Raw genomic sequence first — 56,122 nt, 5'->3', positions numbered from 1 at the left:
GGCGCCGTGGGCGATGGCTTCCGCCGATGCAATTCGGGTGTTCTCTGCTATGGAAAAGTCGGCTGTAGCCCGGTTAGGAGATGACGGTTGGGTTAAAATATTCGTCGGAGTGCAGACGTCTGCGGATGATGTCTACTACTTGAAAGTTGTTCGCAGTGATCAGAGCTCATCCTTAATAACGCTTAGGGATGCGAACGGCGAGACTTGGGAAATCGAAAGAGGCATCCTAAGAGCGGCGGTGCGGGACGTGCGACTCTCACCGTTCGGTGCAGAACCGGATCCAGACCATATGGTGCTCTTCCCATATGAAATTACTCTACCTGCTCCGGGGAAAAAGCGAGGTGCTGCTCGGCTGCTGACATACGCCGACCTTCAGTCGAATTATCCGAACGCTCTCCGATATTTTGAGGCTAATGAAGCTAGATTGCGGAAGCGGTCGGTTTCGCCGGATCCTGGCGAATCTTTCTGGGCTTATGGCCGAAGCCAGTCGCTGACGGTTCTCGACGCACCGAAGATCATAAATAGAACCTTGTCGGTAGTCCCACAGTATGTGCCAGATCGGTCAAGGCTAGTGACGCCTGGTGGGGGAGATGGGGGCCCCTACACGCTGCTTAGGCCTGCGTCGGAATGCCCGCTGACGGTCGAGGTTGTTATTGCTCTGCTCTCACATCCCGCCGTCGATGCGTATATCGCTGCGCGAAGCAAGGAGTACCGTGGGGCCTACGTGGTTCATCGGCGCGCGACGCTTGAGCCGGTCCCTATTCCGCCTATGACGAGCGGCGATATCCAAGAAATTACTGCGGCCGTCGTTGAGGCTCAATCGCTCGAGCTGAGGCTGCGCACTGAGAGTGACGCGAGGCTGCTCGAATCGCTGCGAGGCAGAAGAGCCGCCCTAATCGCCGAGACCCAACGTCTCATCAGCGTGGCTTACGGCCTCGATCCTACCCAGCTGGCGTTCCTTGGTGAGTAGCTCAGATTTCGGATGATCGATGAATGATCGCATGCCGTCGCCGCGCTAGTTGAGTCGGCCTGGAGCGCGGTGCCGCGTTGCCGCTGGTCCGTTTCTCCAGGCCGCTCGCCGAACCCGCCGTGCACGTCTCCGCGCAACGGGCGCTCCACGGTTGCTGTCGTCAGGTGTTGTCGGGTGTGGACCAGGGGTTGGGGAACGTGCTTCCGCCCGCTTCACAATCACGACATCTCACGTTGCGCTATTTCGAGCGGCGCATAGCCAGCCCATGGGTCATGAGTGACGCAGTCAAGGAAATTTTGACCAGCTTTAAAGGACATCGTCGTGTTGTTGCGATCAGACGTAAACGCGGGCGGTCCAGGACTGCACGGCAGAGGCGGTCCACTGCTCCGCGTTGATGGAGTAGACCTCGACGGTGCCTCGGCTCGTCTCGTACACCTCGAAGGTCTCGGTGTCGTAGTACTTGTCGTCGCCGGTCATCGCGGAAGTGAGATCAGCCAGAATCGCCACGGTGGCGTAGCCGTACTCGAAACACGGGTCGATCAACGGAGCCGAGTCCGTGCAGGCCCTGTCATGCGTCGTGGCCTTCACGGTGATCGAAGCGCCCTTGCGGAACGTCACCGTCTTGGACCTGAAGGTCCCGACGCCGCCGTCGCGCACGGTGTAGAGGGTCTCGGAACGCCGCTTGTTCACGTAGACCTTGACTGCGTCGGCCTCGCTGGTGCGCCCACTCGCGGTGGCCGTGAATTTCCCGCCCTTGGTGGCCTTCACGGTGGTTGAGTACCGGCCGGACTTGTTGGCCTTGGTCTTCTTCACCGCCTTGCCGTTGAACTTGATGGTCACCGTGGCTCCCTTGCCGGCCTTTCCGACGATTCTGATCGGAGCGCCTGCCTTGGTCACCTCAGCGGCGTTGATCGTCGGCTTGACCTTGGCCGCGGAGGCGGGCGCGGCGGAGAAGACCAGACCGGAGGCGACGACGGCCAGGGCCATGGACAGTGAAACAGCGGCACGCGCTGTGCGGGTCAACGAGAACTCCTATCGGTGTATCGCGCGGTCGCGCGCTGGATGTCCAGGTTGCACCCGGACAGAAAGATGATCAAGGGACGGCAGAGCAGGTTTGGCTGATCGGCTGGCCAGACGGCGCGCAATGGTGGACATCGACGGTGTGAAGGATGGCGATCCGCAGGTGATCGCATGTCGCTACGGCAGGCGCCACGACGCAGTAACCTCGATGGCAGGGGATTGGTCCTTCGCTCGGAGCAGCACCGATGGGAACGGGTTCTACGCAGGGTGATGGCCTCGCGTGGTGATCGGGTGGTGATCGGATGTCGGCGACGGTTTCAGCACGGGCGCGACTAAATCAGCACGCTCGAATTGCGGCCATCTATCTATGAGGCGCCTGAAACAACCACTCGGCCCCCATCAGCGGAAACGCAAAGGCGCTCTGACCTGGTAGATTGCCTTCGGTACGGTCTTGAGTCCGAAGGGTGGCGGGCTTCACTCGTGACCACTAGGCGTCTGACTACGGATCAGAAGGTTAGGGGCTCGAGTCCCTTCGGGCGCACAAAGTATCAAGGCCGTGACCTGCGCAAACAAGGATCACGGCCTTTTTCTTCCCAAATATTGACTGACTTTCCCATATTGTGGAAGCAGGGTGATCGGTGGGTGGTTCACCACCCCGGCGGCGATCCATCTGACAGTCGAGAACGGTCAGATCGTCCGGCTGAACCTCTACGAGGACACGCTGATCGTCGACAAGGCCTTCAACGCCGGCTGAGTGACGCAGGCTCACGTGCCCGGGCTTCGGGCACATGAGCCGCCATCCTCCGGGCTGAGAAAGCCCACAGTCATTGCCGGGCGATGTCGGTCGGGACGACGTTGAGAATCTCCTCGTTGCCGCATTGGGGGAAGGCGCCAGCGTTCCCGGCCACCGAACAGCCAACGGGTCGCGTTGCGCATTCCCGCGGTCGACCATCATTGAGATCATGAACCGAAGGATTCTGCTCATCCTGGTGGCTGTGCTGGGCGCCATCCCGATAGTCACTGGGGTGACCGCGGTCGTAGGAGGCTTGAGCTTCAGCCCCGACGACACGAGTGGCACTGCTTACTTCGACAGCGAATACCGTTTTCTGGGAGTGTGGTGGACAGCGGCGGGTGTGCTGCTCTGGTGGTCGTTGCGCGCGCCACGGCGGCGGGCCGCCGTGACCCGGGCACTGCTCGGCGTCATGGTGCTCGGTGGCGTGGCCCGGTTGCTGGGCGTCATTCTGACCGGGCTGCCGCCGGTGCCGTTCCGCGTGTCGATGGCCGTCGAGCTGTTGGTGATCCCCGTGCTGCTGGTCTGGCATCGCCGCGCGTACCCGATGGTTCGGCCTCAGATCACCTAGCCTCCGATTTGAACCGCAGGCCCGTCCGCATCGGGCTGCATCCGCGGCCGCCGGAGATCGACCATGGCGAACTTCGGCGGCAGCCTCAAGGCAGGTCGGCGATGCTCTCCGGCCGAGGAGAACGGGTGGTAACTCGGCCATGGTGTCGCGAGCCTCCCCCGGGTACGTCAGCCTCACCAACCTCCGCCCGGCGTTTGGATGACCGGCACGCCGCGGACGGACGTCACCGGCGCCGGTCGAAGTGGTCCCGGTGGGCCTCGATCCACGCGGCGAGGGAGGTCGCCGGGTGGCCTGTGATGCGCTGTACGTCGTCGGTGCGGGCGTCGACGTGGTCAAGCCGCAGGCGCATCACGCGGGCGAACTGCTGTCGCAGGCCCTCGGCCATCCAGGCGTCAGCGCCGCCCAGCCGTACGGCCGCGGCGAAGACCCGGCTCGGCAGGGGCACGTAGCGCACCGGGCGGCCGAGAACGCTGGAGAAGGTCGCAGCGACCTGGGCCGAGGTGAGCAGGTCGGGTCCGGTGATCAGCGAGGTCTGCCCGGTGTGCCGGCCGGCTCGCAGGACGGTCGAGGCCACCCGGGCCACGTCCTGCGTGTCGGTCCAGGCGATGGCGCCCGAGCCGGTGGTCTGGGGATAGAAGCCACGTGTGATGGCGGCGGCGGACTGTGCCAGGTTGTCCATGTACGCCGACGGGCGCAGGATCGTCCACTCCAGCCCGGACAGTTTGACGTACTGCTCGGTGTGCCAGTTGGCCTGCGCCCAGGGGATGGGTGACGTCGCCGTCGCGTCCGACGCTGAGATCTGCACGATGGCTCTGACGCCTGCCCGCTGGGCCGCCCGGACGACGTTGGCGCCGTGCGGTGCCTGCGACGGGCGGGCCGCGGCGAGCAGCATCACCTGGTCGGCGCCGTCGAACGCTCGGGTCAGCGCGTCGACGTCGTCGAGGTCGGCCCGCGCCGCGTCGATGCCCTGCTGGGCGAACCGGTCGACCTGGTCCTGGCGGCGGGCGACGGCCCGTACCTCGGCGCCGGCCTCCCGCAGGAGCCGGAGGGTCTTGCCGCCGACGGTTCCGGTCGCGCCGGTGATCATGATCGTCACTGTTGTGCTCCTGGTGTCCGTGCGGGCCGCGGACCGGCCCGCGTTCGTCTTCCAGATACCGCTCGCAAGGATATCGAAACCGCTGGGTACCGGAACTGGTCGGTATCGTTTGTCACAATGGCGGGCACATCACGACAGGGAGAGCGCATGGCCGCGAACAACACCAGTGACCCGGACACCGAGCGCCGGCGGCCGGGCCGCAAGCGCGATCACGACCGCGACGAGGCGATCCTGGAAGTCGCGCTGGACGTCCTGGCCGAGGTCGGCTACGCGGGCATGACGATGAACGCGGTCGCGGCGCGGGCCCGGGCCGGCAAGGCGACCTTCTACCGGCGCTGGCCGTCGAAGTCCGAGCTGGTCCTCGAGGCAGTGGCCCAGCTCCAGCGGCGGCAAGGCAGCCTCGTGCCGGCCGACACCGGCAGCCTGCGTGGCGACCTTCTGGCGTTGTTCCGCCCGACCTTGCCCTCTGACGCCGAGCGCCAGTTCGCGGTCATGGCGGGTCTGGCCTCCATACTCAGCCAGGATCTCGGGCTGGCCGACGCGGCCAACAACGCGATCGTCGAGCCCTGGACCGAGGCAAACCGCGTACTGCTGCGCCGGGCCATCGGCCGGGGCGAGATCGACCCGGCCGCCGACGTCGATACGCTGGCCGCGATCCTGCCTTCCATGGCGGCCTATCGGGCCATGATCCAGCGCAAACCGTTCGACCGAGAGTTCCTGGCCGCAGTCATCGACGGCGTGCTGCTCCCAGCGGTACGCCGCTGACGGACCCGGCGAATTCCCTTCGCCACCAGGCGGCGAAGCAGGTCTTGCCGGTCGCCGGGCCTATGCTCCCGGCCGCGTCGGCGAATCGCAGGGCCGCCCCCTGACAGCAGGGTGCCACGAAGTCTGCACCGTCCATTCACCTGCCCAGCTGGCGGTGCAGCCACGCCGCGCGGGCAGCGATCGCGTCCCGGGAGACCGCGGCGGAGGGTGCCACGACGTCGAACCCGTGGAAACCGCCGGGCCCGACGTGCAACTCGCCGCGGCCGCCGGCCTGCCACAGGCGGCTCGCGAAGGCGACGTCCTCGTCCCGGAACGTCTCGGCTGAGCCGACGTCGATGAAGGTGGGTGGCAGGCCGGACAGGTCCTCGGCGCGGGCCGGCGCGGCGTACGGGGACACCTCCGGCCCTCCGCGCACGGCCTCGCCGAGGAGCGCGTTCCAGCCGGTCTCGTTGGAGCGGTTGTCCCAAATGCCGGCGCCGCGCATCTGGCGCGCCGAGGGTGAGTCGTTGCGGTCGTCGAGCATGGGGCTCGGGAGCAACTGTCCCGCGATCGTCGGGCCCCCACGGTCACGGGCCATGAGGGCGACAGCTGCGGCCAGTCCGCCGCCGGCGCTCATGCCGGCGACGACGATGCGGCCAGGATCGACGTCGAGCTCGTCGGCGGGCTCCGACAGCCGGCGGAGACCGGCGTAACTGTCCTCGACGGGACCCGGGTGGGGAGTTTCCGGCGCGAGCCGGTACTCGACCGAGACCACCGCCATGCCCAGCGGTTCAGCCAAGTCCAGCACCTCTGGAAGGCCGAACCGGTTGTTGCCGACGATCATCCCGCCGCCGTGGATGAAGTAGATGGCCGGCACCGGCGTGCGCGCATGTCGTGGGAGGCAGGCGAGTAGCGCGACGTCCGGGTCCCCGTCCGGACCGGGCACGGTCCTCTCGCGTACGAGGTAAGCGCCGTCGCGCGACAGGACGTCGTCGGTCGGGGTGGGTACACCGGGGACGGCCCGGCGCATCTCGACGATGGTGTCCGGGCGGTACGCGTCAGGAGGTCGGATGCTGGTCAGCACGTCCAGGACAGGGCGAGTTCGGGATCGAAGGGAGGCGGCGGTCCAACCGGCTGGACGGCGGCCGGTGCGGTGACGTGAGTGGTCATGGGGTTCCTCGTCGTCGGTGACTTATCGGGTGTTTCTTCGGGTGGTCCGGGCGGGGCGGCCACGATCTTCTTGAGGCCGCCCCGCCGTTGGCTCATACGGTCGGGACCGTGCCGCCGTCGATGACGTACTCGGCGCCCACGATGGCCGAGGCGCGGTCCGACACCAGGAACCCGACCAGGTCGGCGATCTCCTCGGGCTGGGCGAATCGCCCCAGGGGAACCCCGCCGAGGGAGTCGTAGATCGTTTGCTTGGCGGCTTCGCGGGTGAGCCCGTTGCCCTCGGCGATCCGGTCCACGAACCGCTCGTACGCCTCGGTCTCGATGCCACCGGGGCTGATCGCGTTGACCCGCACGCCGCGGGGTGCGAGCTCGTTGGCGATGCCCTTGCTGTACGTACGCAGCGCTGCCTTGGCTGACGCGTACGCCAGCGACGCGTCGTACTGCGGTAGTTCCCGCTGGATAGAGGTGAAGTGCAGCACCACACCCGACCCGGCCCCGGCCATCGCCGGCAGGAGGGCTCGGTCGAGCCGCACCGCACCCAGGAAGTTCAGGTTCAGTTCGGTCAGCCACTGCTCTTCGGTGATGACCGCGAACCCGCCGGACGGCGTCGAGGCGCCCCCGACGACGTGCACGAGGATGTCGAGCGCGCCGACGGCCTCGGCGATGCGTGCCGCCACGAGCTGCGCACCCTCGACGGTCGACGTGTCTGCCTCGATGAACCGGTCGGGGCGGTCGTACCCGTCGGGCATCGTGCGGGCCGTGGTCCACACGTCGGCGCCCATCTCCCGCAGGCGGGAGACGACGGCCTTGCCCGAACCCTTCGACCCGCCCGTAACGAGCGCGTGGCGGCCGTCGAGGCGGTCACGTTCTTTGCTGGTCATTCTTCCTCTTCCTTCTGACGGATGGGTGGTGTGCGGTCGGGCTCAGGCCTCGTGGCTGGCGATGACGAGCTCGGCCACGAGGTTGCCGCGGAGGGTGAAGCGGTAGTCCAGGTCGGCGACGCCGCCGGGGAAGGTGCCCTCGAGGCGCAGGGTCACCACCCAGTGGTCGTCGTCGACGCGGCGGGCGCCGATCTGCTCGGTGGTGTACTCGAACTCGGCGCCGGCGTCGCGCAGGAAGGCGTGAACCTCGTCGCGGCCCCGGAAGGTCTTGTTCTGGTCGACGATCACGACGTCTTCGACGAGGAACGACGAGGCCGTGTCGGCGTCGTGCACGGTGCTGGCCGCGAGGAAGTCGCGGACCGTGGTCGGGAGGATGTCGGAGCGAAGGTCGTTGTTTGTCATGTCGTCACCGTGCGGCCTCGCCGGGCCGGAGGGTCAAGTGCTGGATCCTCTCCCTGGGGGAGGGTCCAGACTGAGGGGGTGCTGACAATCGGGGAGTTTTCGCGTTTGACCCACCTGAGCGTGCGAACCCTGCGCCGTTACCACGAGGGGGAGCTGCTCGAGCCGGCCGTCGTGGACGGGGCGACCGGCTACCGCTACTACTCCGTCGAGCAGATACCGACCGCGCAGGTCATCAACCGGCTCCGCGAGCTCGACGTCCCCTTGAGCGACGTGCAGCGGATCCTGCGGACGCCGGACCCCGGCGTCCGGTCCACCCTGGTCGCGGGTCACCTGCGGCGCTTGGAGGCCGAGCTCTCTCGCACCCGGGCCGCGGTCACCTCGCTGCGCCGCCTCCTGCAGCCCGACCCCGCGCCGATCGAGGTCGAGCTGCGCGCCGAACCCGCCCGCGAGGTCGCGGCGATTGAGGCCGTGATCGGCCACGCCGACGTCGAAGCGTGGTTCGCCGGCGCGATGGCCGAGCTGGAAGCGGCCGTGGGCGCAGGCGTGACCGGACCGCCGGGGGGCGCTTACGACAACTCCCTGTTCGAGGAGGGCCGCGGTCGGGTGCTCGTCTATCTGCCGACCTCTACCCCGCCGCGAACCGGACGGGTGCACGCCGTGACCCTGCCCGCCGCGGAACTGGCGGTGACCACCCACGTCGGCGAGCACGAGGGTGTGGACGTCACCTACGGCGAGCTCGGTGCGTGGGTCGTGGAGAATGCGATGTCGGTGGCTGGGCCCGTGCGGGAGGTTTACCGCGTCGGGCCTCGGGATGTGAGCGATCCGGCCGCCTGGCGTACGGAGATCGGGTGGCCGGTGTTCCGCGTGACATGAAGACTTGTGGACCAAGCGACACCCCGGGCCGGCCCAGACGAGCAACACGACCGGGCCGGCCACGCGGCGGTCGGCTCTCGCCAGCTGCTATGGCAGCGGCGCCGGGTCATTCGACGAGGACCCGGCACGTGGCCTTCGACCCTCTTTCGCGAACGAGGATCCGGGTTTCGAGACGCCGCCGAGCGCCATGCCCGGGAAAAGATCCGGGACGGCCTGGGTCCCCGTCCTGGATCTCCTCCGTGCGGGCGCGCTCACCGTTGCAGCGCGGGCTCCTCGTCGTCGGCTGGCGAGGGCCGCCCCGTCGGCGGCGTCGCCGCAGGCCGGGACAGGTGGTTCGGCCACCAGATCCGCCGGCCGATCAGCAGGGTCAGGACGGGCACCAGGATCGATCGCACGAGCAGGGCGTCGAGCAGCACGCCGAAGGCGACCAGGAAGCCGACCTCGACCAGCATCACCAGCGGAAGTGAGACGAGGACGGCGAACGTGGCGGCTAGGACCAGGCCCGCCGAGGTGATGACGCCACCGGTGGCGGAAAGGGCTTTGAGCATGCCGTCTCTGGTGCCGAGACGTACGGTCTCCTCTCGGGCTCGGCTGGCCAGGAAGATGTTGTAGTCGACGCCGAGCGCCACCAGGAACAGGAATGCCAGCAGCGGCACCGAATAGTCGATGCCCTTGAACCCGAGGATGGTCTCGAAGACGAACACGCTGCCACCGAACGCCGCGGCGAACGAGACGATCACGGTCGCCATCAGGACCAGCGGGGCCACGATCGCGCGCAGCAGCAGCCCGAGGATGATCAGGACGACGGCGAGCACCAGTGGGATCACCAGCTTCTCGTCGCGGCTGGTGGTGACTTCGGTGTCGAGGTTCTCCGCGCTCGGCCCGCCGACGATGGCCTCCGCCCCGTCGACCGCGTGCACGGCGGCGCGTACCCGCTTGATGGTGTCGTACTCGGCGGGGGTGTCCGGAGCGTCGGTCGGGTACACGGAGATGTCGGTCCAGCCTTGGACGGTCTGGCCGGGTTCGGCCTGCGTCACGCCGGGAGTGCGCTTGACGACGTCGAGGATCTGCTTCTGGTACGCCGGTCGCGTGTAGACGGTCATCGGCTGGCCGCCGAGTTCCGGGAAGTTCTGGCGCAGAACGGTGAAGCCGGTGACCGACTCCGGCGGGGACAGGAACTGGTCCTGCTCCCGCAGGGCGCCGGTGTTGCCGGTCAGCCCGATGCAGAGCACGGCGAGGATGCCGAACGAGCCGAGCGTCGCCACCCACCGGCGGCGGTTGATGGCGGTGCCGAGCCGTCCCCACAGCCCGGGCTTCTCCCGCATGGCCGTGTTGAACCGCGGGATGGCCGGCCAGAAGATCCGGCGGCCGAGCACCACGAGCACCGCCGGGAACAGGGTCAGCATGGCCACCAGCGCGCACAGGATGCCGGCAGCACCGATCGGGCCGAGCCCGCTGATGCTGTTCAGGTCCGCGGCGAGCAGGCAGAGCAGGCCCGCGATCACGGTGGCCGCGGACGCGATGATGGCTGGCGCGGCACCGCGCAATGCGTGAATCATTGCGACTCGGACGTTCTGGTGGTGGTGCAGTGTCTCGCGATATCGGGCGATGAGCAGCAGCGCGTAGTCCGTGCCGACGCCGAACACCAGGATCGTCAGCAGCGCCGAGTTCTGGTTGTCGACCACGATGCCGAAGCCCTTGACGAGCAGGTAGACGGTCGCCATCGAGGTCAGCGCGGCCACGCCCACAGCTACCAGCGGGACGAACCACAACACCGGGCTGCGGTAGGTGAGGATCAGCAGGATCGTGACGACGATGACGGTGGTGAGGAAGACCTGCAGGTCGATGCCGTCGAAGACGGCGTCCAGGTCGCCGTCGATCGCGGCCGGGCCGGTGACCTCGAGTTCCAGGCCGGTGGGCCGGTCCTTCGCGGCGTCACGCAACGGGCCGACGAGCTCCTCCGGTGGGCCGTAGGTCGTGCTCAGGTCGAGGGTGAACATCATCGCCTGGCCGTTGGTGGACGGCCTGATCGCGGGACCGTCGTCATCCTCCTCGCCGGACGTCGCCGTCTTCGGCGGGTACCGCTTGGCCAGGGTGTCGTAGTGGCGCTCGACCGTGGCGCGGTCGGCGTAGGTCAAGCCGCCGGCGCGGTGGTACACGAAGACGAACGTGTTGTCCTCCGCACCCGGAAGGCTCTCCTCCAGCACCGCCACCTCGGTGGACTCGGCGCTGGCGGGCAGGGCGTCCACGGCTTTGTCGCTGGTGACCGAGCTCAACTTCCCGCTCAACGGCACCATGACCGCCGCCAGGGCTATCCACAAGCCGATTACCAACCACGGCACCCACCGGCTGGCCAGCCGACCGGGCGGCGTTTCCTTGGCCGGCGCTACGTTGACTGTCATCGATCCTCCTGATCGGGCGTCACATTGCTTGTCCGAGGCCGACTTCGTACCGAGCGAATCTGAGACGATCATTAATGTGGTGCTCAGGCGGCAACGAAAAGCGGCCCGATCGCATTAACGTTCGTCTCAGATTCACCAGGTAGGAAGTCGGCATCAGACAAGCGAGGTAACCGCCGACAGGAGACTGGTGATGACAGTGAACGCAGTGCCGTCAGGGTGGACACGGCTGACATGAAACCCATGGGACGCCGCAGCTTATTGGCCGCCGCCGCGGCACTCGGCATCGGCGCCGGAGTGTCCACGCATGCCATTGTCTCGGCAGCGGACGACAACAAGAATCCAGACCAGGCTCCGGACCAGAAAGCGGACAAGACCGCGGAAATTTACCAACGAGACCGGGACCTGCCCTTCATCGGCGCGGAGGAGACATTTTCGACTCCCACGTTGTTGAAGCTGAACTCCATCAACGAGGACCACATAGCCTTCCTCGAGGAGATCGGTCTTGCGGATCTGGGCGAACGTCGCATCGGTGATATGGACGCGGGAGGACTCGACGTTCAAATCCTCTCTGCTCATACACCGTCCGTACAAAATGTGCCGGGACGAAGGGGCATCGACCTTGCCTATCGTCTCAACCGGCAACTGGTGGACGGGCCGATCGCCAAGTATCCGGGCCGCTTCAAGGCTTTCGCCACCTTGCCCTTGCAGAGCCCGGAGGCGGCGGCGGACGAACTGGAACGCTCGGTTCGGGAAGATGGCTTCTTGGGCGCGCTGACCAACGGGCACATCACGAAGAAGTATCTCGATCATCCCGATTTCGAGCCTGTGCTGGCACGTGCCGTTGCGCTCGATGTTCCGATCTATCTGCATCCCGGCTATCCGGCTGACGAGATCTTCAAGATTCTTTACAGCACCACCCGGTCGCAATACACGAAAGAGTTCCAGCCCTACATTTTCAGCGGGTCCGGATATGGCTGGCACCAGGAGGTGCTGACCCAGTGCATTCGGATGATCACGTACGGGGTCTTCGACAGATTCCCCAAACTGAAGATCATCATCGGCCACATGGGCGAAGGTCTACCCTTCTACCACGAGCGGATCGTGAATGACATGGGCGAGCCGACCGAAAACTCGCTGAAGAAGCCCTTCGGGCAATACTTCCAGGACAACTTCTGGGTCACCACCAGCGCATTCCCCCAGACCGAACTGCTCCATCTCCTGCTGAAGTTCATCAGCGTGGATCGAGTGCTGTTCGCAACCGACTACCCGTTCGCCGACATAAAAGCGCAGACCGACTGGTTCCGCGGAGTCGATCTGCCACGCGAGGACAAGGAGAAGATCGCGTTCCGAAACGCAGAGAAACTGTTCAGAACGAAAGTGCCCGTGAAGTGACACGCCGACGCCGGCAGCAGCGCCCCGGAACCGCCGCTTGGTGATGCTGTCGGCCAGCCGGTTGCGCGGCGTCTTTAATACTGGCCTCAGGTTGATTGGGGAGGATGAACGTCCAGGTCGTCGGTTGGAGGGTGGGGCCGGAGTGCGGATCATGATCGCGGACGACGAGGCGGCGATCCGTGAGTCGCTGGAGCGGGTGCTCCAGGTCGAGGGGTATGACACCAGCACGGTCGCCAACGGTCTCGCCGTGCTCGACCGGGTCGAGGGCATGGGAGGTGACACGTTGGATCTGTTGATCCTGGACGTGATGATGCCCCGGCTCGGCGGGTTGGAGACCTGTCGGCGGTTGCGGGCGGCGGGCCGGGATTTTCCGGTGCTGATGCTGACCGCCCGGGATCAGGTCTCCGACCGGGTCGCGGGCCTGGACGCGGGCGCCGACGACTACCTGCCCAAGCCGTTCGCCACCGAGGAGTTGCTGGCCCGCGTGCGGGCCCTGCTGCGTCGGCGCGCGCCGGCCGGCGAGGAGTCGCCGGTCCTGTCGTTCGCCGACGTGCGGATCGATCCCGACCGGTTCGAGGCGTGGCGTGGCGGGCGGCCGCTGCGCCTGACCCGGACCGAGTTCTCCCTTCTGGAGGTGCTCGTGCGCAACGCGACCCGAGTGTTGACCCGCGACGCGCTGTTCGAGGCGATCTGGGGCTTCGACATGAGCACCACCGCCAACAACCTTCAGGTGTACGTAAGCTACCTGCGCCGCAAGATGGAGGCCGAGGGTGAGCCGCGATTGATCTACACGCTGCGTGGGCTGGGGTACACGTTGCGGGCGACTCCTCCGTGAGCAGGTCCCGGGGGCGGGAGCCGCGCCGGCTGGCCCGGTGGTGGCGCGGGCGGTCCCTGCGGACCAGGATGACGGTGATCGCGGCGGCCGCCATCGCGGTCAGCGTGTTCGTGTCCTTCCAGGTGGCCAGCGAGCTGATGGACCGCAAGCTGCTGGACACCGCCGAGGATCAGCTGCACGCCGACTCCCGCGTCCTGGCAACCAACGCGGAGCGCGCCGGTCTGGCGGAAGTCCAGCTGCCGCCGTACCCGGGATCCGGTCGGCTGGTGCGGGTCATCCTGCCCGACGGCTCGACCCGGACGCCGGCCGGCCAACCCGAGCTGCCCCCGGTCAGCGAGCACGCCGGGCGCGTCGCGGAGGGGGCGTCGACCGACCTGCTGGAGTCGACCGACTGGAACGACGGCTACCGCGTCTACACGCTGCGGGCCGGCGACGGCGCGGTCCAGGTGGCCGACCTCGCCGACGACACCCCGATCAACCAGTTCGGGTTCGGCATGCTGTTGATCGGGCTGCTCTGCGTGGCCGGCGGAGCCCTGGTGGGGCGGACCGTGGCGCGGGCCGCACTGGCACCGATCGACCGGCTGACCGCCGCCGCGGTACGTGTCGCGCAAACCCGGGATCTCGACGCCGACATCCCGGACGAGGGCGGTGGGGAGATCCGGCAGCTGATCCAGTCGATCAACGACATGCTCGCCGCGCTCCGGGAATCCCGCCAGGCTCAGCGGCTGCTCGCCGAGGACGCCTCCCACGAGCTCAAGACCCCGCTCACCAGCCTGCGCCTCAACGCCGAGCTGCTGATCCGGCTCGATCGGCGCGGCACCCTGGACAGCGCGCTGCCGGCGGAGAGCCGGACCCGGCTGCTCAACGATCTCGGCGCCCAAGTGGCCGAATTGAGCACCCTTGCCGCCGAGCTGACCGAGGTGGCGCGCGGTGATGTCAGCGACGAGAGCACCGAGCTGATCGACCTCGCCGACGTGGTGGTGGCCGCCGCGACCCGGGCGCGTTCGCGCATGCCCGACATCGAGATCGCGCTCGACGTGAGCTCCGTGTGGGTGAGCGGGCGTCCCGCCGCGCTGCAGCGGGCCGTACTCAACCTCATCGACAACGCCGGCAAGTGGTCCCCCGCGGACCAGCCGATCCAGGTCCGGCTCAGTGCCGCCGGCGGGTCGGCGGTGCTCGATGTCGACGACGCCGGACCAGGCATCGACGCCGCCGACGCGCCGCGGGTGTTCGACCGGTTCTACCGTGCCGACAGCGCCCGGGCGTTACCGGGATCCGGTCTCGGGCTGTCGATCGTGCAGCGGGTCGTCGACGCACACGGCGGCCGGGTCACCGTCGCCCGCTCCACCCGAGGTGGCGCGCTGCTTCGGGTGGGCCTTCCGGCCGCGTCCCCGCCCACCGCGAGCGTGTGATTCACCGTGGAAAGGACACCTGCGGCGGATGTGGCCGCCGGCCCGTCACAGTCCATTGCGGAGTGCGGTGAAGAGCCTCTGAAGGCGAGCGCGATGGTCTTCGGCCGTCGCGGGCTGCCCCGCGATGCAGCGTCGCGCGTTTTCGGTCAGCACCGTGGCGTAGCCGGCCACGAAGAATGCGGCGAACAGGTCGCTGTCGCCTGAGAAGCGTGGATCACGGTCGAGCTCCTCGGCCAAAGCCTGCTGAAGTTCAGCGGCGAGTTCCCGGGCTCGCGCGATGAGGGCTGCGGAAGCGGCCACTGTACGGAAGAACGGGGCGGATCTGTCATCCAGGCCGGACAGGCCGTGCCGGTTGTCGGCAAGCTCGGAAGTCAGGTCGTGCAGCGACGTCAGTACGTCGATGCCGGCTGGCCGCTCGCGAACGGCGGATCGCAGCAGCCGCACGGCATCGTCGACCCGATCGAGGAGCAGATCTTCCTTGCGAGGGAAGTGCTTGAACACGGTCACGCTGGACACGCCCGCTTCGCTCGCCACATCGGCGACCGTGACGTCATCGAATCCCCGGTCCAGGAACAGCCGAGTCGCGACCTCGGAGATTCGAGCGCGCGTCAACGGGCCGCCCCGTGCGTCCGTGCGTGCCATGCGGCTCCCTCCGTGCTTCAGCCGATCCTAGCTATGTTGTGTCACTAAGTTTAGTCAGTTAACCTAGGGCGTCCGCAACCGACCCCGAGGAGATCTGGAATGCCTGACGTCCTGCACCGCCCACCCTTCGACGCCGAGCTGGGAGCTGTCCTGGCCGGGTTGCAGCAGAGGGGCCCCTTCACCCTGACGACCGAGATGCTGCCGCGGATGCGGCAACTGGAGATCACGGAGGACGAGCTCGACGAGCGTCTGCGCAGCCGGGGTCTGGAACGCCGCACCGTGACCGTTCCCGGCCACCAGGGCGACCCCATCAAGCTTGCGATCATCCAGCGCGCGGGGCGCACGGGCACGGCGCCATGCTTCTACACCGTGCACGGCGGGGGCATGATGTTCGGCCACTACCTGGGCAACCTCGACTCGTACGACGACTGGCTGCTGACCCACGACGTGGTTCTGGTGAGCGTCGACTACCGCCTCGCACCGGAGCACCCCGACCCCTACCCGGTCGAGGACTGCTATGCCGGGCTGGTGTGGACCGCGGCGCACGCGGACAGCCTCGGCATTGATTCGGCCCGCATCGTGCTGGCCGGCCAGAGCGCCGGCGGCGGCCTCGCCGCCGGAACCGCCCTGCTGGCCCGGGACCGTCGAGGCCCACGCCTGTTCGGGCAGATCCTCATCTCCCCGATGCTCGACGACGGCGACTCCACCGTCTCGACCCGGCAGATCGATGGAGTCGGCGTCGCCGATCGCGCCCTGACCAGGTTCGGGTGGAACGCCTACCTCGGCGACCGGCGTGGCGGGGACGACGTCACCATCTACGCGGCACCGGCACGGGCGGCTGACCTCACGGGCCTTCCCCCGGCCTACATCGACTGCGGCAGTGCCGAGGTGTTCCGGGACGAGACGGTGGCCTATGCCAGCCGGCTCTGGGAAGCCGGCGTCGACGCCGAACTCCACGTCTGGCCGGGCGCCTTCCACGGCTTCACCAGCATGGCGCCGCAAGCGGCACTCTCACGGACCGCCATCGCAGCCCTGGCGAATTGGACCAGCCGGCTCCTCGCCGCGTGAAGATTGACGCGAGCACCAGCCGCCGCGCCTGCGATCGGCTGGACCCTACTTGTGGCCGGTCTTGGGGTTCTCGGTCTGCGCGGCGTACCCCTTCTCGGCCTTGGCGACGGCCTCAGCAGTGAGGTTGATGCCGCCGGCGACCTTGATCATCTGTTCTTTGGTCAGGCCGGTGCCGGCGTCGAACTGAACGGTGAGGTAGACGTGGGGCGACTGAACCACGAAGATCTGCGTCGCCTCCACTGTGGCCCCCTCGTCCGGAGTGCCCTCGTCGGTGTGGACGTACCGCAGTGCGGCCGGCCTGCCGTTGATCGTCAGTTTTTCGTCACCGTCGGGTTCGACCGTGAAGTCCTTGTTCTGCAGATAGACCGCGATCTTGCCGGTGTACACCGCCGGATCGGACAGGTAGGGCTTGGCCGGGTCGGGCGACTTGGCCTGCTCCGGCGCGATGACCAGCTCGTACTCGTTCTGGCCCTGGATGAAGAACCCCTGCGGCACCGTGTCGATGGTGAACAGGCGGGGCTGCGCTCCGGTGTAACTCACGAGCTCGACACGGGCGGTCACTCCGTTCGCGCTCTGCACCGCGGCGGGCTGGTTGCCGGTGTTGCCGCCGATCAGCCCGGGCCCGAGCGACAGCGCCGCCGCGACGGCCGCGACACTGAACGCCGACCCGGCGGCTACCCGGACGGCCCGGTTGCGCCGGACGGCGCGGCGTCCGCGAGCCAGGTCGTCCTCGATGACGCCGGCCGGCGTCTCGTCGGCGGGACCGGCCAGGTGCTGCAAACGGCTGTGAAGATCCATCATCGGATGAGTTCCTGTTCCTGGGATCGGGCGTTGGGGGCAGGCGGGTTACGTGGTGCCGCGGGCTGGTCCAGCGCCACCCGCAGCTTGTCGAGAGCTCGGGCGGTCTGGCTCTTGACCGTTCCGGTCGAGCAGCCCAGGGCCGCCGCTGTTTCGGCGACGTCCAGCTCGTGGAAAAAGCGCAGAATGACCGCGGCGCGCATCCGCCGCGGCAACTGACTCAGCGCGTGGGACAGCTCCGGATCCAGGTCGGCCGGTGCCGGCGGCGCCTCGGCGCGGTCCGGCAGCCGGTCGGACGGACGCTCGAATCGCCACCACGATCGGCGGCGTTCCCTGAGGAATGCGTTGACCAGCACCCGGCGCAGGTAGCCGTCCGGGTTGTCCGCCCGCCGGAACGCCGCCCAGGAGACGTAGAGCTTGGTCAGCGCCGTCTGCACGAGATCTTCCGCCAGGTGCTGATCGCCGGCCGTCAGCAGTCGCGCGGTCTGCAGCAGCCACTTGCGCCGATCGGCCACCAGTTCGTGGAACTGCTCGTCACGCTCGAACCTGTCCGAGCCGCTGTCCTGTTTCACACCCACTCTGACCCCTCGGCACGGCCGAAGGTTGCATGAGGTCGAGACCGTTCGGTCGCCGGCGCCGGACGGGCCGGTCCTCGCCTGGAAGTCACGCAAAATTCATGCGACTTCCATTAGCACGGACCTTCGCCACATTCGATGCCCCGGCTGACGTGCTTTATCTCACTATTGGACGGTGACGCTACGCCCCGAATGCCTCACAAGGTGTCCGAATTGGTAGGGACAGTGGTCAGATGTACCCATGCCGGAGCCGGCCCAGAGGCCTTCTTTTCCCATCAACTTCGGTTACGATCTTGCGCGCACGGAGGATGGCCGCGGTCGGCCATGGCGCGGGGGGCAATCGTGAGCACGTCTGTACGGCACAGCGGGAATATGTACTCCCGGGGCGATTCCATATACCCCCGGCAACCCGCTCCTAACCCGAGAATCAACCACCGCATTCCTACGCCGAGCTACAACACGGTCGTCATCGTTCCGGCGCGGAATGAAGAGGCCGGGATTCTGCTCTCGCTCAAGTCGCTGCACCGGCAGACTCGGCGGCCCGACCTCATCGTCGTGGTGGTCAACAACTCGACGGACAACACCGAGCAGTACGCCGCCGAGTACGCGGGTGATCCGAGGACCCCGCCGACAGTCGTTCTCACGCTGAACAACAATCCCCACAAGAAAGCCGGCGCGCTCAACTACGCCATGGAGTGGCTTCGCGTACGGGTCGGCGGTCGCCTGGACGCCGTCCGGCACGTCCTCGCCATGGACGCCGACACCGAACTGCACCGCAGCTTCATCGAGCGGGCCGTCAACGTGATGGCGTCCGACCAGAAGATCGGTGGGGTCAGTGCCGCCTGCTACGGCCGTACGGGCCTGTGGGGCAACCTCTGGCAGCGATACCTGCTCGGCATGCAGATTCTCGAGTACGGCCGAGCCGCGCACGCGCGGTACCGGACGAACGTCCACACCATGTCCGGCGCCGGCTCCTTCTACCGCGGTACCGCCCTGCAGTCCCTGATCGATGGGCGGGGCCAGGTCTTCTGGGAGGACCACCGCAACCTGGTCGAGGACTACGAGACCACCCTGGCGCTCAAGGAAGCCGGCTGGAAGGTGACCGCGAACGAGTTCTGCATCGCGTACACCGACCTCATGCCGACCCTGCGCGAACTGGTCGTCCAGCGCGAACGCTGGGCTCGCGGCACCGTCGACGCGCTCCGCCTGCGCGGGTGGACCGAGTTCACCCGGCACGCCATCATGGCCCTGGTCTTCAACTTCTTCGGCTTCGCCTGCTTCCTGATCTGGGGATCGGCGTATTGGACCTCGCTCGCCGGGGGTAACTTCCAGCACTGGCCGGCCATTCTGCTCCTGACTGCTTTCTGGGCCGTTTATTCGGCGGTGGCGGTCCGTCAGCTCGGCTGGAAAGCGATGCTCGCCCAAGCATTGTTGATTCCGAGTACGGTGTACACCCTGCTGAACATGTACTGGTCCGTCTCCTCGGTCCTCAAGTCGTACTTCACTTCCGTACCGGCCTGGAAATAGGCGCGGTTCGGTAATGAATTCACTCAAAGGCGCGGGTGCCCTCGGGGTACTCGGCGCGATTGCCGTCGCGGTCAAGTTCGCGGCCGATATCCGTTACTTCGTATTCATCGTGACGGTCATGCTGATGGTGGCCGCGATGGTCACCTACTTCGCGTCGCGCAAGCGTAATCGTCAGGACCTGGAGACCGCCGAACTGTCCGGCATCACCCGGGTGCTCACCTTGGACGGGCTCCTTCCGGACCTCTCCGAAGCGAAGCGGGGGCGCGGGGCACGGCGACGGGGCGGGTCGGCGTTCGTACCGGCGCTGCTCGTGGCCCTTCTCGTCGCCGGAGTCGGTTTCACCGGCTGGAACTTCGTGCGTCCCGAAGTCAAGGACGCGGATCCCGACACCGCGGCCGTGAACGGTCCGCTCGCCGCCCGGCCGTCAGGGAAACCCCAGACGGTCGCCGGGCAGCCGGACGGCACCTTCTTCGACAACTTCCACTACCGCGCCTCCAACGACCCCGCGCTCGCCGCGAACGGGTGGCAGATTCGTACGGAGGGCGGCGGTCCCGGAATCGCCGATTCCTGGACCGATGACACGCTCAGCTTCCCGTCGGACAAGAGCGCCAAGGGTGGCAAGGCTCTCCAGTTGCGGGCCTCGACGGACGGGACCAAAGCGGGCACGCGCCAGACCGAATTGGCCACCACTGGAGGCGGCTTCTTCCGGGGGACAGTCGCGGCCCGCGTGTTCTTCACCAACAAGCCGGTCACCGGCCGCGACGGGGATCACCTCAACCAGACGTTCTGTGCCATCTCGCCCTCGCATGACTCAGCGCGTTACAGCGAGCTCGACTTCGAGTATCAGCCGAACGGTGGCTGGGGCGCCGTCGGGCCGAAGATGGACATGGTCAGCTGGCGCAGTTCGACGCTGGGCGACCGGGCGACCGACGATTACAAGGGAAGCCTCGCCGGCTGGCACACCATGATGATCACCGTCACGGACCAGAAGGTCACCTACTCGGTCGACGGACGTACGGTGTTCGCCAGCTCCGGCCGGAGCGTCCCCCGCGAACCGATGCGGATCATGTTCAACACCTGGTTCATCGACCTTCCCTTCAAGGGCGACCGCAGCTACAACATGCGAGTCAACTGGGTCTACGCGAAGGCGAACAAGGTGATGACGGTGGCCCAGGTGCGCAAAGACGTCGACCAGTTCTACGCCAAGGGCCGCAACCACCTGGACACCTTGAACCCGAGCTGACCACGCGGGGCGACGGCGTCAGGGCCGGTGCAGCTTGTCGACTTCGATGGTGAGCAGGACGCGCTGCTGGTTGTCGCCACCGAAGCCCGGGTAGGGGCGGCCGAGGTATTTCTGCGACAGTTCGTCGATGTTCTCCCGGGCCCGGTCGGTCGTGGCGTCGACGACCCGGCCGCGCAGGGCCCAGTACCGCGCGGGGGCGGCGGGATCGGCGATGCCGAGGGCGATACGGGGGTCCCGCTTGATGTTGCGGGTCTTCTGGTGGGTGTCGACGGTGTTGATCAGCACGTGCACGCCGTCCGTACCGGCCCAGGTCTGCGAGATCTGCGGCGAGCCGTCGGGCATCAGTGTGGTGACGAAGCAGATCGCCTTGGCGTTGAGCACGTCGAGCAGGTCGTCGGGAAGAGCCATGGTGGGGTGAACCTTCATTTCCTGGGGTCTCGGTAGAGACGGTTGGTCACTGTTTCGTCCGGTGGGTCGCCGGGCAGCTCGGCGTGGCGCAGACCGGCCAGCGCGATGGCCAGGGCGCGGCGCCACAGGTGGGGTGCGAAGTCGCGGGAGGCATCCAGCACGCTGCCCACCATCACGTGCACCGCGACGAAGTCGGCCGGGGTCACGCCGGGCGGCAGCTGACCGGCCCGGACAGCGCGGGCGATGAGGTCGGTGACCACCGGGGTCATGCGCTCGTCGGCCCGCCGCACCAGGGTGGTGTCCTGGCCGCGCCGGCGAAGCAGCTCACCCAGCCCTCGGCTCTGCGCCTCGATCTCGAGCTGCCGTTCGAGGAACCAGGTGAGCCCGGCCCAGGCGTCCTCGTGGCGCGCGGCCTGCTCGGCCAGGTCGATCACCGTGTCGATGTGGTCGCTGAACAGGGCGTCCAGCAGATCCTGCCGATTCGGGAAGCGGCGATAGACGGTGCCCATCCCGGTACCGGCGGCGCGGGCGATGTCCTCGTACGGCACCTCCAGGCCGTGAACGGCCATCAGCTCATAGGCCGTACGCAGCAGCAGCTGACGGTTTCGCTCGGCATCGCGCCGCAGGGGAGCGTCCGCATCGTTCACGTCGCCAGCCTAGCTAAGTGGAATTATTTCTCCAAGTTGAATTTATGTTCCACTTGTCACCGGAGCGGCGGCCAGGTGACGCAGATCCCGGCCGTCGCGGGCGGTGAAGACGAGCATGCGCTGGCGGCGGTCGTGGCTGAAGACGACCTCGCAGTCGAAGTCCACCCGGCCGGCTGTCGGGTGCAGCAGTGACGTGGTCTCCTGACGGCAGAGCCGTACCTCATGGTTGTCCCACAGGCGGCGGAACTCGGCGCTCTCGGTCAGCAGAGTCGCGATCATCTGCTCGGCCTCGGCGGGGTCCGGTTCCAGGTCGGCCGCGGCCCGGACGCTGGCGGCGAAGGTCGCGCTCTGGGCGGCGTGGATGTCCGCGGGATAGGTGCTGCGCTCCTCCGGCATCATGAACCACCGGAAGTAGCCGCTTCGGGCCAGGCCCGTGTAGTGAGTCTGGTCGCCGAAGAACTCCCGGCCCAACGGGTTCTGCAGCAGGGTGTGGGCCAGGTTCGAGATGACCATCGCCGGGTTCCCGTCGAGCGCGTTCAGCACCCGGCGCAGCCCGGGGTCGACCCGGCTCAGGTCCGCGGTCTGCTGGGGCGGGTTGTGCCCGATCAGATGGAACAGGTGGTCGCGTTCGTCGATGGTCAGGTCGAGCGCCCGGGAGAGCGCCGACGCGACCTCCGGCGACGGTCGCGGTCCGCGCCGCTGCTCCAACCGGGTGTAGTAGTCGATCGAGATGTAGGCGCGCTCGGCGACCTCTTCCCGTCGTAGGCCGCGGGTTCGGCGGGCCGTGCGCTGTGCGGGGGCCAAGGCGGCCCGGCGCTGTCGCAGAAAGTCTGCCAATTCTTCGCGGTTCACCTGGTGATCTTACGAGGCGACGTCCACCACGAGCCTGCCTACCAGGGACTACCGATCCCTGGTAGGCCCCGCACCCGCATGCCACCGTTCGGTGTCTCGCGAGTGAGGAGAGGTCGAGTTGGTGCTCAGGGTTCACGTGCCGTCCGCGATGGTTCACGGTGAGGTGGAGCAGGGATACGGGCCCGTGGCCGACGCGTTCCGGCGCAACTTCGAACGGGGAAGGGAGATCGGCGCCGCCTGCGCGGTCTATCGCGACGGCCGGAAGGTGGTCGACCTCTGGGGTGGCTATCGCGACGGCCGGACGGGCGAGCCGTGGAATCGCGACACGATGGTGCCGGTCTTCTCGACGAGCAAAGGTGTGTCGTCGATGGCGGTCGCGGTCCTGCACTCGCGCGGCCTGCTGGATTACGACGAGCGGGTGGCCGCCTACTGGCCCGAGTTCGCGGCCGCGGGCAAGGCTGACGTCACCGTACGTCAATTGCTCTCCCACCAGGCCGGACTGCCGGCCCTCGACCAGCCGCTGACGCTGCGTGACTTGTCGGGCTCCGCCGTCCTGGCTGCGGCGCTGGCCGAGCAGCGACCGGCGTGGCGGCCGGGCGAGCGTCACGGCTATCACGGCACGACGCTCGGCTGGTACGAGAGCGAGCTGGTCAGCCGCGTCGACCCGCGAGGCCGCCATCTGGGGAAGTTCTTCGCCGACGAGGTGGCCGCGCCTCTGGGACTCGAGTTTCACATCGGTCTCCCGGACAGCGTCGACCGTCGCCGCGTCGCCCGGATCCACGGCTTCCGGCCCTGGGAGATGATGCTTCACGTCAACGCGATGCCGGCGGCTTTCGCCCTGGCCTTCGCCAACCCGTGGAGCCTGAGCGCCCGCGCGTTCCAGAACCCGCGCGTGCTCGGCGTACCCGACAACATCAACCGTCCCGAAGTGCAGGCGGCGGAGATTCCCGCCGTCAACGGCATCGGCGAGGTGCGCTCGATCGCGCGACTCTACGGCGAGGCCGCGATCGGCGGGGCCGGGCTCGGGATCACCCCCTCAACGCTGGACGAGCTGAAGAATCCGGCCGAGACGCCGGCCCGAGGGCTCGCCGACCAGGTGCTGCGCGTGCCCACCCAGTACTCGCTGGGATATGTGAAGCCGTTCCCCGCCTTCCGCTTCGGATCCGCGTCGGGTACGGCCTTCGGGACGATGGGCCTGGGCGGCTCCTTCGGCTTCGCCGACCCGGACACGGGTGTCGGGTTCGCGTACGCCATGAATCGAACCGGCTTCCACCTGTGGGACGACCCTCGCGAAGTGGCGCTGCGCGAAGCGCTGTTCGCCGATGTCCTCAATTCCTGATCCAGGAGAGAAGAATGCGTAAAGCCATTGCCACCGCCCTGCTCACGATCGGCCTTCTGGCCGGACACACCATCGTGGGTGGTTCGCCCGCCCGGGCGGCGATGTCGGACTGCCCGCCCAAGAACTTCTGCCTATGGGAGCACATCAACTACGGCGGGCGCATCGTGATGATGTCCGCGACTCCCCGGAGCAGTCTCGGCTCGTTCAACGACAAAGCCAGCTCGTGGCAGAACCGCTCGGACCGCAAGGTCTGCGTGTACCAGGACATCAACTTCGACGGCCCGATGATCGGGTTTTACTGGGGCTTCGCACAGCCCGATCTCCGCAGTCCGGAGCGGTTCAACGACATGATCTCGTCGTTCCGCTTCTGCTGATCAACCGCACCGACCGGACGCTGAGAACATGTTGTCGATCAAGGAATTCAGCCAGATGGCTCAGCTTTCCGCGCCGACGCTGCGGTATTACCACGCCGAAGGTCTGCTCGTCCCGGCCCGGGTGGACGAGCGGACCGGGTATCGCTCGTACACCTTCGGTCAGGTCGAGGACGCCATGCTGGTCACCGTTCTCCGGCAGGCCGGCCTGGGTGTCGAGCAGGTCCGGCGGGTGCTCGGCAAGCCCGGCGCCGCGCTCGCTCTGCTGCGCGAGCACAGCGCTCGTGTCCAGCGGCGACGCCCGGAGGAGGACGAGGCGATCCAGACTGCCCGGGATCTGCTGGAAGCACAGCCGCGGCCCCGCCGGCGCCGGGTTCCGGCCATGACTGTGGTGTCGAGGCCGGCCCCCGCGACCCCGGTCGGGCCCGGCCGTCAGGAATGGGACGTGACCGAGGCGATCCTGACGGCGGCGACCGAAAAGCTGATCAAGACAGTTGAGCTGTACGGCGCGACGCCGACGGGTACGCCCTGGCGGATTCTCGCCCCGGGGACCGCGTCCGCCCGGGAGGGGTCCTTCTGGTGGGTACAGATCGAGGTACTCGGCGACCCGGTGACGATGGCCGCCTTGGCGTCGGCCGCCGAGGTGCGTGAGTGCGGCGCCGGCGACGAATTGTCGATCACCATGCCGGGCCGCCACTCGATGGCGAAGTACTGCACAGCAATCAGCCGCCTGCTCGCCCACCCGATCGACGGCTCCTATCTCGACATCGCACAGCTGCGTCACGTGGTCCTCGAGGACAGCGCCGAGTTCAGCGCGCCGATCCGCGGAGCCACCAGCCCACTGTGATCAGCAATGAGTGAAACCTTCGGGCGGCGGCTCCGGGCCCACCGGCACGCGGCCGCGCTGACGATGGAGCAACTGGCGGAGAAATCCGGGGTCAGCGCTCGCGCGATCAGCGACATGGAGCGCGAGCGCAGCGTCGCACCCCAGCGGCGCACCGTCCAAGCACTGGCCGACGCGCTGGCGTTGCCCCAGGCCGAGCAGCCGGCTTTTCTCGCCGCGGCCAGGGCCGGCCGGCCGAGACTTCCGGCGGCCGGGACGGCCGGCTGCTGCGGGTTGCCCCGTCCGGTACCCGACTTCACCGGCCGGGACCGGGAATTGGCTCAGCTGGGCCGGGTCGCGACCGAGGCCCGGCCCGCGCCGTCGGTGGCGCCGGTGGTGACCGTGTCGGGAACAGCCGGGGCCGGCAAGACGACGCTGGCTGTGCAGGCGGCACACCAGCTCGGGACGGCGTTCACCGGTGGCACTCTCTTCGTCGACCTTCGGGGAATGGACGTACGACCGTCCGGCGCGCCGGAAGCACTCGCCCGTCTGCTCAGCGCGCTGGGCATCCGGGACGACGAGATCCCGGCCGACGACACCGACCGGGCCGGCCTGTACCGGGAACTGCTGCACCATCGGCGAGTGCTCGTGGTGCTCGACAATGTGGCCGACGAGTCACAGGTCCGGCCCCTGCTGCCCGGTCCCGGGCCCTCCCTGACCGTCATCACCAGCCGCCGGCTGCTGGCCGGGCTGGAGGGCGTGCACCGGCTCAACCTCAGGCAGCTGCCGGCCGGCGACGCGGCGACCCTGCTGCGGCGCATCATCGGCGACCGCGAGCCCGAGGCCGTGGACGAAGTGACCGAGCTGTGCGGCCGGTTGCCGCTGGCGCTGCGCATCGCGGGTAACCGGCTGATGAGCCGGCCGGAATGGACGGTACGACATCTGGCCGACCGGCTGTCCGACGAACGCCGGCGGCTGGACCAGCTGATCGCCGGGGACCTGCGGATCGCCGCTGCCTTCAACCTCTCGTACACCCAGTTGTCTCCTCAGGCGCGGCGGCTGTTCCGCCGGCTCGCGCCGGCGCCCGGATCGGACTTCGACGCGGGGCTCGCGCGGGCACTGGATCCGGCGAACCCGGAGGGCATCGAGGACGCCCTGGACGAACTCGTGGAGTTGAGCCTTCTTCAAGCCCACGTCGACGGCCGATACCGCTTCCACAACCTGATCCGCTTGTTCGCCCGTGAGCGGCTCGCCGAGGAAGAACCGTAGGCACTGCGACCGCACATGCGGAAGTGGTTCTGCATGCGTTCTCGCGTGTTCCGCCGCGCCCGGACCGGATGAGATCAAGTACGGGCGCGGCACAGCGGCCCGCCCGCTACACGAGAGGCACACATCATGGGGATCTGGAGCGACCGGCTCGCCGAGCTCGGCATCACGCTGCCGCATGTCGCCACACCGGTCGGCGGCTACGCGCCGGCCGTCCGTTCCGGCCGGCACGTCTACACCTCGGGGCAACTGCCCTTCGTCGGCGGGACGCTGCCGGTCACCGGCAAGGTCGGCGACACCGTCGACGTCGCCCAGGCCGCCGACCTGGCCCGTACGGCCGCGCTCAACGCCCTCGCGGCGGTAGACGCGCTGGTCGGCATCGACGCGGTGGTGCGGGTCGTCAAGGTGACCGGTTTCGTCGCCTCGCTGCCGTCCTTCACCGGCCAGGCCCAGGTCCTCGACGGCGCCTCCACCTTCCTGCACGACGTCTTCGGCCCGGCCGGGATCCACGCCCGTTCCGCCGTCGGCCTGACGGTGCTGCCCCTGGACAGCCCGGTCGAGGTGGAACTCCAGGTCGAGATCTCGTCCTGACCGCGTACGGAACGAACCTACTGAAGGGCTCTGTCATGAAACCCACCATCGTCCTCGTCCACGGCGCGTTCGCCGAGTCCGCCAGCTGGAACGAGGTGGCCCGGCGACTGCTCACCGACGGCTATCCGGTGATCGCCGCGCCCAACCCGCTGCGCAGCCTGTCCGGCGACGCGGCCGTCGTCTCGAGCGTTCTGGCCACCGTCGACGGCCCGGTCGTGCTGGTCGGCCATTCGTACGGCGGGGCTGTCATGTCCAGCGCCGCCGTAGGGCACGACCACGTCAAGGCGCTCGTGTTCGTCGCCGCATTCGCACCGGAGGCCGGCGAGAGCATCGGCGAACTGTCCGGCAAGTTCCCGGGCGGAACCCTCGGCGACACCCTCCGGGAGGTGCCGCTCCCGGACGGGACCGTCGACCTGTACATCCGGCAGGACAAGTATCACCAGCAGTTCATCGCCGACGTCCCGGCCGAGCGCGCCGCCCTCGACGCCGTCGCCCAGCGCCCGCTGAACACCACGGCGCTCAACGAGGGATCCGGCGAACCGGCCTGGAAGACGGTGCCGTCCTGGTTCATCTACCCGGAGCGCGACTACAACATCCCGCTCGAGGCCCACCGCTTCATGGCCGAGCGCGCCGGCGCCCGCACACGCGTCGAACTGCCCGGGGCCTCACACGCCATTCCCGCCTCGGAGCCCGCCGCGGTGGCCGCGGTCATCCTGCAGGCCGCCGCCGCGATCGTCTGAATTCCCCTGACCTGACCGAAAGAGGCATCATGCGCGTTCGCATCTCCACAGTGGTGGCCCTCGCCGCCGCCATCGTTCTCACCGGCACGACGTCGGCCGCTGTCGCCGGTACGCACGTCAAGGCCAAACCGACCATCGTGTTGGTCCACGGCGCCTTCGCCGACTCCGCGAGCTGGTCCGGCGTCATCGAACGGCTCCAGCAGCGTGGCTACCCGGTCGTCGCCGCCGCCAATCCGCTGCGGGGCCTCGGCTCCGACGCCGCCTCCGTGCGAACCGTCATCGATTCCGTGTCGGGGCCGATCGTGCTCGCGGGCCATTCGTACGGCGGCGCGGTGATGACCAACGCCGCCGCCGGCGACCCGGACGTCAAGGCGCTCGTCTACATCGCGGCCTTCGCCCCCGACAAGGGCGAAAGCGCCCTCGAGCTGTCCAACAAGTTCCCGGGCAGCACTCTCGGCGACACGCTGGCCTCGGTGCCGCTCGGTGACGGCACCAACGACCTCTCCATCCGGCCGAACCTGTTCCGGCAGCAGTTCGCCGGCGACGTGTCCAAGCGGCAGGCCTCGCTGATGGCCGTCACGCAGCGCCCGATCCGGGACGCCGCGCTCAGTGCGGGTTCCGGGGAACCGGCCTGGAAGAAGATCCCCTCCTGGTTCCTCGTCGCCGGGGCCGACCGCAACATCCCGCCCGCGGCCCAGCGCTGGATGGCTGATCGGGCCGGATCGCGGGCAACGGTCGAGATCCGCAAGGCCTCGCACGCCGTCGGTGTGTCGAATCCAGGCCCGGTCGCGGACCTGATCGTCCGGGCGGCGACGGCACGATGACCTGATCCTCGCGATCAGGGCAACGACGTCAGTTCGAGGAACAGACGTCGTTGCGCCATGCCCAGGCGGCGATCTCGACCCGGTTGCGAGCGGCGAGTTTGCGCTGCACGTTGGCCAGGTGGGTCTTGACCGTGGACAGCGTCACGTACAGCTGTCCGGCGATTTCGTCGTTGGTGTGTCCGTGCGCCACGAGCCGGACCACGGCGAGCTCGCGTTCGGTCAGTGGCTCGGTGGGTGGCGTCTCCGGCGCCTCGGGTTCGGCGCCCCGGCGGGGAGCGAGGTGCGCCAGCAGCCGTACGGTCACGGCCGGCGAGATCAGCGTCGTTCCCGCGGCCGCGGCCCGCACCGCCTCGACCAGCAGGTTCGGCGACGTGTCCTTGAGCAGGAAACCGCAGGCGCCGTTGCGCAGCGCCCGGTACACGTATTCGTCGAGGTCGAACGTGGTGACGATCAGGATATTGAGCGGGTCCCGGACGGCCGGGCCGGCCAGCAGCCGGGTCGCCTCGAGTCCGTCCAGTTTCGGCATCCGGACGTCGAGCAGGCACACGTCGGGGCGCAGCCGGCGGGCCTGCTCGACGGCGGTCTCGCCGTCGGCCGCCTCGGCCACCACCTCCATGTCCGGCTGAGTGCCGAGAATCATGCGGAACGCCGTGCGGATCATGTCCTGGTCGTCGGCCAGGAGAAGCCGAATGGTCATCGTCGTTCCCGTCTCCATCGCCGGCCGTCCGAACGCCGTTCGGTGACCGGCAGAATCGCGGTGACCTGCCAGCCCGCCGCGACCGGCCCGGCCGAGAACTCGCCACCCGCGGCGCGCACCCGCTCGCTGAGGCCGGTCAGGCCGAAGCCGCCGGACGGTAGAGAGGACACGGCGGCTCGGCCGTCGTTGCTGACCGAGACCTCGGCCAGGCCGGGCCGACCGGGGTGAGCGCGGACCCGGATGTCGATCCGGGTGGTGCCGGTGGTGTGGCGCAGCACGTTGGTCAACGCCTCCAGAACGGTGTGGTGAGCCGCGTCGAGGGTGGCGGCGGGTAACGGCCGATGGGCCAGGGCCTCGTCGACGGAGAGGGCCGGCGCGGGAAGTCCGGGCGGCATCGTCTCGGTGACGGTGGTCAGCATCGCGTCCAGCGTGCCCTCGACGGGTGCGGCCGGGGGCGTTTCGTCGCGCAGGACCCCCACGAGCGTACGCATCGAGGTGAGGGCCTGACCGCCGACCTTCTCGATGTCGGCGAGCAAGGCGTCCAGGTCCTTGGGCGAGGGCGCGGCGCCCGCACCGGTGACGAACCTGATGGCCTGTGTCTGGGCGACGATCGCGGTCACGTGATGGGCGACGTAGTCGTGCAGGTCGCGGGCATGATCCATGCGCTCGGACTGCCGGGCCAGCCGGTCGGCGTCGACCCGGCGGCGCTCCAGCAGGCGCAGATAGAGACCCAGCATGGCGACGAACAGAACCCACGCGACCAGTACGACCGCCACCAGGCCGCCGTCCTGCGACAGCGTCCGGACGTTGGCCGGGTGCAGGAAGACCCGTACCGGAAGAAGCCCGATGGCGAGGATCGTCAGCGCGGCCGGCCCCGCCGCCCGGACGATCGGATGCTGCATCACCAGGCGGATCACCGCCACCGAGAGCGCGGCGAACTCCACGAGGCCGAACGTGTGCTCCGGGCGCATCGACGGCACCAGCCCACAGGCCACCGAGACCGTGACGGACACCGCCGCGGCCGCGGCGACCGCCGACGGGCGGGCCTCGGCCAGCAGGACCACGGCCGCCGCGAGTAGCCCGCCGGCGACAATGCCGATTTTGGCGGGCAGCGTGGGACCGTCCAGTCCTTCGACGACGACCAGTCCCGCGACCACGACGGCGAACAGGCCCGCCGCCACCCGCTGCGGCCACCGGCGACCCGGAACGATGATCAACACAGAAGGCCACGGTACGACACCCGTACCCGGGCGGCCTGGTTCTTTCGGCCGAGTCACCGCGGCACCGCTCGGTAACACGGCTGAGGCGCGCCCCCGCCCCGCTCCCGCACGATCGAAGCCGCACCGGACGATGAGCGGAGAGTGATCGTGACGACGACAGTGCAAGCCGTGGGGCTGCGGGTGAGAACGGGCCGGCACGTGGCCGTCGACGGCGTCGACCTGAGCCTGGGCGCCGGCGTCCACGGACTGCTGGGACCGAACGGCGCCGGCAAGACCACCCTGATCAGAGCCCTGGCCACCGTGCTGCGCCCGCACGACGGCCGGCTGCGACTGCTCGGGCAGCCCATGGACGGACGACCCGACCTCCGAAAGGTACGGCGGGCACTCGGCTACCTCCCTCAGGAGTTCGGTTACTACCCGCGGTTCACAGTTGCCGAGTTCGTCGAGTACATGGCCTGGCTCAAAGAGGTGCCCGGCACCGGGCGCCGCCGTGCCGTGCGGCGCGCACTCGAGCGGGTCGGCCTGGCCGACCGGGCCGGCTCGCGGATGAAGTCGCTCTCCGGCGGCATGCTGCGGCGTGCCGGCATCGCGCAGGCCATCGTCAACGAGCCGGAGCTGCTGCTGCTCGACGAGCCGACAGTGGGCCTCGACCCGCGGCAGCGACTCGACTTCCGGGCCCTGCTGCGCGAGCTCGGCGAACGTTCCTGCGTCATCGTCTCCACCCACCTCGTGGAAGACGTGGCCGCGGCGTGCACGAGCGTCGTGCTGGCGGACGCCGGCCGCATAGTGTTCCACGGGACGCCGGACGAGATAGCGTCCGCCGGTGGCGCCGGTGGCGCCGGCGACGCCGGGGACAGTCCCATCGAACGCGGCTACTCGGCCCTCATCGAACGACACCGGGCGGCGCCGGCGGTGATGCTGTGAGCGGCATCATCGGGATCGAACTTCGCCGTTCCAGTGTGCTCCTCGCCGGCGCCGGGACGGCCGTGCTCGGCGCCGCGGGACTGTACGTGCTGGCGTTCACCGGGCAGACCGGCTTGTGGGACCAGCAGTGGAACCTGCTCGCCGCCTTTCAGCGGATCATGCTGGTGGTCCTCTGGCCGCTGGCCCTGGCGGCCGGCGCCTGGCAAGCCGGCCGGGACCGGCGCAGTCGGATCGAGGAACTGCTCGGCAGCACACCGGCTCCCGGATGGCGGCGGCTGCGGCCCTCCGCTCTCGCCGCGGCCCTCGGCCTGACCGTCGGCTACTTGCTCGTTCTGGCCGCCGGGGCGCCCAGGGTCGCGACCGCCGCCGGCTATCCCGGCAGCGGCTGGTGGGCGGTCACCGCCGTCGGCGTGCTGGCCCTGGTCGCGGCGGGCTTCCTCGGCCTCGGTGTCGGCCGGCTGCTGCCGTACGCGTACACCCCGGCCGTACTCGGCGCGGGCAGCCTGGCCTCGCTCCTGGCCGCGATCGAGGCGACCAAAATCGGCGACGCCACGAAGCCCGGACCGGCTCTGCTGCTGCCGTTCTTCACCAGCACGCTCTCCGAGTTCCAGACGGTCGGCGGGTCCGTGAGCGCCGGCCAGGCCTGGTGGCTCGCCGGGCTGGTCGCCGGCGGGCTGGTGCTCTACCTCGCGACGAACCGGCTCGTACGGGTCCTGGCCGTCGTCCCGCCACTGCTCGGGCTGGCGCTGGCGACCCCGCTGCTGACCATCACCGCCGAGAAGGCCTTCCCGATCGACCCGGCCGCGGTGACCGAGGTCTGCACCACCGACGGCGGCCCTCGGGTCTGCGTCACAGCCGCCCACAGCCGGACGCTACCCACAGTCGTCGCGCCGTCTCGGGAAGCGTTGCGCCTGCTCGCCACGCTGCCGAACGCGCCGGCTTCGGTTCACGAGGCGGTTCCCGGCCTGGGCCGACCGCAGCCGGCCTCCGAGGCTTGGGTGGACGCCGGCAACCTCAGCCAGACCGATGATCCCGCCGAGCTGACCGCCCGGATCTTGGCCGGCGCGGGTACCCCGCTCTGCACCGACGATGATGAAAGTGCCTCCCTCGACGTGCTGCGGGCCCGGGCCGTGACGGCCGCCTGGCTCTACGGCCGCCACCCGGCACCCGGTCCGGCGTTCTCCGCGGCCGAACAGAACCTGCGCGACAAGATGTGGGCGACCCTGGTCGCCTTGCCGGCCGCCGAGCAGGAACGCCGGGTCGCCGCGGTACGCACGGCCGGACTGACCTGTGGCGACCAGGCGGCAGCCCTCGGTGCCGGAGCCGGCCGATGACGGCCGTCGGCCTGTTCCTGCGCTCGCGCGAAGTGCCCGCCGGAGCGCTGTGCGCGGTATCGGCGATGATCGCCGTCGCCTGGCTGGGCACCGGCCCGGCCGAGTCACGACACGCCGTGACCGCAGCGGCTCTCGCCCTGGCGCTGGGCATCGCCGTCCTCGGCCACGGCCTGGGCGGGCCGGACAGCACCCTGGACACGACCGCGGCGATCCGCTGGGCGCCCCGCCGCGCGTCGCACCTGGCGGCGATCTTCGTGGCCGCGGCCGCCGTGGTGGCCGTCGTGACGACGGCGCCGACCGGCGTCGTCCTGCGGGACGCGGCCGGCTTCACCGGGCTGGCCGCGCTGGCCGCGGCTCTGTTCGGTCGCCGGCTGGCCTGGACCCTGCCGGTCGTGACCGGCTGCGTGTCCGGCGGCATCCCGGCCGTACCGGAGCCGTTCGCGCTGCACCTACTCACCTGGGCGGGTCAGCCGGCGGACAGCCCGGCGGCGTTCACCACCGCCGTCACCCTCGCGGTCGCCGGAGCCGCTGGGTATGTGATTCGCGGCCCCCGCCGAAGCGGCACGACGAGCTGACGGGGCGGCGCGCCCGAGGCGCAGATCGCGGCTACGGGCGGTGGTCTCGCAGGGCGAGAGTGGCGTGGACCTGGGCGAGTTGCGTGGTGGCGGTCAGCATGGCCAGGTCGGCGCCGGGGACGTACGGCTCGTCGGAATGGTCGTCTTCGTTGATGTTCGTCTGGTAGTCGACCAGGCAGATCTGGTAGAGGCGTTCGGCCTCGGCGGTGAGTTCGGCGGCGCGGGCGGCGTGTTCGTCGGCGGTCATCCGATCATGGTGTCATCCCGGGCGGGTCGGTCCGGTCCACGGCTGTGCGGTCCCTTCAGCCGGCGTGGGACAGGCCGAAAGCGATGAGGAAGCCGGCCACCGTGATCAGGCCGATGAGCAGATGTGCCTGCTCGAAAGCCTCGGGGATCATCGTGTCGGCCACCATGGCGAGGATCGCGCCGGCGGCCAGGGCGGTGACGCCGGCCAGCGCCGCGTCCGGGGCGCCGCCGAGCAGGGTGTAGCCGGCGACCGCGGCGAGGCCGCTGATCAGGGCGATGGCCGTCCACAGGCCGAAGACGTAGCGCGGGCCGCGCCCGGCGTTGCGCATGCCGGCCGCGCTCGACAGGCCCTCGGGCACGTTGCTGATGAACACCGCGATCACCGTCACCAGTCCGACGGCGCCGCCACCCAGCAGGCTCGTACCGATGACTATCGATTCGGGGATGCCGTCGAGCAGGGCGCCCAGCGCGATGGCCGTACCGGAACCGCCCTTCTGTTGTTCTCCCGAGCGTTTCCGGTGACGGGCGCCGTGCCGGGCCAGGACCACGTTGCAGCCGGTGTAGACGACCGCACCGGTGACCGCGCCCAGCACGGTGGGTGTCATGCCGCCCCGGTCGTTCGCCTCGGCGATGAGCTCGAACGCGACAGCGGACAGCAGCACGCCGGCGCCGAAGGCCATGACCGAGGCGACGACCCGCCGCGGGATGCGGATCAGATAGCCGACGGCCGCGCCGGCCACCAGCGCGGATCCGGCCAGCAGTCCCCACCCTCCGGCCTGCAGCCAATGCGGCATCAGGCACCTCCGAGGCGGCGGGCCGCGTTGACCAGGCCGACCAGGCTGAACGCCTGCGGGGTGTTGCCGAGCTGCCGTCCGGCCGCCGGGTCGTACTCCTCGGCGAGCAGGCCCACGTCGTTGCGCAACGCGAGCAGCCGTTCGAAGAGCTCGCGCGCCTCGTCGCCGCGCCCGATGCCCTGCAGCGCCTCGACCAGCCAGAAGGTGCAGGCCAGAAACGCGCCCTCGGCGCCGGGCAGGCCGTCGACCCCGTCCCGCTCGGGCCGGTACCGCAGCAGGAAACCGTCGTGGCACAACTGCTCACGGACGGCCGCGATCGTGCCCACGATGCGCGGGTCCTCGTACGGCAGGAAACCCACCCGCGGCAGCAGAAGCAGCGCGGCGTCGAGCCCGTCCGACCCGTAGTACTGGGTGAAGGTGGTGCGCCCGGCGTCGAAGCCGTGCGCGCAGACGTCGGCGTGGATGGCGTCGCGCGTGCGGCGCCACCGGTCGGCCGGGCCGTCGAGGCCGTGTTTCTCGACCGCGGTGACCGCGCGGTCGAAGCCGGCCCACGCCATCACCTTGGAGTGCACGAAATGCCGGCGCGGCCCGCGCACCTCCCACAGGCCGTTGTCCGGTTCTCGCCAGTGCTCCTCGAGGAAGTCGAGCAGTGCGCGCTGCACGTCCCAGCCGTCCCCGGTCGGCGCGATGCCGGCGGTGCGACTCAGATGCAGGCCGTCCAGGACCTCACCCCAGACGTCGAGCTGGAACTGGTTCGCGGCGGCGTTCCCGACCCGTACCGGGCCGGCCTTCTGATAGCCGGGCAGCCAGTCGAGCGTCGACTCGGGCAGGCGGCGGGTGCCGTCGAGGCCGTACATGATCTGAAGGTCCGCGGGGTCTCCGGCGACCGCCCGCAGCAGCCATTCCCGCCAGGCCCGCGCCTCCGCGACATAGCCCGTGCCGAGCAGGGCTTGCAGGGTGAAGCTGGCGTCGCGCAGCCAGCAGTACCGGTAGTCCCAGTTCCGCGGCCCGCCGAGTTGCTCCGGCAGCGAGGTGGTCGCGGCGGCCACGATGCCGCCGGTCGGCGCGTAGGTCAGGGCCTTGAGCAAAATCAGGCTTCGGCGTACGGCGTCAGCCCACGGCCCTTCGTAGCTCTGCCGGCCGATCCAGTCGTCCCAGAAACGCCGGGTGTCGCTCAGCGCCTGCTCCGGTTGCGCCGTTCTCGGTTGCGGCAGGTGCGATTGCTGATGAGTGAGTACGAAGGTGACGCGCTCCCCGGCCGCGACGGTGAACTCGCCGACGGTGCCGCGGTCGCGGCCGTGCAGGGGTACGCCGGTGCGCAGCCACACCGCGTCGGGGCCGGCGATCGCGGTGATGCCGCGCTCGTGGTGGCGCACCCACGGGACGACGTGGCCGTAGTCGAAGCGCAGCGTCAGCTCGGATCGCATGTGGACAGTGCCGGAGACACCCTCGACGATGCGGACCATATCGGCCGCTTCGCCGCGCGGCGGCATGAAGTCGACGAGCCGTACCGTCCCGCCGTCGGTGTCCCACTCCGTCTCGAGGATCAGCGTGTCGCCGGCGTAGCGGCGGCGGGTCGCGGCGCCGCCCCCGCGCGGGGCGATCCGCCAGCGGCCGTTGTCCTGATCGCCCAGCAGCGCGGCGAAGCAGGCCGGCGAGTCGAACCGGGGCAGGCACAGCCAGTCCACCGACCCGTCCCGGCCGATCAGGGCGGCCGTGTGTAGGTCGCCGACCAGCGCGTAGTCCTCGATCGGGGCGGCCACGCGGGTCACCGTCCGCCGGCCAGGGTCAGAACGACCTTGATGTCGTCGGGGTGGGCGGTCAGCGCGTCGGCGAAGCGCTCGAGCGGCACCCGGCGTGTGATGAGCGACCGGAGCCAGTCGAGGTCGGCCGCGGCCAGCGCGCCGGCCGCGGCCCGGTAGTGGCGCAGGTTGGCGTTGACGCTGCCGACCACGACGTCGTTGTCCAGCACGATCTCCCGGTTGCCGGCGCCGGCGTCGACGCTGATCCGGCGGCCGGGCGTGGAGACGCCGGTCAGGCAGGTGATGCCGTAACTGGCGGTGTTGCCGACGGCATCGACCACCACGGACGCGGCGCCGGTGGCCTCGACGACGACGTCCGGTTGCAGCCTCCCGGCGACGTCGGCGACCGGCCCGGAATGGTAGGTGGCGCCCAGCCCGGTGGCCGCGTCCACCTTCGGGCCGCCGGTGACCCGGTCGAGCACGTGGACGTCGAGACCGCGCTGAATGCCGAGCAGCGCGGCCAGCAACCCGATCGGCCCGGCCCCGGTGACCAGCACGCGCTTCGGCTCGTACCAGGAGCGGGCGCCGATCCGGTCGACCTGTTCCCACGCCTTGGCCACCACGGTGGCCGGCTCCATCAGCATCCCGACGTCGGCCAGCCGGGCGTCGAGCTTCACCGCGTACCCGGTCTCGACGGTCCACAGTTGCGCGGCGTACCCGTCGATCTCCTTGATGCCGCGCTCGGTGTACCGGCCGTTGCGGCACATGTCGAACTCGCCGTGCCCGCACGCCCCGCACGGCACCGGGTCGGGACGCCGGACCACCCCGACGACCAGGTCACCGGCGGCGAAGTCACTGCCGTCCGGAGCCTGCCGGACCCGCCCCAGCGATTCGTGCCCCAGGACAAGCCGGTCACGGCCGGGCGGGGCCCAGCCGTACTCCCCGGCGACGATCTCCCGGTCGGTGCCGCAGACGCCCAGGGCCAGCCCTTCGACGAGCAGTTCCCCGCCGCCGGCCACTGGATCGGGCAGTTCGTCGACCCGGGCGGTGCCGCTGGTGCCGGGCCGAACGGTAAGTGCACGCATAACTCCTTCGTATAACCATCTTTGCACTGTGCAATCATTTGTCGCGGAGGTTTTACGGCTCGCTGTTCGCGCCCTCGCGGTGGGACGACCAGCCGAGCCACCAGTCCTGCTCGCCGACCTCGCCGGCCGCCTCGGCGAAGGCGGTCAAGGCCTCGGTCACCGCCGGCTGCCAGAGCTGGGCGGTGGCGGCGACGAGCTCCTCCAGGTCGACGCGGCGCCGGGTGAGGACCTGCTCCACGACGTCCCGGCCGGCCGGGGTGAGGCGCACCCGCACGACGCGACGATCCGCAGTGGACCGCAGGCGCCGGACCAGGCCCTTGCGGATCAGCCGGTCCAGCATCCTTGTGCCGGTCGAGGGGTTGACCTGAAGCTCGTCGGCGATGTCGATACTGCGCTGCGGGCCCCGCACGGCCAGCACGACCAGCGCCCGGAACTGTGGCAGGGTGACCTCACCCTCGACGGCGGCCAGCGACCTGGCGGTCAGCCCGACGAACGCCCGGCTGGCCAGCATCAGGGCCTGCACGGCCGCCTCGTTCGGACCCGGCGAAGAAGGTTGCATACTGCCATCTTTGCAGTCCTGGCTGAAGCACCGGTACGGCGAGGACGGACAGGGACAGCGGGAAACCGCGGCGATCTATACGATGCGGCCACTTGATCTTTAGGGACGCCTCAGGAGGATCCCGTTGCCTCATCCCCTCATCCGCCGCGGGCTCAGCGCCGGGCTGGCCGCCTCCGTCGTTTCGCTGGCTCTGGCCGTGCCGGCCCACGCGGCGACCGGGGCCCTGCTCGCCGGGGCCCCGGTGAAACTCAGCGCCGCCGTGGGCGAGCGCTTCGATGCCACGCTGTCGGTCACCAACACCGGCTCCACCGCTGTGGACGGGGTGGCGGTTCGCTTCGCCACCACGTCCGGATTCGAGGCGGCCGAGCAGTTCGCGAACTGTGTGTACGAGGCCGGACAGCCGCGTGACTGCACCTTCGAGCAGAGCCTGGAACCGGGCAAGTCGTACCAGCTGGTGATGCCGTACAAGGTGCGCGCCGACGCGTACGCACCGGGCGGTCTGAATGGCCAGTTCCAGTGGACGCCGCTCGCCGGCGGCACCCCGCACACCGGCGACGGCGCGGTCCTGCAGCTGCGGGCGGGCGACAAGCTGGGCGAGAGCCCGGCCGGCGACTGGCAGTATCTCGACGTCGCCGTGACCGGCTCCAACGGCGCCGACCTGGCCGCCCTGGGCACCACGGTCACCGGCGCGGCCGGCGATGTGGTCGAGGCCGAGGTCGGCGTCCGCAACGACGGCCCGGCCACGCTCGACTGGACCAGGGGCGGCACCTCGCCGGGCCTGGTCGTGGTCACGATCCCGGCCGGCACGTCGGTCGTCAAAACGCCTGAGGGCTGCGACCGCGACAGCGGCCAGTACGTGTGCGAGACGGCGACCCTGTTCCCGACGGCGACCACGACGACGTGGAAGTTCCCGCTGCGGATCAACCAGGTCGTCGCCGGCGCGACGGGCTCGGTCGAGGTGAACCCGGCGTGCCAGTGCCAGCGCTTCGACAAGGACCTGGACAAGTCCAACAACACCGCGTCCCTCGTGGTGAACCCGGCGGACGACACCGCCGACCAGATCCCGCCGGTCATCGACGACACCGGTCTCGTGGCGGGACAGCTCGTCCCGAGCGTCTACTACTTCCGCCCGGTGGCGCACGACAATGTCGGCGTCACCAAGCTGGAAGCGGTTCTCAACGGAACCCAGAAGATCGTGTGCAGCGAGACGACCTGCCGGGTCGTGCTGCCGACCGGCCGGGACGCCGACGGGACCATCACGGTCCGGGCGTACGACGCCGCCGGTAACCACAGCGGGAAGACCATCCCGGTCCACCTCGACAGCGTCGCGCCCACCGGATCGCTCACCCCGGCGGCCAAGTCGTCGATGCGTACCGGACCGGTGAATATCGCAGTCGACGGCGTGGCCGCCGACACCGCCAAGATCGTCATGGTCGACGCGGGCACCCGGGCCGAGCTGGCGACGCGTACCGAAGCGCCCTGGACCTTCTCCTGGGACGCGGTCGACAACACGGTCTCGCCGCTGTTCGTCATCACCGACCGGGCGGGCAACAGCCTCACCCGGGCCAGCGGCTACATCGTCGACAACGAGGCGCCGGTCATCGAGCGGGCCGACTTCGCCGGCTCGTACTCGACGAACCGGCTCGACGCCGGCACCGGCTGGGTCGGCGGGATCAGCTACGTCAACGCCACGATCGCCGACGAGTCCCCGATCAGCCGCAGCGAGTGGCGGGTCGACGGCGTCCTGAAGTCCACCGCCGCGCAGTTCTACTGGGACGCGCGGGCGATCCCGGCCGCCACCGCCACTGTCGAGGTGCGGGTCTGGGACGCCGCCGGCAACACCTCGTCGAAGGCGTTCCGGGTGAACATCGACAAGGCGGCCCCGACGATGTCGGTGTCCCCGGCGCCGGGCGCCCTCGTCCGGGGCACCAGCTACGTCACCTTCCTCAAGGCCACGGACCGCAGCGGTATCGCGTACGTGCAGCTCACCAGCCCGAACTCGGTGGGCCAGGTGGCTTCGGTGCGGCTGGCCGCGGGCAAGGACGGCCCGCGCTCGGTGACCTGGCTGGCCATCGACAAGCTGGGCAATTACACGTACGTCAAACGCTCCTTCACCATCGACAACACCGCACCGGCGGTGGCGTTCAAGAGCGCGCCCAAGAGCAACGCGAAGCTGAGCAAGAAGGTCACCCTGACTGCCACGGCCGGCGACCGCAACGGCGTCGCGCGGGTGCAACTGCTGGTGAACGGCAAGGCCGTCGCGACCGACACCAAGGCCGGCTACGCCTTCACGCTCAACCCCAAGGCGTACGGCAGGAAGTTCACCGTCCAGCTGCGCGCCTACGACAAGGCGGGCAACCTGCGGTACAGCGTCAAGCGCAACTACCGCCGCTGACCCACCAGCGCACCGGCCCCGTGCTCGACCGGCGGGGCCGGCGCGAACCAGCGTCGGTGCCACCGGCGCAGCGGCGCCGGCGCCCACCAGTTCCATTCGCCGAGCAGGCTCATCAGCGCCGGCAGAAGCAGGCCGCGGACGACCGTGACGTCGAGCAGCAGCGCCACCGCCATCGCGAAGCCGATCTCCTTGACCGCGATGAGGTCGCCGAGCAGGAAGCCCAGGAACACCACGCCGATGCACAGGGCGGCGGCGGTGACCACGGGACCCGACTTCTCGATCCCGCCGCGTACGTCACCCTCCTCTCTGATCCGGGCCAGCAGGAACACCTGGTAGTCCATCGAGAGCCCGAAGACGAACACGAACAGCAGGACGGGTGTGGTGACGTCGATCGCGCCCCACGAGTCGAAGCCCAGCACCGCGTCGCCGACCCCCCACTGGAAGACGACGACCAGCGTGCCGAGCGTGGCCAGCAGGGTGAGCGCGTTCATCAGCAACGCCTTGAGCGGTATCACCACCGAGCCGGTCAGCACGAACAGCAGCACCGTCGTGGCCAGCACCACGATGAGAAGCGCGATCGGGAAACGGCCGGCCACCGAGTCGGTGTAGTCGGCCAACTCGGCCGCCGCGCCGCCGACGAGAACCGGGAACGGCGGGTCGGTGGCCCGGATCGCCCGTACGACCTGGCGGGAGTCCCGGCCCTCCGGCGTGACGTCGATGACGGCGGCCGGCGCGGTGATGTCGGGGCGCGGCTGCACTCGTACGACACCCTCAAGCCGGTTGATTCTGTCCATGAAGTCGCGAACCGTGGCGTCGGCCGGGTCGGCGTCGACCACCACGACGATCGGATCGGCCTGGCCGCCGCTGAAGTCGCGCTGCACCGCCTCGTGCAGCCGGCGCGCCTCGGACGAGGCCGGCAGCGCGCGGGCGTCGGAGTTCTCGAGGTCGACCGCGAACAGGAACGGCAGTGACAGCACGACCAGACCGGCCGCGACCGCGAACGCCACCGGCCCCGGACGGTTCTGCGCGAGGGCGGCGAGCCGCGGAAGCAGGGAGCGGCGCGACGGCCGGGGCGACTTGATACGGCGGTGGGCCACGGCGATGAGCGCGGGTACGGCGGTCAGCCCGGCCACGGTGCCCAGCAGCACCGCTACCGCACCGCCGAGCGCCATGGCGCCGAGCAGCGGTTCGGCGAACGCGGACAGCCCGAACATCGTGGCGGCGACGGCCAGCCCGGAGATCAGCACGGTACGGCCGGCGGTCGCGGTGGTGCGGGCGAGCAGATCCGCGACCGGTACGCCCGGATCGGCCTCCCGCTCCTCCCGGAACCGGGCCATCACCAGCAGCGCGTAGTCGACGGCGAGGCCGATGCCGAGCAGGGTGACCACGTTGACGGTGAACTGGCTGACCCCGGTGAGCGCGGTCAGCCCGTACAGCCCGAGCAGCGTCACCGTCACCGTGGCCAGGGCGGCGGCCAGTGGGATCAGGCCGGCCACGAAACCGCCGAGGATCAGCACCAGCACGGCCAGCAGGACGACGAGCGCCACCGACTCCCCGAGGGCGGCGTCCGCCATGGCCTGCTCGGCGAACGCGCGCTCGGCCAGCTTCTCGCCGCTGACCAGCACCTCGGGCGCGTCGATCCGGTGCAGGGCGGCGGCGACCGCGTCCTCCGCCCGTTCCCGTCGGTCGTCCGGCAGCCCGGGCGACAGCTCGACCCGGATCAGCGAACTCCGGTTGTCCGCGCCGATCCGGCCGCCCGGCGCCCCGTACAGATCCTCGACCTCCGCCACGCCGTCCAGGCCGCGGATCTCCGCGGTCACCGCGGAGACGTCGGCGACCAGCGCCGGGTCGTACACGTCGCGCCCGCCCACGACGGCGACGATCATCGGCCCCTCGGGCTGCAGTTCGCCGACCCGCCGGTCCGCGAGCTGCGACTCCGCGTCCGGTCGCAGACCGTCGGTGGTGGTGAGCCGGTCGAAGACCTGACCGCCGAGGACCAGCCCGGCGACGATCAGAACGAGCCACGTGCCGAGCACCGGCCACCGCCGACGGGCACACCAACGGCCCAGATCCGCCAACATCACCGGAATATGCAGGCGACGGCCATGGACGTGCATCGTTCGAACGGTCGGCAGGTTTGACCGGTCGGCGAACCGTCGAGTCGGTCAGCCGACACCCGGACGATTTCATCTGCCGCTAAGGTTCATCAATCTTTACGGGGGAGGGGAATGCCCGTGCTTCGGCGTGCGCTCAGTGGGATCGTCGCGTTGGCAACCGTGGTCACGATGTCGTCCTTCATCGGCTCGCCGCCCGCGACCGCGGTGGCGCTGCCGACCGGCTTCCAGGAGCAGATCGTCTTCAGCGGTCTCAGCTCCCCCGTCGATCTCGAGTTCGCGCCGGACGGGCGGATCCTCGTCGCCGAGAAGGGCGGCCGGATCAAGGTCTTCGACGACCTCGCCGACACCACCCCGACCGTGTTCGCCGACCTGTCGGCCAATGTGCACAACCAGTGGGACCGCGGCCTGCTCGGCATGGCGCTGGCGCCCAACTTCCCCGTCGACCCGTACGTCTACGTGCTGTACACGTACGACGCTCCGCCCGGGCAGACCGCCCCGGTCTGGAACGACGTCTGCGCCAACGCGAACGACGGGCGCTGCGTGGTCACCGGCCGGCTCTCCCGCCTGCGGGCCAGCGGCGACACGATGACCGGCAGCGAGCAGGTGCTGCTGAACGACTGGTGCCAGCAGTTCCCGAGCCACTCCATCGGCGACATCGCCTTCGGCGCGGACGGGATGCTGTACGTGGCCGCCGGTGACGGCGCCAGCTTCAGCGCCGTCGACTACGGCCAGTTCCCCTCCGGGGCGCCGACCAACCCGTGCTCCGACCCGGCCAACGAGGGCGGCGCGCTGCGCTCGCAGGACATCCGCACCTCGGGCGACCCGGCCCAGCTCGACGGCGCCCTGCTGCGGCTCGACCCGGCCACCGGCGCGGCGGCGGCCGGCAACCCGAACATCGCCGCCACCGACCCGAACGTCCGCCGGATCGTCGCGCACGGCCTGCGCAACCCCTACCGGGTCACCATGCGGCCGGGCACCAACGAGGCCTGGATCTCCGACACCGGCTGGAACACCTGGGAAGAGGTCAACCGGGTGGTCAACCCGACCGCCGGGGTGACCAACTTCGGCTGGCCGTGCTGGGAGGGCAACGCCCGGCAGGCCGGGTACGACAGCGCCAACCTGCCGATCTGCGAAACCCTCTACACCGCGCCGGCCGGCACGCACACCGCGCCGTTCGTGGCCTGGAACCACTCCAGCAAGCTGGTCGCGGGCGAGGCCTGCCCGACCGGCAGCTCGTCGTCGACCGGTGTGGCGTTCTACCCGACCGCCGGCGGGCCCTACCCGACCGCGTACAACGGCGCCGTCTTCTTCGCCGACTACTCCCGCCGGTGCATCTGGGCGTCGCTGCCCTCCACCCCCGGCGGGCTGCCCGACCCGGCCAACGTGCAGACGTTCGTCTCCGACGCGGCCAGCCCGGTCGACCTCGAGGTCGGCCCCGGCGGCGAGCTCTACTACGCCGACCTGGGCGGCACCATCCGGCGGGTCCGCTACTTCCCGGGCAACCAGCCGCCGACGGCGGTCATCGACGCGTCGCCGACGCAGGGCCCGGCGCCGCTGACCGTGACGTTCAACGGCACCGGCTCCACCGACCCCGACCCGGCCGACGACGGCCGCCTGCGGTACGCCTGGGACTTCACCAACGACGGCACGACCGACTCCACCTCGCCGACGGCCACGTTCACGTACACCACAGCCGGTTCGTACACCGCCCGGCTGACCGTGACCGACACCCTGAACGCGACGCACACCAGCACGGTCGCCGTCACCCCCGGCAACGAGGCGCCGACCGCGGTGATCGACACGCCGACCGTGGGCACGACCTGGAAAGTCGGTGACGCGCTGGCCTTCACCGGTCACGCCACCGATCCGCAGCAGGGCAACCTGCCCGCGTCCCGCCTCAACTGGGACCTGGTCATGCACCACTGCTCCTCGCCCGAGAACTGCCACGAGCACGCGATCCGCAGCTGGACCGGCGTGGCGTCCGGGTCGTTCGAGGCACCCGACCACGAGTATCCGTCCTACCTGGAGCTCAAGCTCGTGGCCTCCGACCAGGAGGGCCTGACGCACACCGTGACGCGCCGGCTCGACCCGAAGACGGTCGACCTGACGTTCGCCAGCGTGCCGTCCGGACTCCAGCTCACCGTCGGCTCCGGGTCAGGGACCACACCGTTCTCCCGTACGGTGATCCAGGGCTCCACCAACTCGGTGTCGGCACCGTCGCCGCAGGGTTCCTCGACGTTCACCTCGTGGTCCGACGGCGGAGCGCAGACCCACATCATCACCGCGCCCACGACGGCGACGACATACACCGCCAACTACGCGACGGCACCGGTGACGCAGCGGATCGGCTACCCCCAGATCGGCGCGTCGCTGGACTCCGGCGCCACGAACTACATGAACGGCTCCCGGTTCGTCACCGGATCCAGCCCGGCCTCGGTGACATCCATGTCGGTGTACTCGAAGAGCGTGCAGGCGGCGCCGAACAACCAGTACCAGCTGGCCATCTACGCCGACGCCAACGGCTCGCCCGGCGCCCGGGTGGCCACCAGCTCGACCGGCACGCTGACCGCCAACGCGTGGAACACCCGGCCGGTCGCCGCGACCCTGGCCGCCGACACCGCGTACTGGCTCGTCTACAACACCAACGGCGACAACAACCTGAGCTACGACACCGGAACGGCCAACCAGGGCGCCTGGAGCGCCGCCACACCGTTCGGCACCTGGCCGGCCACGTTCGGCAGCTCCAACCGGTGGAGCGCGAAGTTCTCCATCTACGCGACCACCGGCGCCGACACGACCGCGCCGACGGTGGCGGCCACGACCCCGGCCGCCGGGGCCACCGGCGTGGCCCTGACCAGCCCGATCACCGTGCGCTTCAACGAGGGCATGGCGGCGTCCACGATCACCCCGGCCAACCTCGAGCTGCGCGGCCCGGGCGGCACGCTGGTCAACCGGACGGTCGCGTACGACGCGGCCACCGAGACGGCGACGATCACCCCGTCCGCGGCGCTGACCGCGTCGACCCAGTACACGGTGACGGTACGGACCGGGGTGACCGACGTGGCGGGCAACGCGCTCGCGGCCGGCCACCAGTTCTCGTTCACCACGCTCAACCCGAGTGCCCCCCGCTTCGGGTACGACCAGGTGGGCGGTTCACTGGACTCGGGCGCCACGAACTACATGAACGGCTCCCGGTTCGTGAACGGCGCCACCGCGCTGCCGATCAGCCAGATCTCGGTCTACCTCAAGGCGGTGCAGGCCGCCCCGGCCAACCAGTACCAGGTGGCGATCTACGCCGACGCGAACGGCTCACCGGGCGCGCTGGTCGCCTCGAGCACGTCCGGCACGCTGACGGCCAACGCGTGGAACAGCCGCCCGGTCACCGCGACGCTGGCCCCGAACACGGCGTACTGGCTCGTCTACAACACCAACGGCGACAACAACATGAGCTACACGACGGGCACCGCCAACCAGGGCGCGTGGAGCGCCTCCACCCCGTTCGGCTCGTGGCCGGCCACGTTCGGCTCGGCCAACCGCTGGACCGCGAAATACTCCATCTACGCCTCGTAGAGCTCCCACGCCCAGCACCGGCAAGGACGGCCCGCGCACGTTTTTCGGCCCGTTGACCTGACCCCGGCCGGATGAACGATCGCGAACAGCCGAAAATCCGCCCAAAAGCATAGTTACCGTGCCGGGGTGACTACAGATCGTAAAGACACGCGTCGCCGGCGCTGCGCCGGAGGGACCGTCGCCGTGGCCTTGATCGGGCTGCTCGCGGTCACCTCCGCCACGCCGGCACACGCCAACCCGCAACCCCCGTCCACCCCGAGCCAGGCCGACACCGCCGGCGCGCGTTCGCGCAACGTCGTACCCGGCGAGACCGGGCTGATCGCCCTGCGCCCGGACGGAAAGGTGTTCGCCACCGTCAGCAAGGGCACGGTGCGGCAGTGGAACACGGCGACCGGGCGCAAGGCCGGAGCGCCACTGGCCGGCGACACCGGCGCCATCTACTCCCTCGCCTACAGCCACGACGGCAAGCTGCTCGCGGTCACCGGCGACAGCCAGGTGTCGCTCTGGGATCCCGCCACCGGTGAACGCACCGGGGCCCCGCTGGCCGGTCACACCGGCCCGGTGCGCTCGGTGTCGTTCAGCTCCACCGGCGATCTGATGGCCACCACCGGCGACGACGGCACGGTCAAGCTGTGGAATCCGGCCACCGGCCACCTGGTGCGCACCCTCACCGGGGACACCGGCGCACTCCGGATGGTCACCTTCACCGCCGACGGCGAACGCCTCGCGGCCGCCGGAGCCGGCGCCAACAACACGGTGCGGCTGTGGGACACCGGCACCGGCCGGCCGATCGGCGAGGCGCTGACGGTCAGCCCCGGACCGGTGTACGCGGTCAGTTTCAGCCCCAACGGGAAACTGCTGGCCGCCTCCGGTGGCGGCACCGCCGTACGGCTGTGGAACGCGGCCACCGGCAAACCGGCCGGCGAACCGCTCACCAGCAGTTCGGCGCCGGTCTACGCGCTCACCTTCAAGCGCGGCGGCAAAATCCTGGCCACCTCGTCCGGCGGCGACAACAAGGTGCAGCTGTGGAACACGGCGACCCGGGAAGCCACCACCACCCCGCTGACCGGCCACACCGGCCCGGTACGGGCCATGCGCTTCAGCCCGAAGGGCAACTTGCTGGTCACCGGCGCCGACGACGGCACCGTACGCCTGTGGAACCCGACCACCGGCGAAGCCGTGGGCCAGCCACTCACCGGCCACGTCGGCCCGGTCTGGGCGCTGCGCATCACCCCGAACGGCAAGCGCCTGCTCACCGCCGGCGCCGACAACAAGGCCCGCCTCTGGCGCGTGCCCTGACAGCTCGTCACTTGAAGGGGGCCGGGACATCCCGGCCCCCTTCAACTATTTACGGTGCTGGATGGCCAGGAAGTGTTCGGTGGCCTTGAAGGGGTTGCCGCCGCTCGGCACGTATCCGTTGAGCACCGCGTCCGAGATGCCGGCGACGGGATCGATATGTGTCACCTAGTCTGCTACCGTTCGCGTCGGTTCAGTTCCACTGTGTACCGATCAACGGGGAGTTCGTATGGCAACGCGTCTGGTCAAAAGAGTGGCGGCGATGGCTTTCGTCGCGGCCGGCATCGGTGGCTTCCAGCTGGTGGCGGCGGGTCCGGCGTCGGCCGATCCGCTGGTCTCCATTCTCGCCAACCCGGTCTGCACCAAGTCGGTCACCTACCAGGGCGCCCTGGTCCCCGCGGCGGCCAACGGGTCGGTGAACTGCGGCATGGTCCGCGGCGCCAACAGTGAGGGCGTCAGCCGCCTGCAGGACACGCTGAACGACTGCTACCGGTCGGCCCTCGAGGACATCGAGGTCTACCCGCTGCGCATCGACGGCGACTTCGGCGGCAACACCGAGAAGGCCCTGAAGAAGGTGCAGAGCATTTCCGGCACCGGCGCCGACGGGATGTACGGCCCGTTGACCCGCAAGGCGATTCGGCACGTGGACCCGGACTACGGCGACCCGTGCCGCCGCGTCAGCTGACACAGAACGACGTGAAGGGTGGGCCGGTTGTCACCGGCCCACCCTTCACGTATCTCACGAGCGGTTGAAGCGGGCCGTCGACCAGACGTAGCCGAGGACCGCGAGACCCACACACCAGGCCACCGCGAGCCAGCCGTTGTAGCCGATCCCGGTCCCCGACAGCAGTCCGCGCAGGGTCTCGATGGCCGGCGTGAACGGCTGGTACTGCGCGATGGGCTGGAACCAGCCCGGCATCGAGTCGACCGGGACGAAGGCGCTGGACAGCAGCGGCAGCAGGATCAGCGGCATCGCGTTGTTGCTGGCCGCCTCGGCGTTCGGGCTGACCAGCCCCATTCCGACCGCGATCCAGGTCAGGGCCAGAGCGAACAGCACGAGCAGCCCGAACGCGGCCAGCCACTCGACAACGGTCGCGTCGGTGGACCGGAACCCGATGAGCACGGCCACCGCCCCGACCAGGATGACGCTGGCCACCGACTGCAGCACGCTGCCGATGACATGCCCGACCAGCACCGAGCCGCGATGAATGGCCATCGTGCGGAACCGGGCGATGATGCCCTCGGTCATGTCGTTCGACACCGACACCGCCGTACCGATCACCGTGCTGCCGATCGTCATCAACAACAACCCCGGCACCAGATAGGCGATGTATCTGGCTCGGTCGGGTGCACCGCCGGTTATCCCGGCACTGAGCGCGTCGCCGAATATGTAGACGAACAACAGCAGCAGCATGATCGGCGTGAGCAGCAAGTTCAGCGTGAGCGACGGATACCGGCGCGCGTGCAGCAGGTTGCGGCGCAGCATGGTCGACGAGTCACGGATGGCGAGCGTGGTCATCGGGAAACCTCCACAGGCTTGGCGGTCAGGGCGAAGAAGACGTCGTCCAGGTCGGGGGTGTGCACGGTCAGCTCGTCGGCCTCCACCCCGGCCGCGTCCAGCCGGTCGAGGACGGCGCGTAGTTCGCGGGAGGTGCCGCCGCTGGAGATCTGCAACCCCAGCGCCTCGTCGTCGCGGGCGGCATCGGGCAGGACGGCCGCCGCGTCCTGGTAGGTGGTGGGGTCGGTGAAGCGCAGCAGGACATGCCCGCCCGGCACGAGCCGTTTCAACTCGGCCGCGCTGCCCTCGGCGACGATCCTGCCGTCGTTGAGCACGGCGATCCGATCCGCGAGCTGGTCGGCCTCTTCCAGATACTGCGTGGTGAGGAAGACGGTCACGCCGCCGGTGACGAGCTCACGGACGATCTGCCACATGTCGTGCCGGCTGCGCGGGTCCAGGCCGGTGGTGGGCTCGTCGAGGAAGATGATCCGGGGCCGGCCCATCAGCGTCATCGCGATGTCGAGGCGCCGTTTCATCCCGCCGGAATACGTGGAAGCCGGCTTGCGAGCCGCTTCGTCCAGGTGGAAACGGGACAACAGCTCGGCCGTACGGCGGCGGCCCTCCTCACGGGACAGGTGGTGCAGATCCGCCATCAGCAGCATGTTCTCCTCCCCGGTGATCAGACCGTCGACCGCGGAGAACTGCCCGGTCACCCCGATCACGGCCCGGATACCCTGCGGGTCGCCGGCCAGGTCATGACCACCGACCCGCACCTCCCCCGCGTCGGCGGGAATCAGCGTCGACAGAATCTGCACGGCGGTGGTCTTGCCGGCCCCGTTCGGGCCGAGCAGGGAAAAGACGGTTCCTTCGGGCACGGCCAGGTCGACACCGTCGAGCACGACCTTGTCGCCGTACGACTTACGCAGCCCGTTCGCCGCGATGGCCAGGTTGGTCATTGGTTTCCCCTACCGGTTCAGAGGCTGCGGGCGACGATGTCGCCGTAGGCGGTGGTGGCGTTGATGTGGAGCACGGCGGAGCCGTCGTTCTTCAGGTCGTTGGTGACGCGGCCGTACCCGGTGCCGGCGTCGAGCGAGGCCGAGACGCCCTGGGCGGCCGCGATCGAGATCGACCCCGCCTGCGTCGTGGCCACCACCGAGCCCTGTACGGCCTCGGCGATCTGAATGTCGCCCTTGGCCGTGCTGATCTCGGCCGGCCCGTTGAGCCGGCCGATCGCGACGTCGCCGGCCGCGGTCCGGAGGCGTACGCTCGCGGCCTCGTCGAGCTTGATCTCGCCTTGCGCGCCTTCGAAAAGGACGTCGCCGAGCCGGCCGACTCCGCGCAGCTCGGCGGCCGCCGCCTTGGCCTCGACCCGCGACCCGGCGGGCAGTTGGACGGTCACCTCGAGGTAGCCGGAGCGGCCGAGGATCTGGTTGCCGGCGGTGGCCTCGATCCGCAGGACGCCGTCGGCGTACTCGACCCTGGTCTGCTCCGCCGTCTTGACGTCGCGGCTCTTGTCGGCGTCGGCGGGCCGAACCTCGACGACGGTGTCGGCCCGGTCGGCGGCGATGAACTGGATGCGCCCGGCCGGGATGTCGAGGACGGCGGAGATCGGGGCGGGGGTATTGAAAGTCTGCATGGTGCGCTCCTCGCGATCGTTGTTTCCGGTACACGAAACGCTACGTTGCGTTCATAGATAGGGCAACAGACTTGTTGCACTGCGGCGACGTAGTTCCAGTTGAAAGCCACTATTTCGTTGCAACTGACTCGGATTCAATGCAACGAAGTCGATCCGAGTCGTTGCATTGGCGGAAAGTGAACGCTATGCTGACCGCACCGACGAAGGGAGATCGGCGTGCCCGGAGGCAGACTCACCCAGCAGGAACGCCAGCAGATCGCGCTGGGCCTGTCCGACGGATTGGCGTACGCCGAGATCGCCCGCCGCCTCGGCCGCCCCACCTCCACCGTCACGCGCGAGGTGATGCGCAACGGCGGCCCCACCGCCTACCGCTCCGACCTGGCCCACCGCGCCACCGAGCGCCGCGCCCACCGGCGCCGGCAGTCCACCCCCGGCGGCCCCGCGGTGCCCCCGGCACACGGACGCGACGCCGCGGCGGTGGCCGAATATCAGGAGACCTTCACGACCGTATTCATGCAGCAGGGCCTGCCCAAGATGACCGCCCGCATCCTGACCTGCCTGTTCACCACCGACGAGGGCAGCCTGACCGCGGCCGAGCTGGTCCAGCGCCTCCAGGTGAGCCCGGCTTCCATCTCCAAGGCCATCGGCCTGCTCGAAGACCTCACCCTGATCCACCGAGAACGCGACGAACGCCGCCGCGAGCGCTACCGAGTCGACGACGACGTCTGGTTCAACTCAATGATCGCCAGCGCCCGCCAGAACGCCGACCTCGCGGAGACCGCCCGCCAGGGCGTAGCCGTCCTCGGCCCCGGCACCCCGGCCGCGGTGCGCCTGGAGAACATCGCCCGCTTCATGGACTTCGTAGCCGAAAGCATCATCCGAGCCGCCGAACAGGCGCGAGACATCCTCTACGCGAAGCCACCCGCCTGAACCACCCGGAATGCCGTGCTGGTCACCTGACCCCTCGACAGTTACGCGCCGGCGGTGAAACGCACAGGGGCTGGCCGACCAGTCGATCCGTGGCCGAGTCGACCGGACGGCAGGGACTGCTCGCGAACACGATGTTCATGGCCGCGCACCGTGGCCGCGAGGCGGAGGCGCTTGAGCTGACCGCGACAGGGGAACGGCAGGTCACCGAGCGCGGCGTGGGGCGGCTGCTCCGCATCACCGGCTACGCGAAAGCGGTGCTGTACAACGGTCCCGGCCGTCGCCGGCGCCCTGACGGTTCCGATCCGGAGGTGCATTACCGGGCGGCCATCGAGCATTCAGCGGCGAAGGGCTCAACCTTCTTCAGGCCAGATCGCTGTGCGGCGCATGGCTGCTCAGGGCGCCCGTGAGCCGCGGGCCTTCTCCTGCTCGAGCAGGGCGTCGAGGTCGTGCAGGCGGTGCAGTCCCCGTAGCGGCTGCCGCATGCGGTGATTGCCGGCCAGGGACTGTTCGTGACGGGCGAGAAAACTCCAATAGCCGGCCGTGTACGGGCATGCGTTGTCGCCCGCGCGCACTTTGGGGTCGTACCGGCAGCCGCCGCAATAGTCGCTCATCCGGTTCACATAGGAGCCGCCGGCCGCGTACGGTTTCGTGCTCATCCGGCCGCCGTCGGCGAATTGGCTCATGCCGACCACGTTGGCCGTCATCACCCACTCGTATCCGTCGACGAAGCAGCGGTGGAACCAGTCGGCGACCGCCCCGGGACGCCAGCCCCGCTGCATCGCGTAGTTCCCCAGCACCATCAGCCGCGGGATGTGATGCACCCAGCCCCGGTCGCGTACGCCGGCCAGCACGTCGGACAGGCATCGCGCCCCGACCGCGTCGGCGTCCAGCTCGGCGAACCATTTCGGCAGTTCGCGCCGCGCGTGCAGCTCGTTGACGGCCCGGTATTCCGGCTCGAAGTACCAGTAGAGATGCCAGATGAAGTCCCGCCAGCCGAGGATCTGCCGGACGAAGCCCTCGACGCTCGCGAGCGGCGCGTCCCCGCTCCGACAGGCCTGCTCCGCCCGCTCGATCACCTCCAGGGGGTCGAGCAGTCCGAGATTGATCGCCGGGCTGAGCATGCTGTGCGCCATCAGCGGATCGCCGGCGAGCATCGCGTCCTCGTGCGGCCCGAACGCCGGAAGCCGGTGCTCCACGAAGTGCCGCAGCCGGTCCAGCGCCTCCTGCCGCGTCGCCGGGAAGAGCCGCGGCCCGTCGTTGCCGACGAAGGTGATGCCGTCCTCCCGCTCCCAACGGTCGAGGTCGGCCCGTACCTCCTCGTCGATCTCGTCCTCGACGATCACGGGCGGCGCCGGCACACCCAGCCGCTCGGCCCCACGCGGCGGTGGCTCCCGGTTGTCGGCGTCCAGATTCCATCGGCCTCCGGCCGGTTCCGACCCTTCCATCAGTACGTCGTGACGCTGCCGCGCATAGCGGTAGAAGTCCTCGAGCCGCAGGTGGTCACGGCCGCCCGCCCAGGCCACGAAGTCCTGGGGCGAGGTCACAAAGCCCCGCGGCGGCACCATTTCCACGTTCGGCAGGCGCCGTACGAGCCCTCGGGCCGCGCGCGAGGTCGGATGGCACACGCTGACCCGGCCGCTCACCGCCTCGGCGTACGTCTCGGCCCGTGTGAAGAGAACGTTCTCGTCGCGAGCCCGATGCCGCATGGCGGAGAGCACGAGGTGTGCCTTCTGGCGGTGGAAGACACGGCGCCGGAAGACCGCCTTGGACTCCACGAGCAGCACCGGCTGATCGGGGGTGTCCTGGAAGTGCGGCCCCAGTTGGTCGGCGAACACCCAGCGACGTGGCATACCCGCATGGTGCCCCACGCCGCGTGATCATTCCCACGACTCGGCCAACTCTCCCCTTACGAGAGAGTAGGGTTCGGCGCCTTATGTCTGTGCTCCTTTCACGTCCGGCCTGGCTGGCGTCGCCCCGAATCCTCCGCACCGAAGTCCTGGCCGGCCTCGTCGTCGCCCTGGCGCTGATCCCCGAGGCGATCTCGTTCTCGATCCTGGCCGGGGTCGACCCCAAGATCGGCCTGTTCGCCTCCTTCACCATGGCCGTGACGATCGCCTTCACCGGCGGACGGCCGGCGATGATCTCGGCCGCGACCGGGGCCGTCGCGCTGGTCGTGGGGCCGCTGGCCCGGGAGCACGGGCTCGGGTTCCTGGTCGCGGCGGTCGTACTGGGCGGGGTCTTCCAGATCGTTCTGGCCCTGGTCGGCGTGGCCAAGCTGATGCGGTTCATCCCACGCAGCGTCATGGTCGGCTTCGTCAACGCCCTGGCGATTCTGATCTTCTCGGCGCAGTTGCCCCACCTGACCGGCGTACCGTGGCTGGTCTACCCGCTGGTGGCGGCCGCGCTCGCGATCATCTGGTTCCTGCCAAAACTGACCACGGCCGTGCCGGCGCCACTGGTCGCCATCGTCGTGCTGACCGCGTTCACCCTCATCGCCCACGTGGCCGTGCCGACCGTCGGCGACGAGGGCCGACTCCCCGACAGCCTGCCCGTGCTCGGCCTGCCCGACGTGCCGTTCACCGTCAACACCTTGAAGATCATTGCGCCGTACGCCCTGGGAATCGCTCTTGTGGGTTTGATGGAGTCCCTGATGACGGCGAAACTGGTCGACGACCTGACCGACACCCGCTCCGACAAGACCCGCGAGTCATGGGGCCAGGGCGTGGCGAACATCGTCACCGGCCTCTTCGGCGGCATGGGCGGCTGCGCCATGATCGACCAGACGATGATCAACGTGAAGACGTCCGGCGCCCGCACCCGGCTGTCGACGTTCCTGGCCGGTGTGTTCCTGCTGATCCTGGTCGTGGCCCTCGGCGACGTGGTCGCCCTGATCCCGATGGCCGCCCTGGTCGCCGTCATGATCATCGTGTCGGTGGGCACCTTCGACTGGCACAGCATCGCCCCGGCCACCCTGAAACGGATGCCGGCCGGCGAGATCATCGTCATGCTGGTGACCGTCGCCGGCACCCTGGCCACACACAACCTGGCCGTCGGCGTCGTTCTCGGCGTGCTCGCGGCCATGGTGGTTTTCGCCCGCCGGGTGGCCCACTTCGCGACCGTGACCAGCGAACCCGATCCGGACGGCGGGCCGCGCGTGTACCGCGTACATGGGGAACTGTTCTTCGCTTCGAGCAACGACCTCGTGCACCAGTTCGACTACGCCGGCGACCCGGACCAGGTGGTGATCGACCTGAGCGCGGCCCACATCTGGGACGCGTCCTCGGTGGCCGCGCTCGACGCCATCACCACCAAGTACGCGGCCCGCGGCAAACAAACGGAGATCATCGGATTGAACGAGGCCAGCACGAAGTTCCACGAAAACCTCAGTGGCAAGCTGGGCGCGGGTCACTGATGACCCGCATGCAGATCGGCGAGGCGGCCGAACGAACCGGCCTGAGCATCCGCACCATCCGGCACTACGAGGAAGCCGGCCTGGTCATCCCGTCGGCCCGCAGCGAGGGCGGGTTCCGCCTCTACACGGAGCCCGACCTCGACCGGCTGCGCGTCATCAAGCGCATGAAACCGCTCGGCTTCACCCTCGACGAGATGCGCGACCTGCTGGAAATCATCGACGCCCTCGAATCAGCGACCGGCGCCGACCGCTCACCCCTGCTCGACCGCCTGTCCTCGTTCCACCAGGCGGCCGAGGACCGGGTCCGTCAGCTGCGCGAGCAACTGGAGATGGCCGAGGGTTTTGCCCACCAGATGCTGACAACATTTCAGGCCGCAGCCGCATCTAGGTAGGTGTGGTCCAACGACGCAAGTTCCTCCTCGGTGCCGTGGGTGCGGCCGGCCTGGCCGCCTGCACCCGATCCCCGTCCCGGTCCTCGTCGGTCTGGGAGCAGCCCACGGCGGCGCCGATCCGGCTGACCGCGCCCACGGGCCGGATCTCCCCGGCCGGCCCGGCCGTGCTGACGGTCGACGGCGGCCGGATCGAGTCGGTCACCGGCCTGGCCGGCACGGTCGACGCCGACGGCACGACCTGGCGATCAGCCGGATCCCTGGCCTACGACAAGAAGTACAAGGTGACCGCCCGTCTGCTCGACAGCCTGGGTGCGACGGTCGAGAAGACGGCGGCCTTCACCACGGTCAAACCGCGGGCCCTGGCCGGCGTGACCTTCCAGGCCAACGGATTGGCGGCGCTGGAAACAGGAGGCACGTACGGCGTGGGCCAGCCGGTCATCGTGGCCTTCAGCAAGGCCGTCAAGGATCGGGCCGCCGCCGAAAAGGCCATCACGGTCGAGACGTCACCGCCGGTGGACGGCAAGTTCTTCTGGGTCGACAACACGATCGTGCATTGGCGCCCGGCGAAATACTGGGCCAAAGGCACCACGGTGAAGGTCAGCGTCAACACCGTGGGCGTCAACTTGGGCAACGGCTTGTACGGCAAGGCGAACGCGACCACGCACTTCACGATCGGCCGCAGCCTGATAGCGGTCAGCGACAACAAAACGCACCGCACCCGCGTCTACATCGACGGCAAACTGGCCCGCGACATGGCGTGCAGCAACGGCCAGGGCGGCTACACGAAAATCGCGAACGGCGAGCAGATCCACTTCTGGACCCAGAGCGGCCCGCACGTGGTCCTGTCGAAGGAGCGGACACACAGCATGAGCTCGGCCAGCTACGGCTTGAGCGACCCGCACAACCCGTTCTATTACGAGCCCGAGGACGTGCAGTTCTGCACCCGAATCTCCTACTCGGGCGAGTTCCTGCACGCCGCCCCGTGGAACACCCAGCTGGGCCAGGCCAACACTTCACACGGCTGCATAAACTTGAGCACGGCCGACGCCCAGTGGGTCTACAAAAACTTCCTGATCGGCGACGTGGTCGAGGTCGTACACAGCCCCAAGCCCCTCCCCACCTGGGACGGCCTGGGCGACTGGACAGTCCCGTACACCAAATACGGCACCTGACCCGGCAACGCCGCCCGCGAGCCCTCGGACCTCGCCGGCGAGACGCCGAGCAACTATGCCGGACGCGATTTTGTGGGTGGGATAGCCGGCGAAGACCCGCGCGCCGGTCGGCCTGCATCGAGAAGTGCCGCTTCTATTTCGGCTTTGAGGGCAAGCCGGCGGGGACTGTCAAGAGAACGGTGTAACTCGATCTTGTTGAAGGGTTAGTTGCGGCCTGCGGACAGGCGGCCGTCGAAGGCGAGGTCGAAGGCGTTGA

Annotated in this window: 54 protein-coding genes and 1 tRNA gene (1 of these 55 cut by a window edge); 31 read left to right on the top strand and 24 right to left on the bottom strand. The window is 69.3% G+C overall.

Annotated elements, in window-relative coordinates:
* A protein-coding gene (locus tag ACGFJ7_RS37185; protein ID WP_392646642.1) for an Eco57I restriction-modification methylase domain-containing protein crosses the window boundary here: on the top strand, positions 1–970 show its 3' portion. The gene continues 2,012 nt to the left of window position 1, outside the view; 970 of the gene's 2,982 nt are visible here — the last part of the coding sequence; its start codon lies off the left edge, out of view; the stop codon is at positions 968–970.
* Positions 971–1,303: 333 nt separating this feature from the next.
* On the opposite strand, the gene ACGFJ7_RS37180 is transcribed toward ACGFJ7_RS37185, so the two are convergent.
* The gene (locus ACGFJ7_RS37180; protein WP_392646640.1) at positions 1,304–1,993 is read right to left on the bottom strand and encodes a hypothetical protein; all 690 of its coding nucleotides are present in this window, start codon (positions 1,991–1,993) and stop codon (positions 1,304–1,306) included.
* 464 nt (positions 1,994–2,457) lie between these two features.
* On the opposite strand from ACGFJ7_RS37180, the gene ACGFJ7_RS37175 reads away from it, so the two are divergent.
* The 3 genes from ACGFJ7_RS37175 (at position 2,458) to ACGFJ7_RS37165 (ending at position 3,351) form a co-directional block, all read left to right on the top strand.
* Positions 2,458–2,531: transfer RNA gene (locus tag ACGFJ7_RS37175), tRNA-Arg, on the top strand.
* A 90-nt stretch (positions 2,532–2,621) separates the two neighbouring features.
* Complete coding sequence (locus ACGFJ7_RS37170) at positions 2,622–2,744, top strand: hypothetical protein (RefSeq protein ID WP_360247602.1); 123 nt, start codon at positions 2,622–2,624, stop codon at positions 2,742–2,744.
* Positions 2,745–2,952: 208 nt separating this feature from the next.
* Positions 2,953–3,351, top strand: coding sequence for a DUF4345 domain-containing protein (locus ACGFJ7_RS37165; RefSeq protein ID WP_360247604.1), 399 nt, complete (start codon positions 2,953–2,955; stop codon positions 3,349–3,351).
* Positions 3,352–3,574: 223 nt separating this feature from the next.
* Here ACGFJ7_RS37165 and ACGFJ7_RS37160 read toward each other — a convergent pair whose 3' ends face one another.
* A complete protein-coding gene (locus tag ACGFJ7_RS37160; RefSeq protein ID WP_392646793.1) occupies positions 3,575–4,438 on the bottom strand; it encodes an SDR family oxidoreductase in 864 nt (287 codons plus the stop codon).
* Positions 4,439–4,594: 156 nt separating this feature from the next.
* On the opposite strand from ACGFJ7_RS37160, the gene ACGFJ7_RS37155 reads away from it, so the two are divergent.
* Positions 4,595–5,212, top strand: coding sequence for a TetR/AcrR family transcriptional regulator (locus ACGFJ7_RS37155; RefSeq protein ID WP_392646638.1), 618 nt, complete (start codon positions 4,595–4,597; stop codon positions 5,210–5,212).
* Positions 5,213–5,348: 136 nt separating this feature from the next.
* Here ACGFJ7_RS37155 and ACGFJ7_RS37150 read toward each other — a convergent pair whose 3' ends face one another.
* The 3 genes from ACGFJ7_RS37150 to ACGFJ7_RS37140 all read right to left on the bottom strand — a co-directional run bounded on the left by ACGFJ7_RS37150 (position 5,349) and on the right by ACGFJ7_RS37140 (position 7,644).
* The gene (locus ACGFJ7_RS37150) at positions 5,349–6,275 is read right to left on the bottom strand and encodes an alpha/beta hydrolase (RefSeq protein ID WP_392646636.1); all 927 of its coding nucleotides are present in this window, start codon (positions 6,273–6,275) and stop codon (positions 5,349–5,351) included.
* Positions 6,276–6,453: 178 nt separating this feature from the next.
* Positions 6,454–7,242, bottom strand: coding sequence for an SDR family oxidoreductase (locus ACGFJ7_RS37145; protein ID WP_392646634.1), 789 nt, complete (start codon positions 7,240–7,242; stop codon positions 6,454–6,456).
* Between the two features lie 42 nt (positions 7,243–7,284).
* A complete protein-coding gene (locus tag ACGFJ7_RS37140) occupies positions 7,285–7,644 on the bottom strand; it encodes a nuclear transport factor 2 family protein (RefSeq protein WP_392646632.1) in 360 nt (119 codons plus the stop codon).
* 78 nt (positions 7,645–7,722) lie between these two features.
* Between ACGFJ7_RS37140 and ACGFJ7_RS37135 the strand changes: the two genes are divergently transcribed.
* Positions 7,723–8,517, top strand: coding sequence for a MerR family transcriptional regulator (locus ACGFJ7_RS37135; protein WP_392646630.1), 795 nt, complete (start codon positions 7,723–7,725; stop codon positions 8,515–8,517).
* 251 nt (positions 8,518–8,768) lie between these two features.
* Here ACGFJ7_RS37135 and ACGFJ7_RS37130 read toward each other — a convergent pair whose 3' ends face one another.
* Entirely contained in the window at positions 8,769–10,919 is a 2,151-nt protein-coding gene (locus ACGFJ7_RS37130; protein WP_392646628.1) for an MMPL family transporter, read from the bottom strand.
* A gap of 216 nt (positions 10,920–11,135) precedes the next feature.
* Between ACGFJ7_RS37130 and ACGFJ7_RS37125 the strand changes: the two genes are divergently transcribed.
* The 3 genes from ACGFJ7_RS37125 (at position 11,136) to ACGFJ7_RS37115 (ending at position 14,558) form a co-directional block, all read left to right on the top strand.
* Entirely contained in the window at positions 11,136–12,311 is a 1,176-nt protein-coding gene (locus tag ACGFJ7_RS37125) for an amidohydrolase family protein (RefSeq protein WP_392646626.1), read from the top strand.
* Between the two features lie 151 nt (positions 12,312–12,462).
* The gene (locus ACGFJ7_RS37120; protein WP_360248291.1) at positions 12,463–13,146 is read left to right on the top strand and encodes a response regulator transcription factor; all 684 of its coding nucleotides are present in this window, start codon (positions 12,463–12,465) and stop codon (positions 13,144–13,146) included.
* Positions 13,143–14,558, top strand: a complete 1,416-nt coding sequence (locus ACGFJ7_RS37115) for an ATP-binding protein (RefSeq protein WP_392646624.1) — start codon at positions 13,143–13,145, stop codon at positions 14,556–14,558. Before ACGFJ7_RS37120 ends, ACGFJ7_RS37115 begins: the two co-directional genes overlap by 4 nt.
* Positions 14,559–14,603: 45 nt before the next feature.
* On the opposite strand, the gene ACGFJ7_RS37110 is transcribed toward ACGFJ7_RS37115, so the two are convergent.
* On the bottom strand, positions 14,604–15,200 hold the full coding sequence (locus ACGFJ7_RS37110; protein ID WP_360247622.1) for a TetR/AcrR family transcriptional regulator: 597 nt from the start codon (positions 15,198–15,200) through the stop codon (positions 14,604–14,606).
* 99 nt (positions 15,201–15,299) lie between these two features.
* On the opposite strand from ACGFJ7_RS37110, the gene ACGFJ7_RS37105 reads away from it, so the two are divergent.
* Positions 15,300–16,268 carry an alpha/beta hydrolase gene (locus ACGFJ7_RS37105; protein WP_360247624.1) on the top strand — a complete coding sequence of 323 codons (969 nt, stop codon included), beginning with the start codon at positions 15,300–15,302 and terminating at the stop codon, positions 16,266–16,268.
* Positions 16,269–16,313: 45 nt separating this feature from the next.
* Here the strand turns inward: ACGFJ7_RS37105 and ACGFJ7_RS37100 are convergent, their stop codons facing one another.
* Both ACGFJ7_RS37100 and ACGFJ7_RS37095 read right to left on the bottom strand, forming a co-directional pair.
* Entirely contained in the window at positions 16,314–17,069 is a 756-nt protein-coding gene (locus ACGFJ7_RS37100) for a hypothetical protein (protein ID WP_392646622.1), read from the bottom strand.
* Complete coding sequence (locus ACGFJ7_RS37095; RefSeq protein ID WP_392646620.1) at positions 17,066–17,644, bottom strand: SigE family RNA polymerase sigma factor; 579 nt, start codon at positions 17,642–17,644, stop codon at positions 17,066–17,068. The genes ACGFJ7_RS37100 and ACGFJ7_RS37095 overlap by 4 nt, the downstream gene beginning before the upstream one ends.
* A 339-nt stretch (positions 17,645–17,983) precedes the next feature.
* Between ACGFJ7_RS37095 and ACGFJ7_RS37090 the strand changes: the two genes are divergently transcribed.
* Positions 17,984–19,168, top strand: a complete 1,185-nt coding sequence (locus tag ACGFJ7_RS37090; RefSeq protein WP_360247630.1) for a glycosyltransferase family 2 protein — start codon at positions 17,984–17,986, stop codon at positions 19,166–19,168.
* A 13-nt stretch (positions 19,169–19,181) separates the two neighbouring features.
* Positions 19,182–20,411, top strand: coding sequence for a glycoside hydrolase family 16 protein (locus tag ACGFJ7_RS37085; RefSeq protein WP_360247632.1), 1,230 nt, complete (start codon positions 19,182–19,184; stop codon positions 20,409–20,411).
* Positions 20,412–20,429: 18 nt separating this feature from the next.
* Here the strand turns inward: ACGFJ7_RS37085 and ACGFJ7_RS37080 are convergent, their stop codons facing one another.
* From ACGFJ7_RS37080 to ACGFJ7_RS37070, 3 genes are read right to left on the bottom strand one after another with little or no spacing between them, the layout of a single operon-like run.
* A complete protein-coding gene (locus ACGFJ7_RS37080) occupies positions 20,430–20,819 on the bottom strand; it encodes a PPOX class F420-dependent oxidoreductase (RefSeq protein ID WP_360247634.1) in 390 nt (129 codons plus the stop codon).
* A 14-nt stretch (positions 20,820–20,833) separates the two neighbouring features.
* Positions 20,834–21,466, bottom strand: coding sequence for a TetR/AcrR family transcriptional regulator (locus tag ACGFJ7_RS37075; protein ID WP_360247636.1), 633 nt, complete (start codon positions 21,464–21,466; stop codon positions 20,834–20,836).
* Positions 21,467–21,508: 42 nt separating this feature from the next.
* On the bottom strand, positions 21,509–22,318 hold the full coding sequence (locus ACGFJ7_RS37070; RefSeq protein ID WP_392646617.1) for a helix-turn-helix transcriptional regulator: 810 nt from the start codon (positions 22,316–22,318) through the stop codon (positions 21,509–21,511).
* A gap of 121 nt (positions 22,319–22,439) precedes the next feature.
* On the opposite strand from ACGFJ7_RS37070, the gene ACGFJ7_RS37065 reads away from it, so the two are divergent.
* From ACGFJ7_RS37065 to ACGFJ7_RS37035, 7 genes are all read left to right on the top strand, one after another.
* Positions 22,440–23,657, top strand: a complete 1,218-nt coding sequence (locus ACGFJ7_RS37065; protein WP_360247640.1) for a serine hydrolase domain-containing protein — start codon at positions 22,440–22,442, stop codon at positions 23,655–23,657.
* Positions 23,658–23,671: 14 nt separating this feature from the next.
* Positions 23,672–24,031: a peptidase inhibitor family I36 protein gene (locus tag ACGFJ7_RS37060; RefSeq protein ID WP_360247642.1), complete on the top strand. Its 360-nt coding sequence runs from the start codon at positions 23,672–23,674 to the stop codon at positions 24,029–24,031.
* Between the two features lie 28 nt (positions 24,032–24,059).
* The gene (locus tag ACGFJ7_RS37055) at positions 24,060–24,875 is read left to right on the top strand and encodes a MerR family transcriptional regulator (protein ID WP_392646614.1); all 816 of its coding nucleotides are present in this window, start codon (positions 24,060–24,062) and stop codon (positions 24,873–24,875) included.
* Positions 24,876–24,881: 6 nt separating this feature from the next.
* The gene (locus tag ACGFJ7_RS37050) at positions 24,882–26,120 is read left to right on the top strand and encodes a helix-turn-helix domain-containing protein (protein ID WP_392646613.1); all 1,239 of its coding nucleotides are present in this window, start codon (positions 24,882–24,884) and stop codon (positions 26,118–26,120) included.
* Positions 26,121–26,246: 126 nt separating this feature from the next.
* A complete protein-coding gene (locus ACGFJ7_RS37045; protein WP_360247648.1) occupies positions 26,247–26,708 on the top strand; it encodes a RidA family protein in 462 nt (153 codons plus the stop codon).
* Between the two features lie 35 nt (positions 26,709–26,743).
* Positions 26,744–27,448 (top strand): alpha/beta fold hydrolase, encoded by a 705-nt coding sequence (locus ACGFJ7_RS37040; RefSeq protein ID WP_392646611.1) that lies wholly within the window; start codon positions 26,744–26,746, stop codon positions 27,446–27,448.
* Positions 27,449–27,477: 29 nt separating this feature from the next.
* Positions 27,478–28,272, top strand: coding sequence for an alpha/beta fold hydrolase (locus ACGFJ7_RS37035; protein WP_392646609.1), 795 nt, complete (start codon positions 27,478–27,480; stop codon positions 28,270–28,272).
* 28 nt (positions 28,273–28,300) lie between these two features.
* Here ACGFJ7_RS37035 and ACGFJ7_RS37030 read toward each other — a convergent pair whose 3' ends face one another.
* On the bottom strand, positions 28,301–28,969 hold the full coding sequence (locus tag ACGFJ7_RS37030) for a response regulator (RefSeq protein WP_392646607.1): 669 nt from the start codon (positions 28,967–28,969) through the stop codon (positions 28,301–28,303).
* On the bottom strand, positions 28,966–30,189 hold the full coding sequence (locus ACGFJ7_RS37025; RefSeq protein WP_360247656.1) for a histidine kinase: 1,224 nt from the start codon (positions 30,187–30,189) through the stop codon (positions 28,966–28,968). Before ACGFJ7_RS37025 ends, ACGFJ7_RS37030 begins: the two co-directional genes overlap by 4 nt.
* Positions 30,190–30,336: 147 nt before the next feature.
* Between ACGFJ7_RS37025 and ACGFJ7_RS37020 the strand changes: the two genes are divergently transcribed.
* The 3 genes from ACGFJ7_RS37020 to ACGFJ7_RS37010 are packed head-to-tail and all read left to right on the top strand — an operon-like array spanning position 30,337 to position 33,022.
* Positions 30,337–31,113: an ABC transporter ATP-binding protein gene (locus tag ACGFJ7_RS37020; protein ID WP_392646604.1), complete on the top strand. Its 777-nt coding sequence runs from the start codon at positions 30,337–30,339 to the stop codon at positions 31,111–31,113.
* Positions 31,110–32,447 (top strand): hypothetical protein, encoded by a 1,338-nt coding sequence (locus ACGFJ7_RS37015; RefSeq protein ID WP_392646602.1) that lies wholly within the window; start codon positions 31,110–31,112, stop codon positions 32,445–32,447. The genes ACGFJ7_RS37020 and ACGFJ7_RS37015 overlap by 4 nt, the downstream gene beginning before the upstream one ends.
* Positions 32,444–33,022 (top strand): hypothetical protein, encoded by a 579-nt coding sequence (locus ACGFJ7_RS37010; RefSeq protein WP_392646600.1) that lies wholly within the window; start codon positions 32,444–32,446, stop codon positions 33,020–33,022. Before ACGFJ7_RS37015 ends, ACGFJ7_RS37010 begins: the two co-directional genes overlap by 4 nt.
* A gap of 31 nt (positions 33,023–33,053) precedes the next feature.
* On the opposite strand, the gene ACGFJ7_RS37005 is transcribed toward ACGFJ7_RS37010, so the two are convergent.
* Genes ACGFJ7_RS37005 through ACGFJ7_RS36985 form a run of 5 tightly spaced genes read right to left on the bottom strand, consistent with a single transcriptional unit; the run spans position 33,054 to position 37,448 of the window.
* Positions 33,054–33,269 (bottom strand): hypothetical protein, encoded by a 216-nt coding sequence (locus ACGFJ7_RS37005; protein ID WP_360247664.1) that lies wholly within the window; start codon positions 33,267–33,269, stop codon positions 33,054–33,056.
* A 55-nt stretch (positions 33,270–33,324) separates the two neighbouring features.
* Entirely contained in the window at positions 33,325–34,062 is a 738-nt protein-coding gene (locus ACGFJ7_RS37000; RefSeq protein WP_360247666.1) for a ZIP family zinc transporter, read from the bottom strand.
* On the bottom strand, positions 34,062–35,825 hold the full coding sequence (locus ACGFJ7_RS36995) for a glycoside hydrolase family 15 protein (protein WP_360247668.1): 1,764 nt from the start codon (positions 35,823–35,825) through the stop codon (positions 34,062–34,064). The genes ACGFJ7_RS37000 and ACGFJ7_RS36995 overlap by 1 nt, the downstream gene beginning before the upstream one ends.
* A gap of 5 nt (positions 35,826–35,830) precedes the next feature.
* Positions 35,831–36,889, bottom strand: coding sequence for a glucose 1-dehydrogenase (locus tag ACGFJ7_RS36990; RefSeq protein ID WP_392646598.1), 1,059 nt, complete (start codon positions 36,887–36,889; stop codon positions 35,831–35,833).
* 52 nt (positions 36,890–36,941) lie between these two features.
* Complete coding sequence (locus tag ACGFJ7_RS36985) at positions 36,942–37,448, bottom strand: MarR family transcriptional regulator (RefSeq protein WP_360247672.1); 507 nt, start codon at positions 37,446–37,448, stop codon at positions 36,942–36,944.
* Between the two features lie 124 nt (positions 37,449–37,572).
* On the opposite strand from ACGFJ7_RS36985, the gene ACGFJ7_RS36980 reads away from it, so the two are divergent.
* Positions 37,573–39,843, top strand: a complete 2,271-nt coding sequence (locus tag ACGFJ7_RS36980; RefSeq protein WP_392646596.1) for an Ig-like domain-containing protein — start codon at positions 37,573–37,575, stop codon at positions 39,841–39,843.
* Here ACGFJ7_RS36980 and ACGFJ7_RS36975 read toward each other — a convergent pair.
* Positions 39,831–41,924, bottom strand: coding sequence for an MMPL family transporter (locus tag ACGFJ7_RS36975; protein WP_392646594.1), 2,094 nt, complete (start codon positions 41,922–41,924; stop codon positions 39,831–39,833). The two genes, ACGFJ7_RS36980 and ACGFJ7_RS36975, sit on opposite strands and share 13 nt — an antisense overlap.
* Positions 41,925–42,128: 204 nt before the next feature.
* Between ACGFJ7_RS36975 and ACGFJ7_RS36970 the strand changes: the two genes are divergently transcribed.
* The 3 genes from ACGFJ7_RS36970 to ACGFJ7_RS36960 all read left to right on the top strand — a co-directional run bounded on the left by ACGFJ7_RS36970 (position 42,129) and on the right by ACGFJ7_RS36960 (position 47,511).
* Positions 42,129–45,530 carry a PQQ-dependent sugar dehydrogenase gene (locus ACGFJ7_RS36970; protein WP_392646592.1) on the top strand — a complete coding sequence of 1,134 codons (3,402 nt, stop codon included), beginning with the start codon at positions 42,129–42,131 and terminating at the stop codon, positions 45,528–45,530.
* A 183-nt stretch (positions 45,531–45,713) separates the two neighbouring features.
* Positions 45,714–46,829, top strand: coding sequence for a WD40 repeat domain-containing protein (locus ACGFJ7_RS36965; RefSeq protein WP_392646590.1), 1,116 nt, complete (start codon positions 45,714–45,716; stop codon positions 46,827–46,829).
* A 226-nt stretch (positions 46,830–47,055) separates the two neighbouring features.
* The gene (locus ACGFJ7_RS36960; RefSeq protein WP_360247682.1) at positions 47,056–47,511 is read left to right on the top strand and encodes a peptidoglycan-binding domain-containing protein; all 456 of its coding nucleotides are present in this window, start codon (positions 47,056–47,058) and stop codon (positions 47,509–47,511) included.
* Positions 47,512–47,565: 54 nt separating this feature from the next.
* On the opposite strand, the gene ACGFJ7_RS36955 is transcribed toward ACGFJ7_RS36960, so the two are convergent.
* From ACGFJ7_RS36955 to ACGFJ7_RS36945, 3 genes are read right to left on the bottom strand one after another with little or no spacing between them, the layout of a single operon-like run.
* Positions 47,566–48,345, bottom strand: coding sequence for an ABC transporter permease (locus tag ACGFJ7_RS36955; protein ID WP_392646588.1), 780 nt, complete (start codon positions 48,343–48,345; stop codon positions 47,566–47,568).
* The gene (locus ACGFJ7_RS36950) at positions 48,342–49,280 is read right to left on the bottom strand and encodes an ATP-binding cassette domain-containing protein (RefSeq protein ID WP_392646586.1); all 939 of its coding nucleotides are present in this window, start codon (positions 49,278–49,280) and stop codon (positions 48,342–48,344) included. The genes ACGFJ7_RS36955 and ACGFJ7_RS36950 overlap by 4 nt, the downstream gene beginning before the upstream one ends.
* Before the next feature lie 17 nt (positions 49,281–49,297).
* Positions 49,298–49,960: a DUF4097 family beta strand repeat-containing protein gene (locus tag ACGFJ7_RS36945; protein WP_392646584.1), complete on the bottom strand. Its 663-nt coding sequence runs from the start codon at positions 49,958–49,960 to the stop codon at positions 49,298–49,300.
* 216 nt (positions 49,961–50,176) lie between these two features.
* Between ACGFJ7_RS36945 and ACGFJ7_RS36940 the strand changes: the two genes are divergently transcribed.
* Both ACGFJ7_RS36940 and ACGFJ7_RS36935 read left to right on the top strand, forming a co-directional pair.
* On the top strand, positions 50,177–50,890 hold the full coding sequence (locus tag ACGFJ7_RS36940) for a helix-turn-helix domain-containing protein (RefSeq protein WP_392646582.1): 714 nt from the start codon (positions 50,177–50,179) through the stop codon (positions 50,888–50,890).
* Positions 50,891–50,979: 89 nt separating this feature from the next.
* On the top strand, positions 50,980–51,297 hold the full coding sequence (locus ACGFJ7_RS36935; protein ID WP_392646580.1) for a hypothetical protein: 318 nt from the start codon (positions 50,980–50,982) through the stop codon (positions 51,295–51,297).
* On the opposite strand, the gene ACGFJ7_RS36930 is transcribed toward ACGFJ7_RS36935, so the two are convergent.
* Entirely contained in the window at positions 51,283–52,740 is a 1,458-nt protein-coding gene (locus ACGFJ7_RS36930) for a cryptochrome/photolyase family protein (protein ID WP_392646578.1), read from the bottom strand. The two genes, ACGFJ7_RS36935 and ACGFJ7_RS36930, sit on opposite strands and share 15 nt — an antisense overlap.
* An 83-nt stretch (positions 52,741–52,823) precedes the next feature.
* Between ACGFJ7_RS36930 and ACGFJ7_RS36925 the strand changes: the two genes are divergently transcribed.
* The 3 genes from ACGFJ7_RS36925 to ACGFJ7_RS36915 are packed head-to-tail and all read left to right on the top strand — an operon-like array spanning position 52,824 to position 55,866.
* Positions 52,824–54,302: a SulP family inorganic anion transporter gene (locus ACGFJ7_RS36925; RefSeq protein WP_392646576.1), complete on the top strand. Its 1,479-nt coding sequence runs from the start codon at positions 52,824–52,826 to the stop codon at positions 54,300–54,302.
* Positions 54,302–54,694, top strand: coding sequence for a MerR family transcriptional regulator (locus ACGFJ7_RS36920; RefSeq protein ID WP_392646574.1), 393 nt, complete (start codon positions 54,302–54,304; stop codon positions 54,692–54,694). The genes ACGFJ7_RS36925 and ACGFJ7_RS36920 overlap by 1 nt, the downstream gene beginning before the upstream one ends.
* Positions 54,695–54,696: 2 nt before the next feature.
* On the top strand, positions 54,697–55,866 hold the full coding sequence (locus ACGFJ7_RS36915) for an Ig-like domain-containing protein (protein WP_392646572.1): 1,170 nt from the start codon (positions 54,697–54,699) through the stop codon (positions 55,864–55,866).
* Positions 55,867–56,122 lie beyond the last annotated feature (256 nt).

Source organism: Actinoplanes sp. NPDC048988 (assembly GCF_043197815.1).
In the GTDB taxonomy this organism is placed as follows: domain Bacteria; phylum Actinomycetota; class Actinomycetes; order Mycobacteriales; family Micromonosporaceae; genus Actinoplanes.
This window is presented reverse-complemented; position numbering and strand designations above follow the sequence as displayed.

Excerpts from the sequence above, each read along its gene's own strand:
- ACGFJ7_RS37055 (WP_392646614.1), top strand. The coding sequence starts at position 24,060 with ATGTTGTCGATCAAGGAATTCAGCCAGATGGCTCAGCTTTCCGCGCCG.
- ACGFJ7_RS37000 (WP_360247666.1), bottom strand. The coding sequence starts at position 34,062 with ATGCCGCATTGGCTGCAGGCCGGAGGGTGGGGACTGCTGGCCGGATCC.
- ACGFJ7_RS37160 (WP_392646793.1), bottom strand. The coding sequence starts at position 4,438 with ATGATCACCGGCGCGACCGGAACCGTCGGCGGCAAGACCCTCCGGCTC.
- ACGFJ7_RS37110 (WP_360247622.1), bottom strand. The coding sequence starts at position 15,200 with ATGGCACGCACGGACGCACGGGGCGGCCCGTTGACGCGCGCTCGAATC.
- ACGFJ7_RS37120 (WP_360248291.1), top strand. The coding sequence starts at position 12,463 with ATGATCGCGGACGACGAGGCGGCGATCCGTGAGTCGCTGGAGCGGGTG.
- ACGFJ7_RS37165 (WP_360247604.1), top strand. The coding sequence starts at position 2,953 with ATGAACCGAAGGATTCTGCTCATCCTGGTGGCTGTGCTGGGCGCCATC.
- ACGFJ7_RS36945 (WP_392646584.1), bottom strand. The coding sequence starts at position 49,960 with ATGCAGACTTTCAATACCCCCGCCCCGATCTCCGCCGTCCTCGACATC.
- ACGFJ7_RS37100 (WP_392646622.1), bottom strand. The coding sequence starts at position 17,069 with ATGATGGATCTTCACAGCCGTTTGCAGCACCTGGCCGGTCCCGCCGAC.
- ACGFJ7_RS36955 (WP_392646588.1), bottom strand. The coding sequence starts at position 48,345 with ATGACCACGCTCGCCATCCGTGACTCGTCGACCATGCTGCGCCGCAAC.
- ACGFJ7_RS37035 (WP_392646609.1), top strand. The coding sequence starts at position 27,478 with ATGCGCGTTCGCATCTCCACAGTGGTGGCCCTCGCCGCCGCCATCGTT.
- ACGFJ7_RS37080 (WP_360247634.1), bottom strand. The coding sequence starts at position 20,819 with ATGGCTCTTCCCGACGACCTGCTCGACGTGCTCAACGCCAAGGCGATC.
- ACGFJ7_RS37030 (WP_392646607.1), bottom strand. The coding sequence starts at position 28,969 with ATGACCATTCGGCTTCTCCTGGCCGACGACCAGGACATGATCCGCACG.
- ACGFJ7_RS37145 (WP_392646634.1), bottom strand. The coding sequence starts at position 7,242 with ATGACCAGCAAAGAACGTGACCGCCTCGACGGCCGCCACGCGCTCGTT.
- ACGFJ7_RS37085 (WP_360247632.1), top strand. The coding sequence starts at position 19,182 with ATGAATTCACTCAAAGGCGCGGGTGCCCTCGGGGTACTCGGCGCGATT.
- ACGFJ7_RS37105 (WP_360247624.1), top strand. The coding sequence starts at position 15,300 with ATGCCTGACGTCCTGCACCGCCCACCCTTCGACGCCGAGCTGGGAGCT.
- ACGFJ7_RS36990 (WP_392646598.1), bottom strand. The coding sequence starts at position 36,889 with ATGCGTGCACTTACCGTTCGGCCCGGCACCAGCGGCACCGCCCGGGTC.
- ACGFJ7_RS36920 (WP_392646574.1), top strand. The coding sequence starts at position 54,302 with ATGACCCGCATGCAGATCGGCGAGGCGGCCGAACGAACCGGCCTGAGC.
- ACGFJ7_RS37130 (WP_392646628.1), bottom strand. The coding sequence starts at position 10,919 with ATGACAGTCAACGTAGCGCCGGCCAAGGAAACGCCGCCCGGTCGGCTG.
- ACGFJ7_RS37045 (WP_360247648.1), top strand. The coding sequence starts at position 26,247 with ATGGGGATCTGGAGCGACCGGCTCGCCGAGCTCGGCATCACGCTGCCG.
- ACGFJ7_RS36930 (WP_392646578.1), bottom strand. The coding sequence starts at position 52,740 with ATGCCACGTCGCTGGGTGTTCGCCGACCAACTGGGGCCGCACTTCCAG.
- ACGFJ7_RS37155 (WP_392646638.1), top strand. The coding sequence starts at position 4,595 with ATGGCCGCGAACAACACCAGTGACCCGGACACCGAGCGCCGGCGGCCG.
- ACGFJ7_RS36960 (WP_360247682.1), top strand. The coding sequence starts at position 47,056 with ATGGCAACGCGTCTGGTCAAAAGAGTGGCGGCGATGGCTTTCGTCGCG.
- ACGFJ7_RS37005 (WP_360247664.1), bottom strand. The coding sequence starts at position 33,269 with ATGACCGCCGACGAACACGCCGCCCGCGCCGCCGAACTCACCGCCGAG.
- ACGFJ7_RS36925 (WP_392646576.1), top strand. The coding sequence starts at position 52,824 with ATGTCTGTGCTCCTTTCACGTCCGGCCTGGCTGGCGTCGCCCCGAATC.
- ACGFJ7_RS37010 (WP_392646600.1), top strand. The coding sequence starts at position 32,444 with ATGACGGCCGTCGGCCTGTTCCTGCGCTCGCGCGAAGTGCCCGCCGGA.
- ACGFJ7_RS37050 (WP_392646613.1), top strand. The coding sequence starts at position 24,882 with ATGAGTGAAACCTTCGGGCGGCGGCTCCGGGCCCACCGGCACGCGGCC.
- ACGFJ7_RS36975 (WP_392646594.1), bottom strand. The coding sequence starts at position 41,924 with ATGTTGGCGGATCTGGGCCGTTGGTGTGCCCGTCGGCGGTGGCCGGTG.
- ACGFJ7_RS36970 (WP_392646592.1), top strand. The coding sequence starts at position 42,129 with ATGTCGTCCTTCATCGGCTCGCCGCCCGCGACCGCGGTGGCGCTGCCG.
- ACGFJ7_RS37140 (WP_392646632.1), bottom strand. The coding sequence starts at position 7,644 with ATGACAAACAACGACCTTCGCTCCGACATCCTCCCGACCACGGTCCGC.
- ACGFJ7_RS37060 (WP_360247642.1), top strand. The coding sequence starts at position 23,672 with ATGCGTAAAGCCATTGCCACCGCCCTGCTCACGATCGGCCTTCTGGCC.
- ACGFJ7_RS36985 (WP_360247672.1), bottom strand. The coding sequence starts at position 37,448 with ATGCAACCTTCTTCGCCGGGTCCGAACGAGGCGGCCGTGCAGGCCCTG.
- ACGFJ7_RS36950 (WP_392646586.1), bottom strand. The coding sequence starts at position 49,280 with ATGACCAACCTGGCCATCGCGGCGAACGGGCTGCGTAAGTCGTACGGC.
- ACGFJ7_RS37040 (WP_392646611.1), top strand. The coding sequence starts at position 26,744 with ATGAAACCCACCATCGTCCTCGTCCACGGCGCGTTCGCCGAGTCCGCC.